Annotated in this window: 37 protein-coding genes, 2 tRNA genes, 1 pseudogene and 1 other annotated feature (1 of these 41 only partly in view); of the genes and pseudogenes, 24 read left to right on the top strand and 16 right to left on the bottom strand. The window is 45.6% G+C overall.

Annotated features, from left to right (window positions below; translation table 11 throughout):
* From RXX31_RS10935 to uvrY, 5 genes are all read right to left on the bottom strand, one after another.
* Positions 1–73 (bottom strand) — tRNA-Gly (locus tag RXX31_RS10935).
* A 37-nt stretch (positions 74–110) separates the two neighbouring features.
* A tRNA-Cys gene (locus RXX31_RS10930) sits at positions 111–184 on the bottom strand.
* Positions 185–653: 469 nt separating this feature from the next.
* Positions 654–1,211, bottom strand: coding sequence for a CDP-diacylglycerol--glycerol-3-phosphate 3-phosphatidyltransferase (pgsA, locus tag RXX31_RS10925; protein WP_317589328.1), 558 nt, complete (start codon positions 1,209–1,211; stop codon positions 654–656).
* A gap of 46 nt (positions 1,212–1,257) precedes the next feature.
* Positions 1,258–3,090 (bottom strand): excinuclease ABC subunit UvrC, encoded by a 1,833-nt coding sequence (uvrC, locus tag RXX31_RS10920; RefSeq protein WP_317589326.1) that lies wholly within the window; start codon positions 3,088–3,090, stop codon positions 1,258–1,260.
* Position 3,091: 1 nt separating this feature from the next.
* Positions 3,092–3,736 (bottom strand): UvrY/SirA/GacA family response regulator transcription factor, encoded by a 645-nt coding sequence (gene uvrY / locus RXX31_RS10915; RefSeq protein ID WP_237316149.1) that lies wholly within the window; start codon positions 3,734–3,736, stop codon positions 3,092–3,094.
* Between the two features lie 516 nt (positions 3,737–4,252).
* Between uvrY and RXX31_RS10910 the strand changes: the two genes are divergently transcribed.
* Complete coding sequence (locus RXX31_RS10910) at positions 4,253–6,616, top strand: DNA polymerase II (protein ID WP_317589324.1); 2,364 nt, start codon at positions 4,253–4,255, stop codon at positions 6,614–6,616.
* Positions 6,617–6,629: 13 nt separating this feature from the next.
* On the opposite strand, the gene RXX31_RS10905 is transcribed toward RXX31_RS10910, so the two are convergent.
* The gene (locus RXX31_RS10905; protein ID WP_317589323.1) at positions 6,630–7,397 is read right to left on the bottom strand and encodes a nucleotidyltransferase domain-containing protein; all 768 of its coding nucleotides are present in this window, start codon (positions 7,395–7,397) and stop codon (positions 6,630–6,632) included.
* Between the two features lie 192 nt (positions 7,398–7,589).
* Between RXX31_RS10905 and yeiP the strand changes: the two genes are divergently transcribed.
* Together yeiP and RXX31_RS10895 are read left to right on the top strand one after the other, a co-directional pair.
* Positions 7,590–8,156, top strand: coding sequence for an elongation factor P-like protein YeiP (yeiP, locus tag RXX31_RS10900; RefSeq protein ID WP_317589321.1), 567 nt, complete (start codon positions 7,590–7,592; stop codon positions 8,154–8,156).
* Between the two features lie 2 nt (positions 8,157–8,158).
* Entirely contained in the window at positions 8,159–8,479 is a 321-nt protein-coding gene (locus tag RXX31_RS10895) for an HI1450 family dsDNA-mimic protein (RefSeq protein WP_014232400.1), read from the top strand.
* A 117-nt stretch (positions 8,480–8,596) separates the two neighbouring features.
* Here the strand turns inward: RXX31_RS10895 and rluB are convergent, their stop codons facing one another.
* On the bottom strand, positions 8,597–9,535 hold the full coding sequence (rluB, locus tag RXX31_RS10890) for a 23S rRNA pseudouridine(2605) synthase RluB (protein ID WP_317589319.1): 939 nt from the start codon (positions 9,533–9,535) through the stop codon (positions 8,597–8,599).
* A gap of 344 nt (positions 9,536–9,879) precedes the next feature.
* Between rluB and RXX31_RS10885 the strand changes: the two genes are divergently transcribed.
* Positions 9,880–10,590 (top strand): calcium-binding protein, encoded by a 711-nt coding sequence (locus RXX31_RS10885; RefSeq protein ID WP_317589317.1) that lies wholly within the window; start codon positions 9,880–9,882, stop codon positions 10,588–10,590.
* An 89-nt stretch (positions 10,591–10,679) separates the two neighbouring features.
* Here the strand turns inward: RXX31_RS10885 and RXX31_RS10880 are convergent, their stop codons facing one another.
* Together RXX31_RS10880 and rnm are read right to left on the bottom strand one after the other, a co-directional pair.
* Positions 10,680–11,300, bottom strand: coding sequence for an L-threonylcarbamoyladenylate synthase (locus RXX31_RS10880; RefSeq protein WP_317589315.1), 621 nt, complete (start codon positions 11,298–11,300; stop codon positions 10,680–10,682).
* Positions 11,301–11,339: 39 nt separating this feature from the next.
* On the bottom strand, positions 11,340–12,209 hold the full coding sequence (rnm, locus tag RXX31_RS10875; RefSeq protein WP_317589314.1) for an RNase RNM: 870 nt from the start codon (positions 12,207–12,209) through the stop codon (positions 11,340–11,342).
* A 95-nt stretch (positions 12,210–12,304) separates the two neighbouring features.
* Between rnm and RXX31_RS10870 the strand changes: the two genes are divergently transcribed.
* The 8 genes from RXX31_RS10870 (at position 12,305) to RXX31_RS10835 (ending at position 20,205) form a co-directional block, all read left to right on the top strand.
* Positions 12,305–12,430 (top strand): Trp operon leader peptide, encoded by a 126-nt coding sequence (locus RXX31_RS10870; protein ID WP_317589313.1) that lies wholly within the window; start codon positions 12,305–12,307, stop codon positions 12,428–12,430.
* Positions 12,377–12,480: a sequence feature (Trp leader region), on the top strand. Its footprint overlaps the gene before it by 54 nt.
* 124 nt (positions 12,481–12,604) lie before the next feature.
* Entirely contained in the window at positions 12,605–14,167 is a 1,563-nt protein-coding gene (locus tag RXX31_RS10865; RefSeq protein WP_317589312.1) for an anthranilate synthase component 1, read from the top strand.
* A gap of 6 nt (positions 14,168–14,173) precedes the next feature.
* Entirely contained in the window at positions 14,174–14,764 is a 591-nt protein-coding gene (locus tag RXX31_RS10860) for an aminodeoxychorismate/anthranilate synthase component II (RefSeq protein WP_317589311.1), read from the top strand.
* Positions 14,765–14,783: 19 nt separating this feature from the next.
* Positions 14,784–15,779: an anthranilate phosphoribosyltransferase gene (trpD, locus tag RXX31_RS10855; protein ID WP_317589309.1), complete on the top strand. Its 996-nt coding sequence runs from the start codon at positions 14,784–14,786 to the stop codon at positions 15,777–15,779.
* 13 nt (positions 15,780–15,792) lie between these two features.
* Positions 15,793–17,232, top strand: coding sequence for a bifunctional indole-3-glycerol-phosphate synthase TrpC/phosphoribosylanthranilate isomerase TrpF (trpCF, locus tag RXX31_RS10850; protein ID WP_317589307.1), 1,440 nt, complete (start codon positions 15,793–15,795; stop codon positions 17,230–17,232).
* A 39-nt stretch (positions 17,233–17,271) separates the two neighbouring features.
* Positions 17,272–18,462 (top strand): tryptophan synthase subunit beta, encoded by a 1,191-nt coding sequence (gene trpB, locus RXX31_RS10845; RefSeq protein ID WP_317589306.1) that lies wholly within the window; start codon positions 17,272–17,274, stop codon positions 18,460–18,462.
* Positions 18,462–19,268 carry a tryptophan synthase subunit alpha gene (gene trpA, locus RXX31_RS10840; RefSeq protein WP_317589305.1) on the top strand — a complete coding sequence of 269 codons (807 nt, stop codon included), beginning with the start codon at positions 18,462–18,464 and terminating at the stop codon, positions 19,266–19,268. Before trpB ends, trpA begins: the two co-directional genes overlap by 1 nt.
* A 244-nt stretch (positions 19,269–19,512) precedes the next feature.
* Complete coding sequence (locus tag RXX31_RS10835) at positions 19,513–20,205, top strand: Crp/Fnr family transcriptional regulator (RefSeq protein ID WP_317589303.1); 693 nt, start codon at positions 19,513–19,515, stop codon at positions 20,203–20,205.
* Positions 20,206–20,286: 81 nt separating this feature from the next.
* On the opposite strand, the gene RXX31_RS10830 is transcribed toward RXX31_RS10835, so the two are convergent.
* A complete protein-coding gene (locus RXX31_RS10830) occupies positions 20,287–21,828 on the bottom strand; it encodes a long-chain fatty acid--CoA ligase (RefSeq protein WP_317589302.1) in 1,542 nt (513 codons plus the stop codon).
* Between the two features lie 542 nt (positions 21,829–22,370).
* Between RXX31_RS10830 and RXX31_RS10825 the strand changes: the two genes are divergently transcribed.
* The 7 genes from RXX31_RS10825 (at position 22,371) to RXX31_RS10795 (ending at position 28,963) form a co-directional block, all read left to right on the top strand.
* Entirely contained in the window at positions 22,371–23,639 is a 1,269-nt protein-coding gene (locus RXX31_RS10825) for a dicarboxylate/amino acid:cation symporter (protein WP_317589301.1), read from the top strand.
* Positions 23,640–23,971: 332 nt separating this feature from the next.
* Positions 23,972–26,524 carry a hybrid sensor histidine kinase/response regulator gene (locus RXX31_RS10820; RefSeq protein ID WP_317589300.1) on the top strand — a complete coding sequence of 851 codons (2,553 nt, stop codon included), beginning with the start codon at positions 23,972–23,974 and terminating at the stop codon, positions 26,522–26,524.
* 101 nt (positions 26,525–26,625) lie between these two features.
* Positions 26,626–26,868, top strand: a complete 243-nt coding sequence (locus tag RXX31_RS10815; RefSeq protein ID WP_317589299.1) for a hypothetical protein — start codon at positions 26,626–26,628, stop codon at positions 26,866–26,868.
* 131 nt (positions 26,869–26,999) lie between these two features.
* The gene (locus RXX31_RS10810) at positions 27,000–27,563 is read left to right on the top strand and encodes a septation protein A (RefSeq protein ID WP_317589297.1); all 564 of its coding nucleotides are present in this window, start codon (positions 27,000–27,002) and stop codon (positions 27,561–27,563) included.
* A gap of 203 nt (positions 27,564–27,766) precedes the next feature.
* Complete coding sequence (gene yciA, locus RXX31_RS10805) at positions 27,767–28,162, top strand: acyl-CoA thioester hydrolase YciA (protein ID WP_014232419.1); 396 nt, start codon at positions 27,767–27,769, stop codon at positions 28,160–28,162.
* A gap of 114 nt (positions 28,163–28,276) precedes the next feature.
* A complete protein-coding gene (locus tag RXX31_RS10800; protein ID WP_014232420.1) occupies positions 28,277–28,573 on the top strand; it encodes a YciI family protein in 297 nt (98 codons plus the stop codon).
* A 3-nt stretch (positions 28,574–28,576) separates the two neighbouring features.
* Entirely contained in the window at positions 28,577–28,963 is a 387-nt protein-coding gene (locus RXX31_RS10795; RefSeq protein ID WP_317589294.1) for a GspS/AspS pilotin family protein, read from the top strand.
* A 120-nt stretch (positions 28,964–29,083) separates the two neighbouring features.
* Here the strand turns inward: RXX31_RS10795 and metE are convergent, their stop codons facing one another.
* A complete protein-coding gene (gene metE, locus RXX31_RS10790; RefSeq protein WP_317589293.1) occupies positions 29,084–31,366 on the bottom strand; it encodes a 5-methyltetrahydropteroyltriglutamate--homocysteine S-methyltransferase in 2,283 nt (760 codons plus the stop codon).
* Positions 31,367–31,627: 261 nt separating this feature from the next.
* Between metE and metR the strand changes: the two genes are divergently transcribed.
* Complete coding sequence (gene metR / locus RXX31_RS10785) at positions 31,628–32,539, top strand: HTH-type transcriptional regulator MetR (protein ID WP_317589292.1); 912 nt, start codon at positions 31,628–31,630, stop codon at positions 32,537–32,539.
* Positions 32,540–32,561: 22 nt separating this feature from the next.
* Here the strand turns inward: metR and RXX31_RS10780 are convergent, their stop codons facing one another.
* From RXX31_RS10780 to RXX31_RS10770, 3 genes and pseudogenes are all read right to left on the bottom strand, one after another.
* On the bottom strand, positions 32,562–32,762 hold the full coding sequence (locus tag RXX31_RS10780; protein WP_014232424.1) for a DUF4250 domain-containing protein: 201 nt from the start codon (positions 32,760–32,762) through the stop codon (positions 32,562–32,564).
* A gap of 127 nt (positions 32,763–32,889) precedes the next feature.
* Positions 32,890–33,576 carry a hypothetical protein gene (locus RXX31_RS10775; RefSeq protein ID WP_317589291.1) on the bottom strand — a complete coding sequence of 229 codons (687 nt, stop codon included), beginning with the start codon at positions 33,574–33,576 and terminating at the stop codon, positions 32,890–32,892.
* Between the two features lie 158 nt (positions 33,577–33,734).
* A pseudogene (locus tag RXX31_RS10770) lies at positions 33,735–35,051 on the bottom strand (EAL domain-containing protein); the annotation flags it as partial.
* Between the two features lie 384 nt (positions 35,052–35,435).
* Between RXX31_RS10770 and RXX31_RS10765 the strand changes: the two are divergent.
* The 4 genes from RXX31_RS10765 to RXX31_RS10750 all read left to right on the top strand — a co-directional run bounded on the left by RXX31_RS10765 (position 35,436) and on the right by RXX31_RS10750 (position 40,911).
* Entirely contained in the window at positions 35,436–37,754 is a 2,319-nt protein-coding gene (locus tag RXX31_RS10765; RefSeq protein WP_317589290.1) for a YgiQ family radical SAM protein, read from the top strand.
* A 188-nt stretch (positions 37,755–37,942) separates the two neighbouring features.
* Positions 37,943–38,620, top strand: coding sequence for a response regulator transcription factor (locus tag RXX31_RS10760; protein ID WP_317589289.1), 678 nt, complete (start codon positions 37,943–37,945; stop codon positions 38,618–38,620).
* Entirely contained in the window at positions 38,617–39,897 is a 1,281-nt protein-coding gene (locus RXX31_RS10755; protein ID WP_317589288.1) for a HAMP domain-containing sensor histidine kinase, read from the top strand. The genes RXX31_RS10760 and RXX31_RS10755 overlap by 4 nt, the downstream gene beginning before the upstream one ends.
* A 117-nt stretch (positions 39,898–40,014) precedes the next feature.
* Positions 40,015–40,911 (top strand): 1-aminocyclopropane-1-carboxylate deaminase/D-cysteine desulfhydrase, encoded by an 897-nt coding sequence (locus RXX31_RS10750; protein ID WP_317589286.1) that lies wholly within the window; start codon positions 40,015–40,017, stop codon positions 40,909–40,911.
* Between the two features lie 22 nt (positions 40,912–40,933).
* Here RXX31_RS10750 and RXX31_RS10745 read toward each other — a convergent pair whose 3' ends face one another.
* Both RXX31_RS10745 and RXX31_RS10740 read right to left on the bottom strand, forming a co-directional pair.
* Positions 40,934–41,476 carry an isochorismatase family protein gene (locus tag RXX31_RS10745; RefSeq protein ID WP_317589285.1) on the bottom strand — a complete coding sequence of 181 codons (543 nt, stop codon included), beginning with the start codon at positions 41,474–41,476 and terminating at the stop codon, positions 40,934–40,936.
* A gap of 217 nt (positions 41,477–41,693) precedes the next feature.
* Positions 41,694–41,924 carry the final stretch of a GNAT family protein gene (locus RXX31_RS10740; protein ID WP_317589283.1) on the bottom strand. Its footprint extends 294 nt past the window's final position, so 231 of the gene's 525 nt are visible here — the last part of the coding sequence; the start codon falls outside the window, past its right edge; it ends in the stop codon at positions 41,694–41,696.

Here is a 41,924-nt window from a genome sequence, read left to right as displayed (position 1 = left end):
AGCGACACACGAGGTTCGAACTCGTGACCTCAACCTTGGCAAGGTTGCGCTCTACCAACTGAGCTAGTGTCGCATTTATTCTCGAAAGATATTCACTCTCAAAAGAATAATGGAGGCGCCTCCCGGAGTCGAACCGAGGTCCACGGATTTGCAATCCGCTGCATAGCCACTCTGCCAAGGCGCCTCATTGTGAGAAAAGTTAAGCTTTTCTCTCCACCCTTTTGAGCTGTGCTCTCTTGGGTACGGGATGCATTCTACGGATTCGAGCGATCGAGTCAACACTATTTTTATTTTTTTAAATCGTTTGACTAGATTTTGTGCGAAAGCCGGCGGATTGATTAGTTTTAATACGAAAAATCGCTGAAATACACTTGTTTATCATGAAACTTTGACTACTCACCTGCCATAGAAACCGCATACTCAGCCCATATCAACCGTTCATAATCGCGTTATCTACCACACCCGCTAAGTAACAGAAAGAAAAATAAGATCCATATCACATTTATTTTTGTGCCACCCTACCGGCAATATCACGGGCAGTAAAGATCACTAAGAGCAAAGAGGAGTGGCAAGATAATGGCTGGAATTAATATAGATACGACGGATACAAAAAAGCAGGCGTTGAGCGCCTGCTTCGTATCAATACTTATTTGTTAATGATGCTTCTCATCGAGCAAATCGTCTTTTGCAGCGGCGAGATACTGAATCATTGACCAATACGTGAGGAATGTCGCGATATACAGTGCAGCAAAACCAAGCCATACCATCCAGTCGTCATAGTGCCAAATCAGCACCCACAACGCGAACATCTGTGCGACGGTCTTTACTTTACCCACCCACGATACGGCAACACTTGCACGTTTACCAATTTCAGCCATCCACTCTCTTAAAGCGGAAATGATAATTTCGCGGGCAATCATGGTAACTGCGGGAATCGTAACCCAAATAGAGTGGTAATATTCGGTAATTAAAATCAACGCAGTCGCAACCAATACTTTATCAGCCACGGGATCGATAAACGCGCCAAACCGAGAAGTTTGGCCTAGTTTACGAGCCAACATACCGTCTAACCAGTCGGTAAAGCCCGCTACCCAAAACACCATTGCCGCAGCAAACGGTGCCCATGAATAAGGCAGATAAAAGACAACCACAAAAACTGGAATTAAGAACAGTCTAAGAAGAGACAGAATGTTCGGGATATTCAATCGCATTTTATTATTCTCTTACACATTGCGTGCTAATGTTGCGGGATTTTCCTTATTGTTTCAATGCTTGGAAAATAATTTCTGCTAAAGAGTGACTAATCCCCGGCACTTTGGCGATTTCTTCGACACTTGCACGTTTAAGTTCCTGTAATCCGCCCATATATTTTAACAAAGCCTGGCGTCGCTTCGGTCCAATGCCTTCGATCCCTTCTAACGCACTCGTGCGGCGAGTTTTGCCACGTTTCGCTCGATGTCCGGCAATCGCATGGTTATGGCTTTCGTCACGAATATGCTGAATAAGGTGAAGTGCTGGCGCGTCACTTGGCAGATTAAACTCATGGCCATCCACCGTAATTAGGGTTTCAAGCCCGGGCTTACGCGTGACACCTTTCGCAATACCAATCAGCCTTGGTCGTTTCGGCCAGTCTCCCCAGTGTTGTGAGATAATTTCATTCGCACGGTTCAGCTGACCTTTACCACCATCGATGAAAATGATGTCTGGGATTTTCTCCACATCCAGTTGCTTTGAGTATCGGCGTTCAAGTACCTGCCCCATCGCAGCATAATCATCGCCACCGGTAATACCCGTAATGTTGTAGCGACGATATTCTTGTTTTACCGGACCTTCATTATTGAAGACCACGCACGATGCAATGGTGCTCTCCCCCATTGTATGGGAGATATCAAAACATTCCATGCGAGCTATCGACTCCATTCCCAACGCTTCACGTAAGGCATGAAAACGCTGATTAATGGTCATCTTATGATTAATTTTAGTGGTAATTGCCGTCAGTGCATTGGTATTTGACAGTTTGAGGTAGCGCCCTCTGACTCCACTTGGAGACGTATGAAAATGCACCTTACGTCCCGCCACTTCGGTCAGGGCTTTTTGAATCGGTTCGATATCTTCTGCCAGCTCCTGATTGAGAATAATCCGGGCTGGAATGGTACGCGCTTCACTGTGGCTCAAGTAATACTGAGTTAAGAAGCTGTCAAACACTTCCTGCTGGCTGGTATTTTGTGGAATTTTAGGAAAGTGGCTGCGACTACCAAGCACCTTACCCTGACGAATCATCAGAATGTGAATACACGCAATACCGTTCTCTTGAGCAAACCCGAGTACATCCATGTCATCCATGCTGTCTTCAGAGACATATTGCTGTTCCTGAACCCGGCGAATTGCCTGGATCTGATCGCGAAACTTGGCGGCATCTTCAAAGCGTAACTGCTGGCTAGCCTGCTCCATTTTTTCAATCAGCTGCTTGAGCACCTGCTGATCTTTACCCTGAAGAAATAAGCGAACAAAACCCACTAATTCGGCGTATTCTTCGTCTGATATGATTGAGCTAACACATGGCCCGGCACAACGTCCAATCTGGTACATCAAACAGGGGCGGGTTCGGTTCGAGTAAACCGTATCTTCACATTGACGAACTGGAAATATCTTTTGCAGTAGGTGTAGTGTTTCCCGAACTGCACCAGAGTCGGGGTAAGGCCCAAAATACTCGCCTTTGCGTTTTTTAGCCCCGCGATGCATCGATAATCTCGGGTGTTTGTGCCCACTGATAAAGATATAGGGATAGGACTTATCGTCACGTAAAAGTACGTTGTATTTTGGTAAGTATTGCTTGATGTAATTGTGCTCAAGGATCAGCGCTTCGGTCTCGGTATGGGTTACCGTGACGTCAATTTTGGCAATATTACGTACAAGCGCGCGCGTTTTCTCACTGTCGACTTTTTTACGAAAGTAACTCGAAAGGCGCTTCTGGAGGTCTTTGGCTTTTCCGACATAAATAACAACAGCGTCGGCGTTGTACATTCTGTACACGCCGGGCTGATGAGTTACTGTCTTGAGAAAGGAAGCCGAATCAAAAGGAGGATTCACACTAAAGCGTCTCGGTGTCCAGCATTCCGTGACGAATCGCTAAGTGCGTTAACTCAACGTCGCCATTAATGTCCAATTTGCTAAACAATCGATAGCGATAACTATTAACCGTTTTTGGACTTAAGTTAAGTTGTTCAGAAATATCCGTTACTTTCTGACCCTTAGTGATCATCAACATGATCTGCAATTCACGTTCGGATAAATCTTTAAACGGGTTTTCAGAGGCTGGTGAGAATTGACTCAGCGCCATCTGCTGCGCGATCTCTGGAGAGATGTAACGCTGCCCACTATTTACCACACGAATCGCATTAACCATCTCGTCCGGGCCTGCACCTTTGGTTAAATAACCAGAAGCCCCCGCCTGCATCACTTTGGTTGGGAACGGATTTTCAGTATGAACGGTAAGTACGATGATTTTTACATCAGGGTTCAAGCGAAGAATCTTCTTAGTGGCTTCTAAACCACCGATTCCCGGCATGTTCATGTCCATTAAAACGACGTCAGCATGATTACTGCGACACCATTTTACTGCCTCTTCACCGCTGTCAGCTTCTCCTGCTACGTTCATTCCACGGACGTCTTCAATAATACGTCGTATCCCTGTGCGAACCAGCTCGTGATCATCTACAAGGAAAACATTTATCAAACTTGTATCTCCACACTTTCTATTGGTTCTGCACCCACATGCTGTTCTATGTGGATATCAGTATGACGCCTAATACTAACGTATTTGACGAAAAATTGCTTTCTATGAATATGTGCTCAAACGCAAACTTTAGCAAGAACTTATTCATAAACCACTCCGTAAAATCGGAGTGTGGTGTGCAGAACCGAAATATAATACAAGCTAATTAACAACATTAATTGTAATAAATCAAGCAACTAGATTTTATATTTCCCAGAGCAACTCAATATCCCCCTCAAATGGTTAATCTGTAGACAAGCAACCTTAGTCTGGCCTCTGATGCTCAAAATCCCTCTATAAGGAATGTTCACGTTTAAATTCCATCCCACTCTTTCGCGTGTTTTTACTTTTCGATAGCCGATCCTGACGCACATACTGGTTCGATGACAAAAGCAGCAACCATCATCACTGCGCGTTTTCTTCTTATCTCATGGTGCTAGAATACTGAACTTAAGCTATCGATAAGGTTTTTCTCATTTGAACATCCAGCAAGGATTCCTACTCACTCGTCAGGCACGAGATATCCAAGGTCAAACTCAGATTGAACTGTGGTTGTCAACAGAAGCCGGCCCTACCCAATTGCTCATTCACGGAGAGAAACCTGTCTTCTTTATTGCCCAATCAGAAGCAGAGCAAGCCAGAGAGGTCGCTCAGTCAAATAACATTTACGTCGAGTTCCGTGTGTTGGATATCAAAACATTTGAACACACCGCTCTTGTCGCTTGCTATACACGACTTACTCGAGACGCTATGGCGTTACAAGGTCACTTTTCACAACACGATATTACCACGTACGAAGGCGATATTCGGCTTACTGACCGCTATTTGATGGAGCGCTTCATTAGAGGCAGCATCGAGTTTACCGGGAATCATCAAGATCGGAGCGGATTTCAACGCGTTCAAAACGCTAAGTGCCGTTCCGGTCACTTTGAGCCCAAACTTCACGTAGTCTCTTTAGACATAGAGTGTTCTGAGAAAGGTATCCTCTACTCTATCGGTCTGGACAGTACAATGGACTCGCGCGTCATTATGATAGGCAACCCTGAACCTGCAGACACTCCGATACAGTGGGTACAAGACGAGAAGGCGTTACTGGACGCTCTGAGCGCCTGGTTTAAACAATTCGACCCTGATGTCATTGTCGGCTGGAACGTGATTGACTTCGACTTCCGCTTACTACACAAAAGAGCGGAATGGCACAACATGAAGCTCAAGTTAGGCAGAGCGGATCAAGCGAGTTTCTTCCGCAGCTCCTCACAAAGCCAGCAGGGGTTTATTTCCATTCCTGGCCGAGTGGTGATGGATGGTATCGATACGTTAAAAACCGCCACTTACCATTTCCGCTCCTGGTCACTGGAATCCGTCTCCCAGGAACTGCTCGGCGAAGGTAAAGAGATACACAACGTGCATGATCGCATGGATGAAATCAATCGCATGTATCGCTCTGATAAACCTTCTTTGGCGAAATACAATCTTCAGGACTGCGTGTTGGTTAATAAGATCTTTGAGCATACGCACCTACTCGCCTTCGCAATAGAGCGTTCACGATTAACGGGGGTCGAACTCGATCGGGTTGGCGGTTCAGTTGCCGCATTCACTAATCTCTATCTGCCGCAAATTCACCGCGCGGGTTACGTTGCACCCAACTTACACCCGGAAAACTGGATAGCCAGTCCCGGTGGATACGTGATGGATTCGATCCCGAACTTATACGATTCGGTTTTAGTGCTGGACTTTAAGAGCCTGTACCCTTCTATCATCCGCTCGTTCCTGATCGATCCCATGGGGTTGGTCGAAGGCCTGCAGCTTGAAATTGGCCAAGGGGACAACCAAGCCGTGCCCGGGTTTCGCGGTGGCCAATTTCATCGCACCAAGCACTTTTTGCCCGAAATGATCGAGAAACTTTGGGCTGCGCGAGACGTCGCCAAGAAAAACAATGAAAAAGCGTTCTCTCAGGCGATTAAGATCATCATGAACTCATTCTATGGCGTGCTCGGTTCCTCCGGCTGCCGCTTTTTTGATACGCGGCTGGCTTCCAGTATTACCATGCGTGGTCATGAGATCATGAAACAGACTAAAGTCCTGATCGAACAGCAAGGCTATCAGGTGATTTACGGTGATACGGACTCCACCTTTGTGTCGCTTAACCGCACTTACACTCAGGCCGAAGCGGACAAAGTCGGTAATCAGTTAGTTGAGTACATTAACTTATGGTGGCAGGAGCACCTCCGTTCGGAATATAACCTCACCTCCATGCTCGAAATCGAATACGAGACCCACTATCGTAAATTCCTGATGCCGACCATTCGTGGATCTGAAACGGGTTCTAAAAAGCGTTATGCCGGATTAATAGGGGAAGGAGAACAAGAGAGGATTATTTTTAAAGGGTTAGAGAGTGCACGAACAGACTGGACTGCCCTTGCTCAGAAGTTCCAAAGCGAGCTGTATAGAATGATCTTCCATGGTGAAGACCCAAGTGAATACGTACGTGAAATGGTTGAGAAAACCAATAATGGCGAATTTGATGATCAACTGGTTTACCAGAAGCAGTTACGCCGTAAGTTATCGGAATATCAGAAGAATATTCCGCCCCAGGTGCGTGCAGCCCGATTGGCAGATGAAATCAATGCCAAACTTGGTCGTCCTTTACAGTATCAGAATCGTGGCCGAATCAAATATGTGATTACCGTCAATGGCCCCGAGCCTCATGAATATCGCAATAGCCTCATTGACTATCAACACTATATTGATAAACAGCTAAAGCCTGTTGCTGATGCCATTTTGCCATTTATTGGCACTGACTTTGAAACGTTATCCGCGCCGCAGATGGGCTTGTTTTAATAACCGGTTTTAGCTAGCCGATACGAAACTCTGTTTTTTGATACTGCTTGACCAGCCAGTCGCCAAAACTATCCAAAAGGCCTATCACCGAGCGTTTAGGAATAGACCGTCCCGACAGCAGAATACCCAGCCGTTCGATCTCTAATTGCTTTTCTGGATGGTAGGTCAAAAACGCCTGACCACACTCAAGTGGATCATCAAACCAGCGTTTATCGCGGTACATAATCAGAGAATAAGACGCGCGAAGTAACTTTTTTGCAATAGTCATTTGAGCTGGAAGTTGCTCTTGCGCATTTTGTGCCTGGGCAATCTTAGTGCGGTAGACCGAGAGCCACTCTTCCACGTCCATATTCCAATGTTTTGCAATTTCCCAACTTGGCACGTATTCACCAAAACAATCCGCTAAGTCATCCCCATAAATACAGACACAGCAATGCTTGAGCATAAAGCCCCAGGTAAAAATACTGTCGAGATTGGCGACATCACTGACCAGTGCCGTTCGGATTGAGACACCATTGACATGCGGATATCCTTTCTGCGCTCGCCATCTAATGGTGTTCAACAGCGTCGTTCTATTTGCTTCAAATGGTGCTTTAGTCACCACAACTAAGTCTAAATTAGACTTCCCAGCAACCGCCGTTTTTCGTGCAACGCTGCCATAGACATAGATACTGTGTAAATTCTGCCCCAGCCCACTTTTCAGGCACATCAGTACTTCTTTGATCAAGGGGGCGAACTCGCTTTGAAAAGGCAGTTTAGAGTCAATAACGGGAAGAGACATTGGAAATAACGCGATCTCAGGCTTAAGATTCAGGGACGTTATGATCCACCAGCACTGAGTTTGGATCAAGCTTAATCACGTGTTTATTCGTGAGAACTGAGGCCAATTTCAGCGATGAATTTTAATGCCAGAAAGCCAACTTAGCGCTATAATCACCGAGTTTTGCTTAATAAGTATCAATAGGAATATACAATGCCAAAGGCAAGTGAAATCAAAAAAGGCTTCGCAATCGAGTCTAATGGTAAAACTCTTCTCGTTAAAGATATCGAAGTAACGACTCCAGGCGGCCGTGGCGGCGCAAAAATCTACAAGATGCGTTGTACTGACCTGACAACAGGTGCACGCGTAGACGAGCGTTACAAGTCTGATGACGTTGTAGAAACAGTAGAAATGAACAAGCGTGCGGTTGTGTACTCATACGCAGACGGCGATGAGCACATTTTCATGGACAACGAAGACTACTCACAATACACGTTTAAAGAAGATGATGTAGCAGATGATATGCTGTTCATTAACGAAGACACGCAAGGTATCCACGTTATCTTGGTAGACGGTTCAGCGGTTGGCCTTGAACTTCCATCTTCTGTTGAACTAGTGATTGAAGAAACTGACCCATCAATCAAAGGCGCGTCAGCGTCTGCACGTACTAAACCAGCTCGCTTTGCTTCTGGTCTGACTGTTCAGGTTCCAGAGTACATTGCGACGGGTGACCGAGTAGTGATTAACACTGCAGAACGTAAATACATGAGCCGAGCATAAGCATGTCTGATTTGATTTCTTACGACGACGTTATCGACGCAGCGTACGACATTTTTCTTGAAATGGCTCCGGATAATCTCGAGCCAGCTGATGTTATTCTGTTTACTGCACAGTTTGAAGATCGTGGTGCCGCAGAACTTGTCGAAACCGGTGAAGACTGGGTTGAACATGTAGGCTTCGAGATCGACAAAGAAGTGTATGCAGAAGTACGAATTGGCTTAGTGAACGAGGAAAATGACGTATTAGATGACGTATTTGCTCGTATGTTAATCAGCCGAGACCCAGACCATAAGTTCTGTCATATGCTTTGGAAGCGCGACTAACGCCTCCCTATCAGAGTACAAACGCCAGCCTTCAAGCTGGTGTTTTTTTATCTCGCCTAATTTCAGATAAGAAAAAGGCTTGCCGATGGGCAAGCCTTTCTAATGTTTTAATCGTGCTTAACGATGCTTGTTGCGAACGCCTTGCTCACCCGCACTTTTCTTTGGCTTACGGCGAGCAGGATTGTTGCTGCGGCCTTTCGGCGTATTGACACGCTCTTCATGACGCTTAACGGCACGACGAATTTTTTGGCTACGTGCACGCTCACGCTTACGAGAGGTGTTATCTTTGTTCAGATCAAGCATGGTTTCTTTTTCTGGACGAAGTTCTACTAGCTCACGCAGGTAGTTTACTTCTTTCAGATCCAGCTCCATCCAACCACCGCGTGGCAGTTTTTTGTCCAGGAAGATATCACCGTAACGAACACGCTTCAGGCGGCTTACGGTACAATCTTGAGATTCCCATAGACGACGGACTTCTCGGTTACGACCTTCGTTGATTACAACATAGAAAGTGTGGTTCATACCTTCACCACCCGCGTAAACAACGTCTTCGAAACGCGCCATGCCATCTTCTAGCTCAACGCCTTTTACTAGATTACGAACTTTTTGTTCAGTTACTTCACCGAACACACGTACTAGATATTCACGCTCAACCTGGCGGCTTGGGTGCATTAGGCGGTTTGCCAATTCACCATCCGTAGTGAAAAGCAGCAGACCTGAAGTGTTTGCATCCAGACGACCTACTGAAATCCAACGCGAGCCACGAATTTTTGGCAGGCGATCAAAAACAGTACGGCGACCTTCTGGATCATGACGAGTACACAGTTCACCTTCAGGCTTGTAGTATGCCAGCACACGACAGACCACTTCCTCTTGTATCTTCGCAGACACAATGTGACCATCGATACGAACGACACTGCTCTCATCTTCAAGTCTTTCACCAAGTTTAGCAACATTACCGTTCACGCTTACGCGACCAGATTTAATTAACGATTCAATCTCACGACGAGAACCGTGGCCAGCACGTGCTAATACTTTTTGTAACTTTTCGCTCATTTATCTACCTATGTGTCGTCTTCACAGACGTCTAGACCAGGATTGGTCTGTATTATGCAATCTACCCATTTTCACGGGATTTTTTCAGTCCGCCATTATACGTAACTTTCTGACTTAATGTAAGCGAAATCCTCTCTATTCTCAGCCTTATAAATTCAACCTAATCCAGTGTCTTATTTACCACTTTTTTCCTACTGTTCACCGTTATTTTGCCTAAGAACAGCACTTATTTGGAACTTTTCCGACCACAGGTTTAAAGCTTCAGCTGATAAAATTATCACGGTTGTTACCACAACAACTGACTGACCTGCCCGCAAAGACAATCAGACAAAAAGGACAACAAAATGTCAAACACAGCGCTTACTCTCAATTGGATATTTGGCACCTGCAACGATGACAATATGACAGGCACAAAAGGCACAGATACGACCGATATCTTCTTCGGTTTTGGCGGTAAAGATAATTTCGTTGGCTTCGACGGTGATGATTATATCTTCGGCGGCTGGAGCGAAGACAGTCTGTTCGGTGGGCGCGGCAATGATTTTATCTCTGGCGGATTCGGTAATGACTACCTGTCGGGTGGTTTAGGCAATGATACGCTGTTTGGCGGATTCGGAGACGACATCATTTTCGATTATTCAGGAAATAACTTCATCAGCGGCGGTTGGGGAAATGACACCATTGTCATCGGTGACGGCGAGTCCGTTTTAAGTGGTGGTTTTGGCAATGATTCCTTTGTGCTGACCAACCGAATGGCGATTGGTGTTCCCGATCAACCCGTTTCTTCTAATGACATAGATGTGAAAGCAGAAGTTCTGGATTTCAATATTTTCCACGATAAATTAGTGTTTGATTTCGGACACGACACCAATGATGACGGCATTCGCGATACCTTCCTCGACTCTGCCGATGATCTGACACTTTCATACAACGAAAGTGGTTGGGCGGTATTCTCCAGTGATGAATACAATGTTGAAGTCACCTTAAACGGCGTTACTTCAAATTATATTGATTATGCGGATCACAAAGGGATCGATCTTTTCGAGTTCGCTTAAATGGTATTAACAAACACGTTTTGCGCAACGATACGCTAAATAGAAAGGAGGCATAGCTGCCTCCTTTATCTCGTCTGGTTATAAAACACTTATTCGAATGGAGCCGGGTCACCCGATCCTAAACGAACCACGACAGGCTCCCCTTCACTAAAATCGATAACCGTCGTCGGTTGTTCGCCCAGGTAGCCGCCATTGAGTATCACATCGACCGCATGCTCTAACTTATCGCGGATATCTTCTGGATCGGATTCAGTGACGCCACTGTTAGGCAGGATTAACGACGTAGACATCATTGGCTCACCTAATGCTTCTAAAAGATCAAGCGCAATCTGGTTGTCCGGGACACGAATACCTATCGTCTTACGCTTGGCATTCATTAAACGACGCGGCACCTCTTTTGTGCCTTTGAAAATGAATGTGTAAGGCCCTGGCGTGTTATTTTTCAGTAATCGAAATGCACTGTTATCCACTCGAGCATAAAGCGAAAGCTCGGATAAATCACGACACAACAACGTGAAGTTGTGCTTATCGTCTAAGCGACGAATCTGACAGATACGTTCTAATGCCTGTTTGTTCTCCAGTTGACAGCCAAGTGCGTAACCCGAATCGGTTGGATAAACCACGACACCGCCGTTACGAATGATTGCTACTGCTTGATTGATCAAGCGAGCCTGTGGGTTTTCTGGATGAACGTAAAAAAACTGGCTCATTGTAATTCCTCATTATCGAGCCTCTCGGCTCTATATCCTTTATGGAGCGTGGACTTCGTTGTTATCCAACGAAGGATCAATACCCCAATCTTTCCAAACTGGTTCTACGCCGGATGGCAACCAGAGGTTTCTACCTAATTCCATCCAAGGAGATGGATAGTGAAAGTCACTACCTTGGGACGCTAATAGTTTGTATTGTATAGCATAATCCGCCAGGTTGCGCCTTTCTTGTTGTGCTTGTTGTGGCTGAGCGACTTCCATCGCGTCGCCATTTGCTTCCGCGAACGCCGCAAGAAGACGCTTAATCCACTTTGCGGTCAACTGATAACGACCCGGATGAGCTAACACCGCATGGCCACCAGCAGCGTGAATCGCATCAACGGCATCTTTCATCGAACACCAATTTGGTGGCACATAACCCGGATTGTTTCGCGTTAAGTACTTTTTAAATACCATTTGCATGTTTTTAGCGAAGCCATTATCGACCAGCCACTTGGCGAAGTGCGCTCGTGTAATTGGCGCGTCACCCGCTATCTGCTGCACTTCTTCCAGTACGCCCTCTCGGGTGGCTTTCTGAAGACGTGAGGCGATCAACTCAGAACGTGTAATACGATGCTGCTTTTGTTGCTCAATAAGCGTCTTCAACGCTGGATTATCGGGGTCAATATTCAAACCGACGATATGGATATCTTTATTTTGCCAAACGGTTGATATTTCTATGCCGTTAATGATTTTGATCGGCAGTTGATTCTCTTCTACATACTGTTTCGCCGGTACTAGCCCGTCAACAGTATCATGATCTGTAATCGCCAAAACTTCGATATCAAAACTCAGTGCCCTATCCACTAAATCTTTCGGTTCCAGTCGACCATCAGAGGCTGTGGTATGGCTATGTAAATCAATTCTCATATTTTTATCGTTTTAATGCTGTTTTGGGGTTGACTTTTTATCTCCGCACTAGTTAACTAGTACACAAATACAGAACACTTCATTCAAGGCTCACTATGTTACAAGAATTGAACCAAAACCAAAAAGCGAAAGTTGCAGTTTGTCTGAATAAGACAAGCTCGACAGATATTGCTTGGTGGCGCACTTGGACAAGTTCTTGGTGGGCGGACGTGTACTTCTAGTATAGAAATTCAAACGTTATTAAGCCCGCTGCCAAAGCGGGCTTTTTATTTTGTCGCCCTTTTACGTTCAACTGCTCAAACATTAATCGGATATCATAAACTCTTGATTGGGACTGCGCCTGGTTTATGCCACTATGTTCAGCAGGAAGATTAAAATAGCTATAAGGAGGTCTTGTGAACAAGGCCATTGAAATAAAGAATCTTGGACAACTGGAAGTGTTATCTGCTTCTGTTCCTTACACTCAAGACCCAACCCGCTTGTTTCACACTCTGTGTGAAAATAAGACGGATAGCTTACTTCTGGAATCTGCGGAAATTGATTCGAAACAGGACCTGAAGTCACTTTTGATCGTTGACTCTGCGGTTCGCATCGTTTGTTTTGACCATACCGTCACCATGCAGGCATTAACAGACAATGGTAAAAACTTGCTTGCTCATCTCAATAAGAACGTACGTAGTGACGTCACTTCTCAATTTGATGGTGAGACTTTCACACTTGAATTTTCCCAGCCATGCGACACTCTGGATGAAGACTCTCGCTTACGTGAAGCTTCTTCATTCGATGCACTGCGCTTAGTTCAACACAGTTTTGATCTAGAAGATAAAGATAAGCACGCGATTTTCCTCGGTGGTTTATTCGCTTACGACTTAGTGGCAAGTTTCGAACCTTTGGGTCATGCAGATGCGACCAATCAATGCCCAGATTACGTTTTTTACGTTGCCGAGACACTACTCGTCGTTGACCATCAAACTGAGTCTTGCCATTTGCAAGCAACGCTATTTGTCGATAACTCACAACAAGCGACCTTAGAAGCTCGCATTGCAGAGATCGGCGAACAGTGTAGCGCGCCTAAGCATCTGCCTAGTGCGGCCAAACTGACCGATGTGACAGCTCAACCAAGCATCTCGGATGAAGACTTCTGCGAGATTGTCAGTGATTTAAAAGAGTACGTAGTGAAAGGGGATATTTTCCAGGTTGTTCCTTCACGCCGTTTCACTCTTCCTTGCCCTTCCCCACTAGCGGCATACAAAGAGCTGAAGAAGAGTAACCCGAGCCCATACATGTTCTACATGCAAGATGAGTTATTCACTCTATTTGGCGCTTCGCCAGAAAGTGCTTTGAAGTACGAAACCGACACCAATCAGGTTGAGATATACCCAATCGCAGGCACTCGCCGCCGTGGTAAGCGCCCGAATGGAGAAATCGATTTCGATCTCGACAGCCGTATCGAACTTGAACTGCGTACCGACATGAAAGAGAACGCCGAACACATGATGCTAGTTGACCTGGCACGTAACGATGTAGCACGTATCTCTCAGGCAGGCACTCGCCACGTGGCTGACTTACTCAAAGTCGACCGTTACAGCCACGTCATGCACTTAGTATCTCGTGTGGTTGGCCAGTTACGTGAAGATCTAGACGCATTGCACGCTTATCAGGCCAGCATGAATATGGGCACCCTAACCGGCGCACCAAAAATTCGCGCGATGCAGTTGATTCGTGACGTGGAAGGGGTACGCCGCGGAAGCTATGGCGGTGCAGTTGGCTACCTAACCGGAGAAGGCACGCTAGATACTTGTATCGTGATTCGCTCTGCCTATGTTGAAAACGGTATTGCCCAAGTACAAGCAGGCGCAGGGGTGGTTTTCGATTCAGATCCACAAGCGGAAGCGGACGAAACCCGCGGTAAGGCACAAGCCGTTATTTCTGCTATTCAAGCAGCACACAAGGAGTAGTAGAGCATGGCTAACATTGTATTTATCGATAACTTTGACTCTTTTACCTATAACTTGGTTGATCAATTTCGTTCGCTTGGTCATTCCGTGACTATTTACCGTAATAACATTGCTGCCGAAAACATAGAGCATGCGGTCAATGAACTAGAGAACCCGGTGGTACTTCTGTCTCCAGGTCCGGGCGCTCCTTCTGAAGCGGGCTCAATGCCAGACTTAATTCAGCGCATGAAAGGCAAAGTGCCAATGATAGGCATCTGTCTTGGCCATCAGGCCATCGTTGAAGCCTATGGCGGCACGGTTGCGGGCGCAGGTGAGATCATTCACGGCAAAGTGTCGATGATGGAGCATGACAAGCACGCCACTTACGCCAATTTGCCATCACCACTGGCCATTGCCCGTTATCACTCATTGGTCGCAACCTCTGTTCCAGAAACGCTAACCATTACCGCTGAAGTGGATGGATTAACCATGTCAGTAGTACACGAGCAAGATAAAGTTTGCGGATTCCAGTTCCACCCGGAATCGATCATGACCACGTATGGAGCAACCCTATTAGCCAATGCTATCGAATGGGCCCTTGAGAAAAACAACGCATAAGGATATAGGGAGAGAAATTATGGAAGCTATCAACAAACTATACGATCAACAGTCTCTTACTCAAGAAGAAAGTCAGCAACTGTTCGATATCATTATCCGTGGTGAGCTCGATCCAATTTTGATGGCATCGGCGCTAACGGCACTCAAGATCAAAGGCGAAACGCCAGATGAGATTGCTGGTGCGGCAAAAGCCCTGCTTGCCAACGCAAAACCGTTCCCGCGCCCAGATTATGACTTTGCCGATATCGTCGGTACAGGCGGTGATGGTCACGATACCATCAATATTTCTACTACAGCGGCCTTTGTTGCGGCGGCATGTGGTCTAAAAGTCGCCAAACACGGTAACCGTAGTGTATCGAGTAAATCCGGTTCTTCTGATTTACTCGACTCTTTCGGCATCAACCTTGCCATGAGCCCAGAAGAAACACGCCAAGCTATGGATGAGATCGGCGTTGCATTTCTGTTTGCCCCTCAATACCACGGCGGTGTGCGTCATGCGATGCCTGTGCGTCAAACGATGAAAACACGTACGATCTTCAATATTCTTGGCCCATTGATTAACCCAGCGCACCCTAATATTGAATTAATGGGCGTTTACAGCGAAGAACTAGTTCGTCCTATCGCGGAAACCATGCTACAAATGGGTATGAAGCGCGCAGCAGTGGTACACGGTAGTGGTTTGGATGAAGTTGCTATTCATGGACCAACCACAGTGGCAGAGATTAAAGATGGTCAAATTGTTGAGTACACACTGACGCCAGAAGACTTCGGCTTAGAGACACACCCGCTAGAAGCAATCAAAGGTGGTGCTCCTGAAGAGAATAAAGCAATCATCACCAATATTCTCACAGGAAAAGGAACCGATGCTCAGCTGGGCGCTGTCGCTGCGAACGTTGCATTGCTCATGCGTCTGTTCGGTCACGAAGATTTAAAAGCCAATGCGCAGCAAGCGATTGAGGCAATGAATTCAGGCAAGGCTTACCAGTTAGTTCAGCAACTTGCCGCACACGCTTAAGGACATAATCAAGATGACGGATTTCAACACTCAAAAAGCTGACAACCTTTCTGAGCACGTGTCAAAAAAAGAAGCAGAAATGGCGGAAGTACTCGCTAAGATTGTTCGCGACAAAACGACGTGGGTCGCAGAACGCAAAGCTTCTCAGCATTTGAGTACTTTTCAATCCGAATTAGAACCTTCAGATCGTAGCTTCTACGATGCGCTCAGCAATGATAAAACCGTATTTATTACTGAGTGTAAAAAAGCCTCACCTTCTAAAGGGCTCATCAGAGATGACTTCGACCTAGACTACATTGCATCGGTCTACAACAATCATGCCGATGCCATTTCCGTTTTAACCGACGAGAAATACTTTCAGGGCAACTTCGACTTTATTCCGCAAGTGCGCAATCAGGTCACTCAGCCGGTGATTTGTAAAGATTTCATGGTGGATACCTACCAAGTTTACCTGGCACGTCATTATGGTGCGGATGCTATTTTGTTGATGCTATCTGTACTCGATGATGAAGAGTACAAAGCATTAGCTGAAGTCGCTCACAGCCTAAACATGGGCATTCTGACAGAAGTCAGCAACGAAGAAGAACTGCACCGTGCGGTTGACTTAGGCGCACGTGTTATCGGCATCAACAACCGTAACTTACGCGACTTGAGTACCGACTTAAACCGCACCAAAGAGCTGGCACCGTTGATTCGAAAACTCGCACCAGAAGCGACCGTTATTTCAGAGTCAGGGATATACACCCACCAGCAAGTCCGCGATTTAGCGGCTTATGCGGACGGATTCCTGATTGGCAGCTCGCTTATGTCTGAAGACAATCTGGAGCTCGCGGTTCGCAAGGTGACATTGGGTGAAAATAAGGTTTGTGGCTTGACCCATCCTGACGATGCAGCAAAAGCGTATAAAGCAGGAGCCGTATTTGGCGGTCTGATTTTTGTGGAACAGTCTAAGCGAGCGGTGGATTTAGAAACGGCTCGGCTGACGATGAGTGGTGCGCCACTTCTATACGTAGGCGTGTTCCAAAATCATGAGATTGATTTTGTGGCTTCGATAGTCACATCGCTTGGCTTGAAAGCAGTGCAATTGCATGGCGCAGAAGATCAAAACTACGTCAACCAGTTAAAAGCTGAACTTCCTGCTGGCGTTGAGATCTGGAAGGCCTATGGCGTCAAAGAGACTATACCTGCTTTACTGGTAGAAAACGTTGACCGTCACTTGCTCGATGCACAAGTCGGCAACCAGTCTGGCGGCACTGGACAAGCATTCGATTGGTCTCTTATCGGCGACCCAAGTCAAATCATGTTAGCAGGTGGACTGTCGCCTGAGAATGCTCAACAAGCGGCGTCATTAGGTTGCTTGGGATTAGATTTAAACTCTGGCGTAGAAAGCGCGCCAGGTAAAAAAGATGCACAGAAGTTGCAGGCCGCGTTTAACGCAATTCGCAACTACTAAAATTATTCGTAGCAAAAAAATACGAGAAGGACTATCACGATGGCAAAACTGAATGCCTACTTTGGCGAATATGGCGGTCAGTACGTTCCGCAAATCCTTGTTCCAGCATTGGAGCAACTAGAGCAAGCGTTTATTGACGCGCAGGAAGATCCTGAGTTCCGCAGCGAATTCATGACGCTTCTTCAGGAATATGCAGGTCGTCCTACGGCACTGACGCTTACTCGAAACTTGACCAAAGGTACAAAAACAAAGCTGTACCTAAAGCGTGAAGACTTACTCCACGGCGGCGCACACAAAACTAACCAGGTGTTGGGTCAGGCTCTACTTGCTAAACGCATGGGCAAGAAAGAAATTATTGCCGAAACAGGCGCTGGCCAACACGGTGTCGCTACAGCACTAGCGTGTGCACTACTTGGCCTGAAATGTCGTGTGTATATGGGTGCCAAAGATGTTGAGCGTCAAAGCCCCAACGTATTCCGTATGAAACTGATGGGTGCGGAAGTGATTCCGGTACACTCAGGCTCTTCCACGCTAAAAGATGCGTGTAACGAAGCACTACGTGATTGGTCTGCGACTTACGAAGACGCGCACTACCTATTAGGTACTGCCGCGGGCCCTCACCCGTTCCCGACTATCGTTCGTGAATTCCAGCGCATGATTGGTGAAGAAACCAAGAACCAGATTCTGGCTCGAGAAGGACGTCTTCCAGATGCTGTTATTGCTTGTGTTGGCGGTGGATCTAATGCGATTGGCATGTTTGCTGACTTCATTGAAGAAGAAAATGTACGCCTAATCGGTGTCGAACCAGCAGGTAAAGGCATTGATACCGACCAACACGGTGCGCCACTTAAACACGGTAAGACAGGCATTTATTTCGGTATGAAAGCGCCGATAATGCAAGATGATAACGGACAGATCGAGGAGTCCTACTCAGTATCTGCAGGTCTGGATTTCCCATCTGTCGGCCCTCAACACGCGCACTTGAATGCGATTGGCCGTGCAGAATACGCTAACGTCACTGATGACGAAGCGCTAGAGGCGTTCCAGGAAATCGCTCGTAGCGAAGGTATCATTGCGGCCCTTGAATCCTCTCACGCACTTGCACACGCGCTGCGTATGGCTCGCGAAAACCCAGAAAAAGAACAGCTTTTGGTGGTCAACTTATCCGGTCGTGGTGACAAAGACATCTTCACCGTACACGCCATCCTAGAAGAAAAAGGAGTGATCTAATGAGTCGTTATGAGAAGATGTTTGCTCGCCTGAACGAAAAGAACCAAGGCGCGTTTGTACCGTTCGTAACGGTTGGTGACCCAAATGCAGAACAATCATACAAAATTATGGAAACCCTGGTTGAATCCGGTGCAGACGCACTTGAGCTAGGCATTCCGTTTTCTGACCCACTAGCCGATGGCCCGACAATCCAGGGCGCGAATAAACGTGCACTGGAGTCTGGTGCAACACCTGGCATCTGCTTTGAGCAAATCGGCAAGATTCGCGTAAAGTATCCAGAACTACCTATTGGCCTTCTGATGTACGCCAACCTGGTTTACTCCCGTGGTATTGAAAGCTTTTACGAGCTTTGTGCAAAAGCGGGCATCGATTCTGTTTTGATCGCCGATGTACCAACCAATGAAAGCGCGGAGTTTGTTGCAGCGGCAGAAAAATTTGGTATTCACCCGATCTTTATTGCTCCGCCAACGGCCAGTGATGAGACTTTAGAACAAGTTGCAGAGTTGAGCGGCGGTTACACATACCTGCTTTCTCGTGCAGGCGTGACAGGTACCGAAACCAAAGCGAATATGCCAGTCGGACAATTGTTAGAGAGACTAAACCAATATGATGCACCACCAGCATTACTTGGCTTCGGTATCTCTGAGCCAGAGCAAGTAAAACAAGCGATAGAAGCTGGTGCTGCAGGTGCGATTTCTGGTTCTGCAGTCGTTAAAATTATCGAGACCAACGTGGAGCAGCCACAAGTCATGCTGGATAAACTTGGTGAGTTTGTTTCGGCAATGAAAGCGGCTACACAGAAATAAGACAAGACAAAAGTCGAATCAGCATTATTAATGAGTAATATACGCCCACTGATGAATAATCAGTGGGCGTTTTTGTATAACACTCATTGCGTTTATTCTCTGTTTAAACAAAAGGCTATCCCTCTCAAATAGAGACTCATCACAAATTGAGATCATAACCCTCTTACAAGATACGTGTTCGGAGAGCACCGAATTATAAAATGTTAAAATAGCGGGTGTTAAAGTGCAGCATTAAGGTACCGACATGGAAGACATAAAAAAGTTGTTACTTCAGTGCCCCGTTTTATCGGGATTACCTGAAGAGGGTATTAATGACGCGGTACAAATCGCACGAACTCGATATTTCGATGAAAAAGCACTTATCTGCAGTAAAGGCGATAAACATTCGTCTCTGATGGTTATTGCCAAAGGTGATGTAAGAGTCAACTCAATTAGCGCAAAAGGAAAAGAAGTCACCTTAATGATTTTAGTTACCGGCAGTTGGTTTGGTGACAATGTATTTTCACCCGGTACGCCACGAATCTTTGGCGCGACCGCTCATTCAGATGTCACCCTGTTAGAACTGCCGGGCGAGAAGTTTCGCCAATTGTTAGCTAAATACCCACAAAGTTATCCGGTAATCCTAGACCTTTTGAGCCGAAGGCTCTGGTCGGCAATCTCCGTGATAGAAGATGATGCAATAAGAGGTATTGAAGAACGCATTGGCCGTCGGCTGCTTTTACTCGCAGCCTATCAAACCAATCAGGCAATCAGTGCAAGCCCGTGCGTCGTGCGTGTGACAAGAGAACACATAGCCAATATGATGGGAATAACACGCCAAAGTGTGCACAAAGTATTAAAGAAAATGGAAAGCTTGGGAATACTGACTCTGAGCTACGGGAGCATCACAATTCCCAATCCTTTAGCAATGGAAGAGTATCTCAAACAACTCGAATAACGCCGATGTCTGTATCGCACCCACCGTTTCTTAGAAGACAAAAGCCAGCTGAGTCAGCTGGCTTTATAATGAAAACACGGTTTATGCGGCTTTGAGCTCTGCTTTCAATTCGCGCTTTAAGATCTTACCCGTTGCGCTCATCGGAAGCTGATCTCGAATCTCAACAAATCGAGGATATTTGAACGCTGCCAGATGCTCACGTCCCCAAACCTGAAGATCTGCCGCTTCAATGTCCTGATCAGGCTTAAGCACCACGTAAGCCTTAATTTCCTCTCCGTACTCTTGATGAGGAATACCAATCACCGCTACCATGGCAACAGCAGGGTGTGTCATAAACACTTCTTCGATTTCACGTGGATAAACGTTGAAACCACCACGAATAATCAAATCTTTGATTCGATCCACAATGAACAGGTTACCCGACTCATCAAAACGACCAACGTCTCCGGTGTGGAACCAGCCATCTTTCAGCACTGATTGTGTTACTTCGGGGCGACCGAGATAACCTTTCATCACGTTGTGACCACGAACGACAATTTCCCCTTCTTCACCTAAAGGGACTTTATTGCCTTCTAAATCAACGAGTTTAACCTCAACACCCTGAATAGGCTGTCCTACAGAGCCAGGAATTCGCTCTTGATCTAAATGGTTGAAGCAGGCAATCGGGCTGGTTTCAGATAAACCGTAACCTTCCAAAATTGGCACATTGAATTTTTCTTCAAATGCACGGAACACTTCTGTAGGGAGAGGAGAACCACCACTTGCCGCAACTCGAAGAGAAGATATATCAAAGCTAGCCTCTGCATGAAGCAAACCGATGTACATCGTTGGCACACCAGCAAAAATGGTCACCTTGTGTTTTTCGATCAATTCAAGAACATGGGAAGGTTCAAATCGAGGAACAAGAATCAGAGTTGCACCACTCAAAACACTCGCATTCAAGTGCACGGTTTGACCAAATGTGTGGAATAGAGGCAACGTCACCAAGTGTACATCGTCCGCCTGAGCCGCCATGATATTCTGCCCAACAATGGCATTCATAATGATGTTTTGCTGTGTGAGTTCCGCACCTTTCGGCATTCCCGTCGTACCTGAGGTATATAACACAACACAGGTGTCATCGGCATTACGAGGCACATAATCAGCCAGCGGTTCAACATCACGAATGAAAGCGTTGAGTGTTGGTACACCACCCCACTCTAAATCAGCCTGAGACTGAGTCATGATTACCATGTTTTCACACGTATCCACTTCTTTAAAAGCTTTCACACCTTCTCTGGCCATTGGCAGCTCTGGCGTACCTTCAAAGCAGAAATAAAACTTAGCGTCTGAGTCTTCTAGGTGATATTTAATTTCTCTCGCTTTCAACAGCACATTCAGCGGTACGGCAACGGCACCCGCTTTTTGAACAGCGAAATAAATAAACGCAAAGAAAGGCAGATTCGGACACGACAATGCGACTCGGTCACCCGGTTTGACGCCGCTGTTAATCAACGACGCCGCAATTTTGCCTGCGATCGCATCAAATTGAGAATAAGAAATTTCCAAGTCACCGCATATCAACGCTGTTTTATCAGGCTTACTGGCAGCATTTCGCTGCAACGCAGCAGCAAGATTCATCATAATGACTCCACCTCTAGATTATTGGCATTCACGTTGTTCTTAAGGATTCAACAACAAAAAGTTAACGATAGAGTGGCTTTCTATGGTTCTTTGCATCTTCAACCCGCCACTTGTTAACATTATATTTACAAGAGTTAGAATCCTAAGAATGTAAAATATTTAACATTTGTAACCGTAAAATCACGAAAGTGTGAGCTTGAATCCTAATTATTGTCAGAAATATCAGGTGATAATTACGCTCGTATCGAAACAGCAAGCGGTAAAGAATATGTTAATAACTATTAACATCGGGATAAACCCGTTTAATCAACCAAACCAATTCAACCTCAGTAAGCCATCCAAAAACTCAATAGCAAACGTTTGCTCCTGGGCAAAAAATTAGCATTCGTCAATAAAATATCGATTATTTCATCAATAACCCTGCTGCACATATTGCCAATTGTGAATGATAAGTGTAAAAACAGGGGCGAAATTATTACCCACCCATTTACTCGTAAATAGTGTGTAATTTTAGGATTTTTAAATTTATTAGCACAGAGGTTATGGAAGTGTTAAAAGAAAAGAGTTTGCTAAACAACATTGGCCTACAAGTCGTCATCGCAATGATCGTGGGTACAGCTGCCGGTGCCCTGATGGGTCACGACGCTACGGTCTTCGCGCCACTTGGTGCTATCTTTATCAACCTTATCAAAATGCTAGTAATCCCACTGGTTGCTGTCGCTTTGATTTCTGGTGCAGCTGGTCTTGGTAACAGTCAATCTGCCGGTAAAGTTGGCTTGGTAACGCTAGGTTACTTTGGACTAACGTCAGCTTTAGCCGTTGCACTTGCTCTATTCATGGGTGAAGTATTCCAACCAGGCATCGGTATCGACGTTTCTGGCGTTGAAGGCATGTTCTCAGCTGAATACGCATCTAAAGGTGAACTACCTTCTTTTTGGGCGACCATCACCGGTATGATCCCAACCAACGTTTTCCAGTCACTGAATGATGCGAACATTCTGCAGATCTTAGTATTCTGTATGTTCTTCGGTATTGCGATTTCTCAGCAAGCTAAAGAGCGCCGTGATCCTATCATCAACGGTGTTAACTGCATTGTTGACGCGATGGTTTGGATGATCAACAAAGTGATGGTTATTGCGCCGATTGGTGTATTTGGCCTAATGGCTGAAGCGGTTGGTACGTTTGGTTTTGGCGCACTGATGGTTGTGTTCAAACTTTTCGTTGTCTACACAGCAGCTATTCTGATCTTTGGCTTCATTGTTTACCCAGCAATGGTTCATATTTTCACTAAGACATCAGCGAAGAAATTCCTTTCTTCAATGAAGAAGCCACAAGCAGTTGCACTATCAACAGCTTCTTCAATGGCGACACTGCCTGTAACGATGGACACTTGTGAAAAAGATCTTGGCGTTAGAAACTCTACCGCTTCGTTCGTTCTGCCTCTTGGTGCAACGATCAACATGTCTGGTAACGCGATTTACTACGGTTTGGTAGCCATCTTCTTCGCGCAATTATTTAACATTGATCTAGGCATGGGCGCTTACATCGCGATTATCGTAACGTCTACTCTTGGCGCTGTTGGTCAGGCTGGCGTACCGGGTCCATCATTCTTGGTTGTTGCGGTTCTGCTAGCGGCTGGCATTCCAATTGAAGGCCTGCCACTACTATTCGCTCTTGACCGTATCTTCGATATGATTCGTACAGCTCTTAACATCACTGGCGATGCAGCATGTGCTGTTATTGTTGATGCATTAGTAGAAGAAGAAGTTCAAACAGAAACAGAAGTTGAGCTTAACAAGCAAGAAGCTTAATTTTCTTTACCCTATTTTTATAAGCCGCTCTAGAGGAGCGGCTTTTTTTTGTCCAACTTTTGTATTAGGTAACCATATCAACAGAAACTGGTAGCATAATTTATTTAACATGATATAACCGACCTATAAAACATAAAAAATGTCAGTGCTAGGTTATCTCATGAGTCTAAAGTTATCTTTAGGCCTGATCTCCAATACAGATTGGTCTATTCTTAAAAATCAGAGTGTTGCACATAGAAATGAGTGGCGCGCAAAATATCACACTCTCCTCGTAGTCCTTTATAAGAAGTACGGTGACCAACAAGTCAGACTTCTTTCAAGGATGAACCAAAATGTTTGATTTTGGTTTGGCAGGTTTGCTTTATCCAAAAGCCATTACATTATATATCACCGTGGCCGCTGTTCTGGTTTGGCTGCTGTATTATTGCTATCGCCTAAAACATAGAGGTGAGCAAGTTTTTGGCACCCACCATGCGCCCTACATCGCCTACTCTGCCTGCATCATTATATGGATTAGCAGTAACGCCTATTTTCATACTGAGCTATTAGTGGCCCTTGGCTCAGAGGGGGGAGTTTTCATGGCTAAATTAGCCAATCTCGCCTCCTTCTTCTCTTTTGCCTTTGCCTACTATTTTTCCTGTCAGTTGCTAGCCGAGCAGAAAAAGACGCCGATAAAAAGATGGCAACAACTGATATTTTCCCTACTTTCCGGCTATTCACTTTTTATCAACTCACGTCCGGACCTAACGATAGAAAATGTTTTAATTCGCGGCCCTAGTGAGTTTGTGATTGAATTTGGCTCCCACATTGCCTATTTCTTTACCTCTATTCTGGTGCTGATTGCACTGACACTGATTAATCTTGCCCGCATGCGGGTCAACAGCAGTCAATTGGTCTTGGCTAAAAGTAACTACATGATTGCAGGTATCTTGGTCTTCATGTTCTCGACCTCAGTCATCCATTTCGGAATGACCTATTTTGTCGGTGACTTCTCACTGACGTGGTTACCCCCTGCTCTCTCGATCAGTGAAATGCTATTTTTTGGTTACGCTTTGCTAACCTCACGCTTCTACAGTGCAAAATATATTACTTATATAACCATCAGCACTTTACTGGTGTGTGGTATTTTTGTCCTGCCATTAGGCGCGATATTGATTCCAATTTCCGAGGGCAATCAATGGCTCATTTCAATTCCAATCTGCGCACTAGTTGGCATTACCTGGCACTGGTTATATCGTCGAGTGGGCCATTTGGTGTCCTATTTTGTCTATTTCAAGAAACAGACCCCAGTCCAACAAATTCTTGCCCTGGAAGACGACTTTAAATATTCGATTGATGATGCGATGGAAAAACTTGGGGAGTTACTTGATGTCCCTAAAGACAAGCTTCAGCTAGTCAGCAGTCAATTTTCGCAAACGTTTTATGAAAACTACCTGGACTCTGACAAATCGGTTTTACTATTCGATGAACTGTCCGAGGAGATAAAGTTCACCTCGACAAACAGAAGCACGTTAAGAAAAATCTATAATAAAATGCGATCCAATGATACCGCGCTGGTCATGCCACTGTTTGGACAAAGCCGCTCGCTCTCTCACCTGTTGATTTCTTCCCATAAGAGAAACCAAAAGCTGTTTTCTAACGAAGAGATTTCTGCTTTACAAACTCTACTGAACCGCGTGCAAAGCACCATCGAAGCCGATAGAAAAGTTCGTCAAAGTCGCGCTCTCGCCCACTCCATCGCTCATGAAATGCGTAACCCTCTTACCCAAGTGCAATTGCAATTTGAAGTCCTATCGCAACATATTGACTCCCAATTTCCACCAGAAACCCTGAAAGCCGACATAAACGAAGGGCGAGCTGCAATTCAACGCGGACAGCAGGTCATCGACATTATATTAAGAGAAGTCAGTGACACATCACCTGAACAAGAGCCTCAGGTGGCAACTTCAATTCATAAAGCCATTCATCAAGCAATCGCTCGTTATGGTTTCGAGAACGAGAAGATCATAGAAAGGATACAACTTCCTCACCATGATGATTTTGTCGTGATGTTAAATGAAACCCTGTTTAACTTCGTTATTTTCAACTTGATCCGCAACGCGGTTTACTACTTTGATTCGTACCCCACCAGCCAAATTCAGATCAGTACTCAAACTGGGCCTTATGAAAACACGTTAATCTTTCGCGATTCCGGACCTGGTATTGATAGCACGATCCTGCACAAGATTTTTGACGATTTCTTTTCCTATCAAAAAAGTGGTGGCAGTGGCCTGGGCCTGAGTTACTGTCAGCGTGTGATGCGTTCATTTGGTGGCCGAATTGAATGCCACTCAGTAAAAGGAGAGTTCACGGAGTTTTACCTTTATTTTCCTGTTGTACCAAATTCACCAGCATCAGAGACCTTGAGGGGCCCTACCGAAGACAGGCATGACTCAAAAGCCGCAATAGAGCCTCTTCTATACAATGACCTAAATATCGGCAAGGATGCACCAACAGTGCTCATCGTGGATGACAAAGAGGTGCAACGTGCGTTAGTTCAGTTGTATTTAAAACAGTTAGGTGTCAAAAGTTTACAGGCAAATAACGGCTCAACCGCCATCGAGATGGTTAAATCTAACAAAATCGATTTAGTTCTGATGGATGTGCAAATGCCGGTTATGAATGGATTCGACGCAAGCCAGCGCATAAAGGCCATTTCTCCATCAATCAAGGTTATTGCACTATCAGGGGAATCAGGAGATTCAGAGATCGCGCAGATTTCTACATTAATGGATGGTCGTTTGAACAAGCCCACAACCTTAAATGCGTTGCGTGAGGTGATACAAACCTGGCTCTTTCAAAACCAAGCGGGCGAGCCAAGCACTTTTAAATGTAAGGCTAAATAACTGGCACAATTTGTGCTTAATTAGTCATCTAAAAAGTCAATCAACCTACCTAAATAACGGTACTCGTACCCAACAGGTAGAAACTTTGAAGGGAGATGGCGATGTTTGCCAGCAGACGCATTTATCACAGCTTGATTCATCATGGTGTTAAAGCACTATTGTTAGATCGTATCGGTCACTACACCGAAGACGAGTATCACCAATTTCTCAACTTGATGACAGGTCAATCTTCCTCCTTCACCATGACTAACGACGAACTTGCCGCCACAGTAGACAACCTTTTGTGTGAAGGCTATTTAGAAGATGTAAAAACGCGTATCCCCCAATATCAGAATGTCGCCTAAACTATAAATTAGAGACAAGGATTGCCGCCATTGTCGCAGCAATTTTTGTATCCAATTGTCTCGAGCTATTCACATTGTGTGAGATTCCGCTAGACTGTGAACAACTCAATAACCAGGTAGTTTTCTGCAACATGAAGCAAATTCTTGATTTTATTCCACTCATTGTCTTCTTTGCCTTGTATAAGATGTACGACATTTACGTTGCGACTGGAGCACTTATCGTCGCGACGGCTATTCAAATCGTCCTGACGTTTGCGCTTTACAAAAAAGTGGAAAAAATGCAGTTAATCACTTTCGTGATGGTGGCTGTATTTGGTGGCATGACCATCTTTCTCCACGATGACAACTTCATTAAATGGAAAGTGACCATTGTTTACATGGTATTTGCTATCGGACTTGCGGTCAGTCACGCGATGGGCAAATCAGCAATAAAAGGGATGCTAGGAAAAGAGATCTCTCTTCCTGAAAATATTTGGACACGCATCAACTGGGCATGGGTCGGTTTCTTCTCTTTCTGCGCAGGTTTAAATATCTACGTTGCCTACGAACTGCCACTCGATGTCTGGGTAAACTTTAAAGTGTTTGGCCTGCTAATAGCGACATTCAGTTATATGATTGCTACAGGCTTCTACATCTACAAGCACATGCCAAAAGAGCAGAAAACTAACTCCTCCGATGTTTCGGTTGATGAATAACGGCTCAGCTTTGCTATAATCCGCGCAAATTCAATATTAACAGCGACCTTCGGGTCGCTGTTTTATTACTGTTCCAATTAATATTTGCGCTCAGTATCAATCGTAATAAATAACGGATCGTCTTAGTTTATGAGTAGGCTTTGGGAACGTTTATTTACTGGGTTGGTCCCATTTAGGCGCTGTTAATGATTTAGGATGTCACAATGAGCCAAGAATTTAACTCTCCGAAAGGCCAACTACTGCTTCGTACCCTCGCAATGCCCGCTGATACCAATGCGAACGGCGATATCTTTGGTGGCTGGATAATGTCTCAGCTTGACTTAGCTGGTGCTATTTTGGCGAAAGAAATTTCTTCCGGACGCGTCGTCACCGTTTCTGTTTCCAGCATTACGTTTAGAAAACCGGTTAGCGTCGGTGATGTTGTCTGTTGCTACGGTGTATGTAAAAACATAGGCCGTACTTCAATGAGTGTTGACCTTGAAGTCTGGGTGAAACCAGTGAAAGTTGATGGCATTGAAGATCGCTTTATGGTGTGTGATGCAACCTTTAACTATGTTGCAATCGACAGTGAAGGCAAACCACGCCCTATCGCAAAATAAGTTTGCACCGACTCTAATCACAGGAAAATTCTCACATTTTCCATTGTTAACTTGTGAGAAGCGGCAAAAAGTCGTTAAATTAGGGCTTCAACCTACCAATTAAGGAACTATGCTATGTGGTATGTCATCTTTTCTCAGGACATCGAGAATTCATTAGAAAAGCGCATGAGTGTTCGCCCTCAGCATCTAGAACGTTTACAACAACTTCAGGATGAAGGACGACTTCTGACTGCAGGCCCAATGCCAGCAATTGATTCTGATAACCCTGGAGAAGCAGGATTTACTGGTTCAACCGTCATAGCCGAGTTCGATTCTTTGGAAGACGCGAAAGCCTGGGCAGACAAAGACCCTTACGTGGCGGCGGGTGTATACGAAAACGTGATCGTAAAACCGTTCAAAAAAGTGTTTTAATTTATGAAAAAATTACTGTGTTTTTTCCTGGCGCTTAGTGCGCTAGCAGGTTGTACGTCCAGTGCTGACAAAGAACGTCAGTTAGAGCTGTTAGCATCTAACCGTGCTGGCGTTCTTTCTGCTGGCCTACCCATGGAGTACGGACCATTGCAAATCATGCGGGTTTCTTCTAATAAAAACGTGGTTGAAATGATGATGATTTATAACGATGGTGCAATGGGAGCGAAGCCACTCGCACAAGTGCTTAACTCCAGTATCTACACATTCTGTCATAAACCAGAGATCCGCGACCAAATTAATATGGGCTTGATGTATAGAGTGAAAGTTCGTAACACGCGCGGTCAATTGATGGCAGACGAATTGATCTCTGAGCAACGTTGCAGTAATTAACAACAGTAATTTGGCCAGCTAGTTCGGTATTAGATCGACCAAAAGCATCGCAGCTAACGGGCAAGTTAAAAGACATATAAAAGCAGGGATTGGATCCCTGCTTTTTCTTTGCTCGTCGGTTTATGCTAACTCAGTGCGCAGCTTTTTCGCCGCTGAGACCAAGTTGGCTAACGCTGCTTCGGTCTCCGCCCAATTTCTTGTTTTTAGACCACAATCTGGATTCACCCATAAACGTTGTACCGGAATTTTTTCTGCTGCTTTCTTGATAAGACCTTCAATCCACTCTTCACTTGGAATGTTCGGCGAGTGAATATCATAAACTCCAGGACCGATTTCATTAGGGTAGTTAAACTCTTCAAACGCTTTGAGCAATTCCATATTCGAACGTGACGTTTCAATGGTAATCACATCTGCATCCAGTGCCGCAACAGAATCAATGATTTCATTGAACTCGCTGTAACACATATGAGTATGAATCTGTGTTTCTGGCTTCGCGCTAGCGGCAGAAATCTTAAACGCATCCACAGCCCATTCCAGGTAAGCTTTATGATCACGCGTCTTAAGCGGTAACCCTTCACGAATCGCAGGCTCGTCAATCTGGATAATATTAATGCCTGCATTTTGTAAGTCAGAAACTTCATCTCGCAGCGCTAGAGCCAGCTGCTGGGTGATTTCCTTACGCGAAATGTCTTCGCGAGGGAATGTCCAACACAGAATCGTAACCGGCCCGGTTAGCATTCCTTTCATTTGTTTGCTGGTCAGGGATTGTGCATACGTTGACCATTCAACCGTGATTGGTTTTTCACGCTCGATATCCGCAACCACAATAGCAGGCTTCACGCAGCGAGAACCGTAACTCTGCACCCAACCGAATTTGGTTGTTTGGAAACCAGCCAGATTCTCGGCGAAGTACTCAACCATATCGTTACGCTCAGCTTCACCGTGCACTAATACGTCTAAATCCAGCGCTTCCTGTCGTTTCACTGCATCAGCAATATGCCCTTTAAGTGCCGCAACATAGTCTGTTTCAGACAGTTGACCAGAGCGATATGCACTGCGCTGAACGCGAATCTCGCCGGTTTGAGGGAAAGAGCCGATGGTAGTCGTAGGCAATAGCGGTAAACCCAACACTTCTGCCTGATGAGCAGCACGCTCAGCATATGGCGCACTGCGTTGTGTGAGCTCTGCGGTGATACGATTGATACGAGCCTGCACTTGTGGCTTATTGACGTGGGTAGCCGTTTTGCGCGCTTTGATTGGCTGGCTGTAAGTATCACATGCCAGAATCGCATTTTGATCGCCGTCCAGCGCTTTACCTAGCAGGGCTACCTCAGTCACTTTCTGTTTAGCAAAAGCGAACCAGCTTTTTACTTCTTCACTCAGCGCTGTTTCAAGCTCTAGATCTACCGGGCTGTGCAGTAATGAGCATGAGCTTGCAACCCACAGCTTATCGCCTAACTTCTCTTTTACCGGTTGTAAGCTCGCCAGTTGCGCACTTAGATCCGCTCGCCAAACATTGCGTCCATTGATAACGCCAGCCGATAACACCCAACCTTGTGGTAGTTTTTCCACAACTTCATCAAGCTGGTCTGGCGCTGCCGACAAGTCAATGTGCAAACCATCAACAGGTAACTCGACAATTTTGTCCAGTGTATCGGTAACAGCGTCAAAGTAAGTCGTTAGCAGCACTTTTACGTCACTGCGGATGATTTGATACGCCAGTTTAAATGAATCCGCCCATTGACTTTCCAGCTCAAGAGACAGAATAGGCTCATCAATTTGTACCCATTCCACACCCAAAGCAGCCAATTTAGCCAAAATTGCTTGATACGCGGTGAGCAATCTTGGTAACAGTGACAGGCGGTCAAAGCCTTCTTCAACTTCTTTACCCAAGTACAAGTAACTTAGTGGACCAAGTAGAACTGGCTTAACCTTGTGTCCCGCATTAACGGCTTCACTCACCTCCTCAAATAGCTGCGGCCAGCTCACTTCAAAGGTATCGTCTTTGCTAAATTCCGGCACAATGTAATGGTAGTTGGTATTGAACCACTTAGTCATGTCAGAGGCTGCTGCGCCTGCACAGCCACAACCAGCCTGTGACTGGCCTCGACCAACCTTGAACAAAGTATCAAGGCTAGGTGTGCCCTCAGCATGACGCTTTGGTACGTGGCCCAATAACAGCGTTGTTGTCAGTACGTGATCATACCAGGCAAAGTCGCCGGCAGTGGCAAAACTCAACCCCGCATCGCTTTGTACTTGCCAGTTATTCGATCTTAGCTGTGCGCCAACCTGCTGGAGTTGTGCTTGATCGATTTCTCCGCGCCAGTATTTCTCCTGCGCAAATTTCAGTTCACGTTTTTCACCAATGCGTGGGTAGCCAAGTATGTGTGTGGTAGTTGCCATTTCCCTAGTCCTTAATATTGAGTTTATCTTGGTCAGAACATCTTTGGCTTAACCTTAAAGATGTCTGGATGGCTAAACTATCTCTCCCAGACTAAAATTGGACAAGGTCTAAATATTCAACTTGTTTATTAAAAAAATTCATAGTGTATCGAAAAAACAAACCGTTACCCAAAACAAATAGACGTCTAGACGTTTACATTTCTGTATTTTGCAGTTAAGTTAATTAAGTTCATGGTGAGCATTAAAGGATGAAAGAGATTCATGATAGAGCTAAAACACTTGCGTACTATTACCTCGCTTCGAGATACGGGCTCACTGACTGCCACGGCAACCGCGTTACATTTGACGCAATCGGCGCTGTCGCACCAAATTAAGGACCTGGAGTCTAGAATTGGTGGGCAATTATTCTTAAGAAAAACCCGACCGGTTAAATTCACACCAGAAGGTGAGATTTTATTGCGCCTTGCAGAAGATATTTTACCGAAACTCGCAAGGGCAGAGAATGAACTGGCAAGTTTGAAAGAAGACGTGAATGGTCGATTACATATGGCTATCGAATGTCACTCCTGCTTCCAATGGCTGATGCCAGCACTTAAGGAATATCAATTGGCGTGGCCTAGCGTAACGTTGGATTTCTCTTCTGGCTTTGGATTCGAGCCTTTACCTGCCCTACTCGCAGGGGAGCTGGATCTGGTTATTACTTCGGATATTCAGCCACGTTCAGAGGTGCACTACGAGCCTTTGTTTGACTTTGAAATGCGACTAATCACGTCCACCAACCATCCACTGGCTGATAAAGCGATTATTGATCCTCAAGATCTTGCCGATCAAACCATGCTCTCTTATCCGGTTCAAAAACAGCGACTTGATGTAGTTAAACACTTCTTACAGCCAGCCGGTGTGGAGCCAGCTAAGTGGAAACAAGCAGACAACACATTGATGTTAGTACAAATGGTATCGGCTGGATTAGGGGTTGCGGCATTGCCGAACTGGGCAATTTCAGAGTTTTCTCGACAAGGACTAATTACCAGTAAACCATTTGGCAATGGGTTGTGGCGTCGTCTGTTTGCTGCGGTTCGAAATTCAGAGAAAGACAAACGCTATTTACAGGCGTTTTTCGCAACCGCAAGACAACAATGTAAAAGCCACCTCGACGGCATCAAGATGGCTTAACAATGGGAGATATCGTACGGGCTTAGCGTTCGTACGATTTGAATTGATTGGTGAGCGGGTCGTACTGGTAGCCAAGCATATCCAGCTTGCCTACTACCGACTCTGTATCCATTTCATAAGTCGACACTAATTCGTCAAAACTGTCACACTCTAAGCGTAGTTTTTCGTTGACGATACCTAACAGAATAATGCTATCCAGATTACCTACATTGCTTAAATCCATCGCGACACTCCTCTTCGACAAGGTTTATACCCCAATAACCTCAGTGACCGGGTATATATACAGCGTAGACATAATCTGACGAATTTAAAGTGAGTTCACGCTATATCGTGAACTCACTGACATCATGTTAAGCAACCAGTGAAAATAAATTTTGCAGGCTCGTCATAGAGACAAGAGCAAGCAAGAAAGCGATACTCAGCTGCACTTTCTCAGGCGCTTTATGCGTGAAAATATGCCAACACCAAACCACAATGGAAGATATCAACATCGCCAAGGCAATGAGTATCGGTTGAGTTGCAGCACTCAATGCCGTCTCATCCAGCTGATAAGATGAAAACAGCGTCGCAATCACCAACAACATGCCCGACACAATACCAGTGACTGGTAAAATTCGATGGAAAGCTTGTAAACGGCTACGTGCAATCGTGAGCAACAATTGAGAAAAAGAAGCCCCCAGAAAGAAGATCATTAACGCCATCGCAGCAGCAGCTGGCAAGTTAGTCTGTTCAAATACTTGAATGCTGACATAAGCAAATGCCAAACCGTTAGCAAGGTGCAGAGCCCATAATGGCCCTTTCTCGCGTGTCTTTTTGGTCTGAACCTGAGAATAGAAATAGAAGATCGCAAACACCACCATAAATGCTTCAATACGCAGTGATGCGACGGCCAGCCACATGACCCCTATTGCAGGTAGCATTTTATGGAGGCGACCTCTCTGACCCGGACAAATATCGCCCTTAATTAAAAGTAAAGTCAGTAACGCTTGTGCGCCGAATAGCATCGGAGGAAAAGTAACCAGCAATTGTTGAATCATGATGAAGCAAGCTCAAAAGTCGTTTGGGGTGGCGATAATATCAAATCACCTATCGCCAAACCACCCAAACGCTTTAGGGTTGTAATAGGGGTCTGTTGTCCCTTCGAGCTCTCTTTTACAACAGCCGCTAATTGATCTGCTCCAGGCTGAAGCTTTGATTACCCCAAGGTAAGGTTAAATAAGCGCTCACAATATGTAGGTTGCTCCAAATCTGCTGCAGGCACGGCTGGTGAAAATAAGAAACCTTGCAGGAAATCCACCCCAACACCCGCCAAAATATGACGCTCTGGTTCTGTCTCGACACCTTCTGCAATCACTTTAACCCCTAACTGGTGGGCAAGCTCAGTAATCATTTTGACAATGTAGTAATGACTGCTGCCCTCACAAATATCTGCCACAAACTTGCGGTCAATTTTGAGTAGATCAAACTGCCCTTTTCCCAGGTAAGAAAAAGAAGCGTACCCTGTACCAAAATCATCTATGGCTATTTTAATCCCTTCTTGCCTGATCTGTTTCAACGCCTGCGTGTGCGCTTCGTCTTGCTCAAAGTAGGCCGATTCCGTTAACTCTAGCGTCACGAGCTCCGGTTTAACTCCACTGGATTTAATCAAATCAAGTGAACGTTGTAATACCTGTAAAGCATCTAATTTAGTGTTAAGAGAACGATTAATGGAAAGCCCGATACCCTCTCCATAGAAGTATTGTAATTCAGACCAACGCTTGAGCGCGATTCGGCAAACCAGATCATCTAGCTCAGCAATCAACTCAAGATCTTCGATGACCGAAATCATCTCTTGGGTACTGTAGCTGCCATTTTCGTGGTGAAACCGCGCCAACGCTTCAAACTTAGTAACTTTGCCGGAGTAGGTATCTACAATCGGCTGAAAATAGACATCGACCAGTTCACTATCGATTTTCTTTTGCAGGAAAGATTCCAAGTGTTGACGTTTGAGCAGCTCCGCATGCAGCTTACTGTTGTAAAAATTGAAGTAGCCGCTTTCACCCACTCTGGACGACACCATGGTCTGTACTGCCAGTGCTAGTGCCTTTTTGGGATTACTCGTATCGTAACCAAGCACAGATACGCCTGTTTGTCCTTCCACGATAGTGTCATGCACTCTTGTGCCCATCTCACTTTTCAACTCAGTGAAGAATCCCTTCACCGCCACTTCAATCAATTTAATGGTACTTAACCACTGGCAATGCGACGTTTGCAAACAGACCACAAAAACATTTCGGGTCAGTTGGCCCGCCAGCTTGGTATAGCGGCTACGCACGATAAAATCCGCAAAACCCAGCTTCTGATCCAACAAGCAATACTGACTGAAGTTAGGTCTCAACGTCATAATGATATTGAGATCTTTATGGCCGCTATCTTTAGCGATGTACTCCAGCTTTTTCTCAAATTGCTCTTTTGTGGGCAGAAACGAGAACCAGTCTCGATCCTGCTCGCTGTCGTTATTCATCCACATCAATACTCTTCTGTGTGTTATCTTTGCTGACTCGCTCATTACCCAGCCCTTCCTTCTCAAACCCTAACTTCGAATGCAGCGGCTAAATGCGACTGATGTAGCTTGCCTGCCTTGTGCACTAGCGAAGTGCACAATCTGATTATAAACGTGAACCAAGATAAGAGTTTAGTTGCTTATCAATTGTATTAACATTGGGACACTTCACATAAAAACCATAACAACTATAAGGGCTTCGAGTTAATTTAAGGTAGCAATTGACTGATAACTCAGTCGGATTTTTACAATCCAAATAAATCTCCATCAACTAAGCTTGAATAAACAAGTTTGGTATAGATACCTGATCATCAAATCGCTATAATTCGCGCTCCCTGGAACAGAGAGCAAAATATGACCAATAACATCACACCTATTCATGAGTACAAAAAATACTGGGCCGAGTGTTTTGGTTCGGCACCTTTCTTGCCGACCAGCCGCAAAGAAATGGATGCCCTAGGATGGGATAGCTGTGACATTATCATTGTGACAGGTGATGCCTATGTCGATCACCCGAGCTTTGGTATGGCTATCATTGGCCGTCTATTAGAAGCACAAGGCTTCAGGGTCGGTATCATTGCTCAACCAGAATGGCAGAACAAAGACGCGTTCATGCAGCTTGGTAAGCCGAATCTGTTCTTTGGGATCACAGCGGGTAACATGGACTCCATGATCAACCGCTACACCGCAGATAAAAAACTTCGCCACGATGATGCGTACACACCGAATAACGAAGGTGGTAAACGTCCTGACCGCGCGACCTTAGTTTATTCACAGCGTTGTCGTGAAGCCTATAAAGAAGTGCCTATCGTACTAGGTGGTATTGAAGCCAGCCTACGACGCGTTGCGCATTATGACTACTGGTCAGATAAAGTTCGTCGCTCGATTTTGTTTGATGCGAAAGCTGACATTTTGTTATTTGGTAATGCTGAGCGTGCGCTGGTTGAAGTGGCACACCGCATCGCAAACGGCGAAAACATTTCTGACATGACGAACATTCGTGGTACCGCGGTTAACCTGCCTGCGGCACCAGACAGCTATACCATCATCGACTCGTCTCGTATTGAAAAACCACGTAAAGAAGCATTCGTACCTAAAAACCCATACGAGGTAGAAACGCAGTGCGACACCAAAAAAGACGAACCAGCGGCGGCGCAGCCAATCACTATTCGTCCGTCACGTCATGATGCTAAAACCACAGCAGTACGTTTACCTAACTTCGAAAAACTTAACAACGACCGTATTCTGTATGCGCACGCAAGCCGTGTGATGCACCTGGAAACCAACCCATACTCTGGACGTGCGTTGATTCAACGCCACGGCGACCGTGAACTGTGGGTTAATCAGGCTCCGATTCCGCTGACCACAGAAGAAATGGACTTTGTATTTGGTTTACCATACGCACGTGTCCCTCACCCTATGTATGGTAAGGCGAAAATCCCTGCGTATGACATGATCAAAACCTCGGTGAATATCATGCGCGGCTGTTTTGGTGGTTGTTCATTCTGTTCGATTACCGAGCACGAGGGACGCATCATCCAGAACCGCTCTAAAGAATCGATCATTAACGAGATAGAAGAAATTCGCGACAAAGTTCCAGGATTTACCGGCACGATTTCCGATCTTGGAGGCCCGACTGCGAACATGTACCGCTTGGGCTGTAAAGATCCGAAAGCGGAAGCGAACTGTCGTCGCCCTTCTTGTGTCTTCCCAGGCATCTGTAACAAGCTAAACACGGATCACAAACACACCATCGATCTATACCGTGAAGCGCGTAAAGTTGAAGGTGTGAAAAAGGTCATGGTGGCGTCGGGCGTGCGTTACGATCTTGCAATTGAATCACCAGAATACGTGAAAGAGTTGGTCACTCACCACGTTGGCGGTTACTTGAAGATTGCGCCTGAGCATACTGAGAAAGGCCCTCTGGATCTGATGATGAAACCGGGTATGGGCACGTACGATCGCTTTAAAGAAATGTTCGAGAAGTACAGTGCAGAAGCTGGCAAGAAACAGTATCTGATCCCTTACTTTATCTCTGCGCACCCGGGCACTGAAGATGAAGATATGCTGAACCTTGCGCTTTGGCTGAAAAAGAACAACTTCGAGTGTGACCAGGTACAGAACTTCTACCCATCACCGATGTGTAACGCAACGTCGATGTACTACTCAGAGACTAACCCTCTGAAGCGCGTAAAATACAAACAGCGTGAAGATGTGCCCGTAGCAAAAGGTGAGCGTCAGCGTCGTCTGCATAAAGCTCTGCTGCGTTACCACGATCCAGCAAACTGGCCAATGATTCGTGAAGCACTGATCAGCATGGGCAAAAAACATCTGATTGGTGACAAAGCAACCTGTTTGGTTCCGGCTGAAGACATTAATGCGCAAACACCAGCCCAGCGTCGTAAATCCGGCCGCCACGGTGCAAACCGCTTTGCGACTAAGCACACCAAGAACCAGCCTGGTTTTGGTGGTCACCTAGAGAAACGCTCTGAGGGTGGTTCTCGTGACGGCAAGCCTTCTGGCAACCGTAATGGCTCTGGTAAAACGCAAGGTGGACAAGGTCGTGGAAATAACAACGGCCAGCGCGCAGGCTCGAACTCAAACCGTCCAAATGGCGGCAAGCCACAAGGTCAGGGTAAACCAGCCGGTCAGCGCAAACCTAAGCGCCGATAACCATCGACACAACGAAATCTAATAAAGGGCTCCAGAAGCAATTCTGGAGCCCTTTTGTTTTGCGTGTTACGCTTTCAATCAGTCACTTATACTGGTGAATCGTTTATAACATTGACAACTTTTTCACGCTTATCGTGAATAATGTTCGTCAAGGGCAAACCGATATTGCCGAGATTGGATAAGAATGAATGAAACGTGTACTTTTAGTCGAAGATAATCGAGAAATCGCGGGAATGCTGTTCGATTATTTCGAGTGTGCTGGCATGCAGCTTGATTACGCTGACAACGGAGAGCTTGGTCTTAAACTTGCTCTTAGCAACGCTTTCGACATTATTTTGCTCGATTTAATGTTACCGCGTATGGATGGTTTAACGCTGTGTAACAAGTTAAGAGACGCAGGAAATAATACCCCTGTACTCATGCTGACCGCACTAGATAGTCGCGACGATATGCTCAAAGGCTTTGCCCATGGAGCGGATGACTACCTGACTAAGCCTTTTGACCTCGATATTCTCGAAGCTCGCATGACTGCGCTAATAAAACGATATCGTGGTACCGTTGCCTCAAGCCAACTCCAGTACGGTGAAGTAACGATTGACCAAAAAACGCACCAGGCGTATCGCCAAGGCAAGCAGTTGGCACTAAACCCAACCACTTACACCATTCTTGAAATGCTGGTACAAAGCGCACCAGAAATCGTGACCAGAGAAGACATTGCCTTTCGTTTATGGCAAGAAAACGAGCCAAACAACGATGTGCTTCGCAGCCACATTTATCAACTACGTGGGCAACTCGATAAACCTTTTCAGGAGCACTTGCTCAAAACTATTCCTAAAGTTGGCTTCCGTTTGGAGCCAGGAGCATGATTCGTCGCTTACTCGGTAATACGAAAAGTATGACCGGCCGACTCGAACTGTTTTTCTTGCTGGTTTCTGTTGTGATCGGATTACTCTGCTTTGCGCTAGTAAGTGGATCACTGTTATGGTCAGAAGATCGCGTCGGCGAACGCCGAATTATGATCGACAAAAAAGAAGCCATCGAACATTTTAAACAAACACCTTCAGAAGGTGTTATAAAGCTCGATCTTCTAACGACAGCATACAATGACATCAACCTGGTCCCCTCTTTATACCGTCCTTTCTTGCAAGATAAACACTATTTTTTGGGTGAAGTCGGTGAAGAACCCTATACACGCATGATTTACATGAGCACCTACATGCAAGATGGTGAGGAACATCCCATCATCTTGATTTCGTTAATTGATGAAATCGAGATTACGTGGAGCGAGTTTTTTTATGTTATCGGCTTGGTACTGCTGGTGGTGGTTGTTCTGATGTTCGTATTCGGCAGTTTGTTACTTCGCTTGTCTCAGCGTTTGATAGAACCGATTAACACGCTGAAAACGCAATTGGATGAGCACCAGGGTGATACAACCAAGAAGTTTGTTGTCCCTTCTGGCTCAGCGAAAGAGTTCGAAGCCCTTGCTACTCAGCTTAACGACTATCGCAACGAAGTGAATCAAGTCATAAAGCGTGAGCAGGCCTTTGCGCGCTACGCCAGTCACGAACTTCGAACACCGCTGACGGTTATGAAAGGCTCCAGTAGCTTGTTAGCCAGAAATACAAACACACCATTTCAGGAACGCCAGGTCAGTCGAATCCAAGACGCCACACAGCAGATGTCTACCATGGTCGATGCGTTACTTGGATTAGTTCGTTATGAGCGAAATGCGGATGATAGTCCCGTACGTCAAATTTCTGAGCAAGAGTTACGTCACATTATTTCCCTTAGCCAGGCACAGGCTGATGAGAAGTCAGTTGACTTTGATGTCACCGTATCAGGCTCGCCACATACCAGAGCAACAACGGCTGTGCTTAATATCGTTTTGAGTAACCTGATTCGTAATAGTATTGCCGCCACTTCGAAAGGCAAAATATACGTGGAAATGAGTGACGCTTATTTGTCTGTGCGAGACGAAGGTGAAGGGTTTTCTTCCGTCCCAGATTCTGACGGGCACGGTTTAGGGCTGATGATCGTTGATGACTTGTGCCGCCGATATGGCTGGCAGTTTTCAATAGATATCCACCCAAGAGGTGGCTGTGAAGCCCAGATCAATTTCACAGCTGAATGCATTGACGATTAGCCCGCGTTAAATTTATGGTTGTTCCCATCTGCTACTTTTGTTCCTATAGCGATAACGGTAAACTGTGCCACCTTTTTAAATGACCAAGGTGACACGGTTTATTCCGTCAGGCATTACATGAAACTCTCAGAAAGCCCAATCACTCAACACAGCTTTAACGGTCAGAAATTTTTTCTCAAGCGCGATGATTTACTGCATTCCCACTTTTCCGGGAACAAAGCACGTAAATTCATGATGTTATTAGAAGATCAGGATCCAAATGTTAAGACTCTGATTAGCTATGGATCCGCCCAGTCTAATGCGATGTATTCTCTGGCTGCACTCGCAAAAGTTAAAGGGTGGGCATTCGAGTTTTATGTCAGTCATATCCCGGAGTGGTTAAAAAGTACGCCGATTGGAAATTATCGAGGAGCACTCGATTTAGGTATGCAGATAACGGCCATGAATGAGGTTGGCAGTGACCTGCATCCTAGCCAATACATCACGAATGTGCGCGGATTAGATGACACCACATTGTTTATGCCAGAAGGCGGACGTTCACCAATCGCAGAGGGTGGCATAAAGCAACTCGCGCGTGAGATTCTGGACTGGACTCGATTTAGAGCAAAAGAGCAGTTCACGGTTGCGCTTCCATCCGGAACCGGTACTACCGCACTTTATCTGCACAAGTATCTCAACCCTCATGGCATTGAAATCTTAACCTGCCCGTGCGTGGGAGATGAAAGCTACCTGTCTGAACAGTTCAGTATGCTGGGAGAGACCAGTCATCCTCAGATTCTATCGATGAGAAAAAAACACCATTTCGGGAGGTTGTACAAAGAAGATTATGAGACATGGAAAAGTTTGTATGAGCAAACGGACCTCGAATTTGATCTTCTTTACGACCCCTATATGTGGCAATGTCTGGCTTCGTGGCGAAAAGAGAACCCAGACAAGACTCTGATCTATGTTCATCAAGGCGGGTTACTTGGCAACGAGTCAATGCTGCCAAGGTATCAACGAGAATTCGACTAAACACACTCGCTAGCTTCAACGTCTACCTAATCAACGCCAGAATATCTTTAAACTCTGGCGCTCGACAATCTTCCACCATTTCGTAAAGACACATTTCCAGACCAGTTAATACGACACCATTGGCAGTCAGCTTCGCCAAAGCCAGTGCCTTGTTCGCCGCCGTGCGAGAGGATACGCAATCGGTCACCAGTTCAACGCGGTAGCCAGATTGGCGCAGGGAGAGCGCGGTTTGATATACGCAGATGTGTGACTCAATGCCACAAACCAGCCAAGTGTCTACTTTTGCGTTTTCCACCGCCAGCTTAAACTGATCCTCTTTGCAGCCATCAAAGGTGTACTTGGTAATCGGCAAATGCGCTTTCTCCAACGCCACTCGAATCGGCTCAGAGGTCGGTCCCAACCTTTCCGGGTTCTGTTCCAACCAAAGGACTGGTAATTTCAGGGCATTCGCGCCTTTGACCAGCTTAGTGATATTTTCAATTAACAAGTCACTTTCATGCACTAATGTCGCGAGCTTACCTTGTACATCCACGACGACTAAACCTGTGTTGCCTTTATCGAGCATCCCTGTCTCCTTTACTTAGCACTGACTAAAAATGCAATCAATTGAGTATTAATAATGGCTTAATATTCACTTCAGTTAGAAACGCTTAGTTTGAAAGATAAAGCTCGCTCACACTATTTACCTTCAGCCTGAATATACGTTTACCTGAAACAAACGGCTTGAGGTGAGCCGAATCAGACAACACTTCGACGAACAAACCATATTGCAATACCGGGGACTATATTCCCAAACACATATCAGCGCAGTCTTGCGGCTCAGTGCTAATAGCCGGAAAAGTTGCATGCGCCGTTAATGTGCCCTGCCTTTTAAACCCCACCTTCTTCAATACTCGAATGCTCGCTTCATTATCGACATGTGGGTGTGTACGAATATATCGGCAGCCTAGCTTTTTCAGATACTCAATACCGATTTCACAAGCCTGAGTGGCGTAGCCTTTACCTTGATGCTG

Source organism: Vibrio sp. EA2, from assembly GCF_033042495.1.
Classification (GTDB): Bacteria; Pseudomonadota; Gammaproteobacteria; order Enterobacterales; family Vibrionaceae; genus Vibrio.
Note: the sequence above shows the minus strand (reverse complement) of the source record. Positions and strands in the feature narration are given on the sequence as shown.

What these genes read in the sequence shown, in the direction of transcription:
- trpCF (WP_317589307.1), top strand. Translation starts at nt 15,793, where the DNA reads ATGACGGATTTCAACACTCAAAAAGCTGACAACCTTTCTGAGCACGTG.
- metR (WP_317589292.1), top strand. Translation starts at nt 31,628, where the DNA reads ATGATAGAGCTAAAACACTTGCGTACTATTACCTCGCTTCGAGATACG.
- RXX31_RS10830 (WP_317589302.1), bottom strand. Translation starts at nt 21,828, where the DNA reads ATGATGAATCTTGCTGCTGCGTTGCAGCGAAATGCTGCCAGTAAGCCT.
- RXX31_RS10860 (WP_317589311.1), top strand. Translation starts at nt 14,174, where the DNA reads ATGGCTAACATTGTATTTATCGATAACTTTGACTCTTTTACCTATAAC.
- RXX31_RS10810 (WP_317589297.1), top strand. Translation starts at nt 27,000, where the DNA reads ATGAAGCAAATTCTTGATTTTATTCCACTCATTGTCTTCTTTGCCTTG.
- trpB (WP_317589306.1), top strand. Translation starts at nt 17,272, where the DNA reads ATGGCAAAACTGAATGCCTACTTTGGCGAATATGGCGGTCAGTACGTT.
- trpA (WP_317589305.1), top strand. Translation starts at nt 18,462, where the DNA reads ATGAGTCGTTATGAGAAGATGTTTGCTCGCCTGAACGAAAAGAACCAA.
- pgsA (WP_317589328.1), bottom strand. Translation starts at nt 1,211, where the DNA reads ATGCGATTGAATATCCCGAACATTCTGTCTCTTCTTAGACTGTTCTTA.
- trpD (WP_317589309.1), top strand. Translation starts at nt 14,784, where the DNA reads ATGGAAGCTATCAACAAACTATACGATCAACAGTCTCTTACTCAAGAA.
- RXX31_RS10825 (WP_317589301.1), top strand. Translation starts at nt 22,371, where the DNA reads ATGGAAGTGTTAAAAGAAAAGAGTTTGCTAAACAACATTGGCCTACAA.
- RXX31_RS10780 (WP_014232424.1), bottom strand. Translation starts at nt 32,762, where the DNA reads ATGGATTTAAGCAATGTAGGTAATCTGGATAGCATTATTCTGTTAGGT.
- RXX31_RS10905 (WP_317589323.1), bottom strand. Translation starts at nt 7,397, where the DNA reads ATGTCTCTTCCCGTTATTGACTCTAAACTGCCTTTTCAAAGCGAGTTC.
- RXX31_RS10800 (WP_014232420.1), top strand. Translation starts at nt 28,277, where the DNA reads ATGTGGTATGTCATCTTTTCTCAGGACATCGAGAATTCATTAGAAAAG.
- RXX31_RS10895 (WP_014232400.1), top strand. Translation starts at nt 8,159, where the DNA reads ATGTCTGATTTGATTTCTTACGACGACGTTATCGACGCAGCGTACGAC.
- RXX31_RS10775 (WP_317589291.1), bottom strand. Translation starts at nt 33,576, where the DNA reads ATGATTCAACAATTGCTGGTTACTTTTCCTCCGATGCTATTCGGCGCA.
- RXX31_RS10870 (WP_317589313.1), top strand. Translation starts at nt 12,305, where the DNA reads ATGTTACAAGAATTGAACCAAAACCAAAAAGCGAAAGTTGCAGTTTGT.
- RXX31_RS10750 (WP_317589286.1), top strand. Translation starts at nt 40,015, where the DNA reads ATGAAACTCTCAGAAAGCCCAATCACTCAACACAGCTTTAACGGTCAG.
- RXX31_RS10755 (WP_317589288.1), top strand. Translation starts at nt 38,617, where the DNA reads ATGATTCGTCGCTTACTCGGTAATACGAAAAGTATGACCGGCCGACTC.
- RXX31_RS10765 (WP_317589290.1), top strand. Translation starts at nt 35,436, where the DNA reads ATGACCAATAACATCACACCTATTCATGAGTACAAAAAATACTGGGCC.
- RXX31_RS10745 (WP_317589285.1), bottom strand. Translation starts at nt 41,476, where the DNA reads ATGCTCGATAAAGGCAACACAGGTTTAGTCGTCGTGGATGTACAAGGT.
- RXX31_RS10835 (WP_317589303.1), top strand. Translation starts at nt 19,513, where the DNA reads ATGGAAGACATAAAAAAGTTGTTACTTCAGTGCCCCGTTTTATCGGGA.
- RXX31_RS10885 (WP_317589317.1), top strand. Translation starts at nt 9,880, where the DNA reads ATGTCAAACACAGCGCTTACTCTCAATTGGATATTTGGCACCTGCAAC.
- yeiP (WP_317589321.1), top strand. Translation starts at nt 7,590, where the DNA reads ATGCCAAAGGCAAGTGAAATCAAAAAAGGCTTCGCAATCGAGTCTAAT.
- RXX31_RS10795 (WP_317589294.1), top strand. Translation starts at nt 28,577, where the DNA reads ATGAAAAAATTACTGTGTTTTTTCCTGGCGCTTAGTGCGCTAGCAGGT.
- RXX31_RS10820 (WP_317589300.1), top strand. Translation starts at nt 23,972, where the DNA reads ATGTTTGATTTTGGTTTGGCAGGTTTGCTTTATCCAAAAGCCATTACA.
- metE (WP_317589293.1), bottom strand. Translation starts at nt 31,366, where the DNA reads ATGGCAACTACCACACACATACTTGGCTACCCACGCATTGGTGAAAAA.
- RXX31_RS10880 (WP_317589315.1), bottom strand. Translation starts at nt 11,300, where the DNA reads ATGAGCCAGTTTTTTTACGTTCATCCAGAAAACCCACAGGCTCGCTTG.
- RXX31_RS10815 (WP_317589299.1), top strand. Translation starts at nt 26,626, where the DNA reads ATGTTTGCCAGCAGACGCATTTATCACAGCTTGATTCATCATGGTGTT.
- yciA (WP_014232419.1), top strand. Translation starts at nt 27,767, where the DNA reads ATGAGCCAAGAATTTAACTCTCCGAAAGGCCAACTACTGCTTCGTACC.
- RXX31_RS10760 (WP_317589289.1), top strand. Translation starts at nt 37,943, where the DNA reads ATGAAACGTGTACTTTTAGTCGAAGATAATCGAGAAATCGCGGGAATG.
- rluB (WP_317589319.1), bottom strand. Translation starts at nt 9,535, where the DNA reads ATGAGCGAAAAGTTACAAAAAGTATTAGCACGTGCTGGCCACGGTTCT.
- rnm (WP_317589314.1), bottom strand. Translation starts at nt 12,209, where the DNA reads ATGAGAATTGATTTACATAGCCATACCACAGCCTCTGATGGTCGACTG.